The 57,671-nt window shown below is 68.9% G+C and carries 45 protein-coding genes, 4 pseudogenes and 1 riboswitch (1 of these 50 running past the window's edge); of the genes and pseudogenes, 21 read left to right on the forward strand and 28 right to left on the reverse strand.

Annotated elements, in window-relative coordinates:
- Positions 1 to 126: 126 nt before the first annotated feature.
- The 10 genes and pseudogenes from ACFVXE_RS25005 to ACFVXE_RS25050 all read right to left on the reverse strand — a co-directional run.
- A pseudogene (locus ACFVXE_RS25005) lies at positions 127 to 582 on the reverse strand (non-canonical purine NTP pyrophosphatase); the annotation flags it as partial.
- 245 nt (positions 583 to 827) lie between these two features.
- Positions 828 to 1,148 carry a phosphatase PAP2 family protein gene (locus ACFVXE_RS25010; RefSeq protein WP_389674283.1) on the reverse strand — a complete coding sequence of 107 codons (321 nt, stop codon included), beginning with the start codon at positions 1,146 to 1,148 and terminating at the stop codon, positions 828 to 830.
- 77 nt (positions 1,149 to 1,225) lie between these two features.
- Positions 1,226 to 1,912 (reverse strand): hypothetical protein, encoded by a 687-nt coding sequence (locus ACFVXE_RS25015; protein WP_389674285.1) that lies wholly within the window; start codon positions 1,910 to 1,912, stop codon positions 1,226 to 1,228.
- Positions 1,913 to 1,944: 32 nt separating this feature from the next.
- The gene (locus ACFVXE_RS25020) at positions 1,945 to 3,450 is read right to left on the reverse strand and encodes an ATP-binding protein (RefSeq protein WP_389674287.1); all 1,506 of its coding nucleotides are present in this window, start codon (positions 3,448 to 3,450) and stop codon (positions 1,945 to 1,947) included.
- 25 nt (positions 3,451 to 3,475) lie between these two features.
- On the reverse strand, positions 3,476 to 3,928 hold the full coding sequence (locus tag ACFVXE_RS25025; protein ID WP_389674288.1) for a DUF6238 family protein: 453 nt from the start codon (positions 3,926 to 3,928) through the stop codon (positions 3,476 to 3,478).
- A gap of 25 nt (positions 3,929 to 3,953) precedes the next feature.
- Positions 3,954 to 5,420, reverse strand: a complete 1,467-nt coding sequence (locus ACFVXE_RS25030) for an SCO6880 family protein (RefSeq protein WP_389674290.1) — start codon at positions 5,418 to 5,420, stop codon at positions 3,954 to 3,956.
- A gap of 131 nt (positions 5,421 to 5,551) precedes the next feature.
- Complete coding sequence (locus ACFVXE_RS25035) at positions 5,552 to 6,961, reverse strand: ATP-binding protein (protein ID WP_389674292.1); 1,410 nt, start codon at positions 6,959 to 6,961, stop codon at positions 5,552 to 5,554.
- A 28-nt stretch (positions 6,962 to 6,989) separates the two neighbouring features.
- A complete protein-coding gene (locus ACFVXE_RS25040; RefSeq protein ID WP_389674294.1) occupies positions 6,990 to 7,670 on the reverse strand; it encodes a hypothetical protein in 681 nt (226 codons plus the stop codon).
- Positions 7,670 to 7,978, reverse strand: coding sequence for a DUF6112 family protein (locus tag ACFVXE_RS25045; RefSeq protein WP_164179986.1), 309 nt, complete (start codon positions 7,976 to 7,978; stop codon positions 7,670 to 7,672). The genes ACFVXE_RS25040 and ACFVXE_RS25045 overlap by 1 nt, the downstream gene beginning before the upstream one ends.
- Positions 7,979 to 8,067: 89 nt before the next feature.
- Positions 8,068 to 9,213, reverse strand: a complete 1,146-nt coding sequence (locus tag ACFVXE_RS25050) for a C40 family peptidase (protein ID WP_389674296.1) — start codon at positions 9,211 to 9,213, stop codon at positions 8,068 to 8,070.
- 578 nt (positions 9,214 to 9,791) lie between these two features.
- On the opposite strand from ACFVXE_RS25050, the gene ACFVXE_RS25055 reads away from it, so the two are divergent.
- Both ACFVXE_RS25055 and ACFVXE_RS25060 read left to right on the forward strand, forming a co-directional pair.
- The gene (locus tag ACFVXE_RS25055) at positions 9,792 to 10,538 is read left to right on the forward strand and encodes a DNA-methyltransferase (protein WP_389674298.1); all 747 of its coding nucleotides are present in this window, start codon (positions 9,792 to 9,794) and stop codon (positions 10,536 to 10,538) included.
- A 257-nt stretch (positions 10,539 to 10,795) separates the two neighbouring features.
- Entirely contained in the window at positions 10,796 to 11,647 is an 852-nt protein-coding gene (locus tag ACFVXE_RS25060; RefSeq protein WP_389674300.1) for an IS5 family transposase, read from the forward strand.
- Positions 11,648 to 11,653: 6 nt separating this feature from the next.
- On the opposite strand, the pseudogene ACFVXE_RS25065 reads toward ACFVXE_RS25060, so the two are convergent.
- Positions 11,654 to 12,544 (reverse strand): annotated as a pseudogene (locus ACFVXE_RS25065) (hypothetical protein); the annotation flags it as partial.
- A gap of 421 nt (positions 12,545 to 12,965) precedes the next feature.
- On the opposite strand from ACFVXE_RS25065, the gene dcm reads away from it, so the two are divergent.
- On the forward strand, positions 12,966 to 14,951 hold the full coding sequence (gene dcm, locus ACFVXE_RS25070) for a DNA (cytosine-5-)-methyltransferase (protein WP_389674302.1): 1,986 nt from the start codon (positions 12,966 to 12,968) through the stop codon (positions 14,949 to 14,951).
- On the opposite strand, the gene ACFVXE_RS25075 is transcribed toward dcm, so the two are convergent.
- Positions 14,866 to 15,360: a very short patch repair endonuclease gene (locus ACFVXE_RS25075; protein ID WP_389674303.1), complete on the reverse strand. Its 495-nt coding sequence runs from the start codon at positions 15,358 to 15,360 to the stop codon at positions 14,866 to 14,868. The two genes, dcm and ACFVXE_RS25075, sit on opposite strands and share 86 nt — an antisense overlap.
- 56 nt (positions 15,361 to 15,416) lie before the next feature.
- Between ACFVXE_RS25075 and ACFVXE_RS25080 the strand changes: the two genes are divergently transcribed.
- Positions 15,417 to 15,605, forward strand: coding sequence for an AbrB/MazE/SpoVT family DNA-binding domain-containing protein (locus ACFVXE_RS25080; protein WP_365373191.1), 189 nt, complete (start codon positions 15,417 to 15,419; stop codon positions 15,603 to 15,605).
- A gap of 19 nt (positions 15,606 to 15,624) precedes the next feature.
- Here the strand turns inward: ACFVXE_RS25080 and ACFVXE_RS25085 are convergent, their stop codons facing one another.
- From ACFVXE_RS25085 to ACFVXE_RS25115, 7 genes are all read right to left on the reverse strand, one after another.
- Positions 15,625 to 17,634, reverse strand: coding sequence for an AIPR family protein (locus tag ACFVXE_RS25085; protein ID WP_389674304.1), 2,010 nt, complete (start codon positions 17,632 to 17,634; stop codon positions 15,625 to 15,627).
- Positions 17,627 to 18,637: a PD-(D/E)XK motif protein gene (locus tag ACFVXE_RS25090; protein ID WP_389674306.1), complete on the reverse strand. Its 1,011-nt coding sequence runs from the start codon at positions 18,635 to 18,637 to the stop codon at positions 17,627 to 17,629. Before ACFVXE_RS25090 ends, ACFVXE_RS25085 begins: the two co-directional genes overlap by 8 nt.
- Positions 18,634 to 21,414: a Z1 domain-containing protein gene (locus ACFVXE_RS25095; protein ID WP_389674308.1), complete on the reverse strand. Its 2,781-nt coding sequence runs from the start codon at positions 21,412 to 21,414 to the stop codon at positions 18,634 to 18,636. The genes ACFVXE_RS25090 and ACFVXE_RS25095 overlap by 4 nt, the downstream gene beginning before the upstream one ends.
- Positions 21,415 to 21,477: 63 nt before the next feature.
- Positions 21,478 to 22,953: an ATP-binding protein gene (locus ACFVXE_RS25100; RefSeq protein ID WP_389674310.1), complete on the reverse strand. Its 1,476-nt coding sequence runs from the start codon at positions 22,951 to 22,953 to the stop codon at positions 21,478 to 21,480.
- A 182-nt stretch (positions 22,954 to 23,135) separates the two neighbouring features.
- A complete protein-coding gene (locus ACFVXE_RS25105; RefSeq protein ID WP_389674311.1) occupies positions 23,136 to 24,680 on the reverse strand; it encodes a hypothetical protein in 1,545 nt (514 codons plus the stop codon).
- A gap of 76 nt (positions 24,681 to 24,756) precedes the next feature.
- Positions 24,757 to 26,628 (reverse strand): hypothetical protein, encoded by a 1,872-nt coding sequence (locus ACFVXE_RS25110; protein WP_389674313.1) that lies wholly within the window; start codon positions 26,626 to 26,628, stop codon positions 24,757 to 24,759.
- Between the two features lie 26 nt (positions 26,629 to 26,654).
- Complete coding sequence (locus ACFVXE_RS25115) at positions 26,655 to 30,107, reverse strand: helicase-related protein (RefSeq protein WP_389674314.1); 3,453 nt, start codon at positions 30,105 to 30,107, stop codon at positions 26,655 to 26,657.
- 736 nt (positions 30,108 to 30,843) lie between these two features.
- On the opposite strand from ACFVXE_RS25115, the gene ACFVXE_RS25120 reads away from it, so the two are divergent.
- Positions 30,844 to 31,797: a hypothetical protein gene (locus ACFVXE_RS25120; protein WP_389674316.1), complete on the forward strand. Its 954-nt coding sequence runs from the start codon at positions 30,844 to 30,846 to the stop codon at positions 31,795 to 31,797.
- A 199-nt stretch (positions 31,798 to 31,996) separates the two neighbouring features.
- Here the strand turns inward: ACFVXE_RS25120 and ACFVXE_RS25125 are convergent, their stop codons facing one another.
- Positions 31,997 to 32,215, reverse strand: coding sequence for a hypothetical protein (locus tag ACFVXE_RS25125; RefSeq protein WP_389674362.1), 219 nt, complete (start codon positions 32,213 to 32,215; stop codon positions 31,997 to 31,999).
- Positions 32,216 to 32,744: 529 nt separating this feature from the next.
- On the reverse strand, positions 32,745 to 33,560 hold the full coding sequence (locus tag ACFVXE_RS25130) for a nucleotidyltransferase domain-containing protein (RefSeq protein ID WP_389674317.1): 816 nt from the start codon (positions 33,558 to 33,560) through the stop codon (positions 32,745 to 32,747).
- A gap of 175 nt (positions 33,561 to 33,735) precedes the next feature.
- On the opposite strand from ACFVXE_RS25130, the pseudogene ACFVXE_RS25135 reads away from it, so the two are divergent.
- Positions 33,736 to 34,966, forward strand: a pseudogene (locus tag ACFVXE_RS25135) (IS1380 family transposase); the annotation flags it as partial.
- A gap of 1,251 nt (positions 34,967 to 36,217) precedes the next feature.
- Here ACFVXE_RS25135 and ACFVXE_RS25140 read toward each other — a convergent pair.
- Both ACFVXE_RS25140 and ACFVXE_RS25145 read right to left on the reverse strand, forming a co-directional pair.
- Positions 36,218 to 37,603: a uracil-xanthine permease family protein gene (locus ACFVXE_RS25140; RefSeq protein ID WP_389674318.1), complete on the reverse strand. Its 1,386-nt coding sequence runs from the start codon at positions 37,601 to 37,603 to the stop codon at positions 36,218 to 36,220.
- Between the two features lie 182 nt (positions 37,604 to 37,785).
- Positions 37,786 to 37,947, reverse strand: coding sequence for a hypothetical protein (locus tag ACFVXE_RS25145; RefSeq protein ID WP_389674320.1), 162 nt, complete (start codon positions 37,945 to 37,947; stop codon positions 37,786 to 37,788).
- Positions 37,948 to 38,211: 264 nt separating this feature from the next.
- Here ACFVXE_RS25145 and ACFVXE_RS25150 point away from each other — a divergent pair, with 264 nt between their 5' ends.
- Positions 38,212 to 39,510, forward strand: a complete 1,299-nt coding sequence (locus ACFVXE_RS25150) for an alginate lyase family protein (protein WP_389674321.1) — start codon at positions 38,212 to 38,214, stop codon at positions 39,508 to 39,510.
- 50 nt (positions 39,511 to 39,560) lie between these two features.
- Here ACFVXE_RS25150 and ACFVXE_RS25155 read toward each other — a convergent pair whose 3' ends face one another.
- The gene (locus tag ACFVXE_RS25155) at positions 39,561 to 40,787 is read right to left on the reverse strand and encodes an MFS transporter (RefSeq protein WP_389674322.1); all 1,227 of its coding nucleotides are present in this window, start codon (positions 40,785 to 40,787) and stop codon (positions 39,561 to 39,563) included.
- A gap of 147 nt (positions 40,788 to 40,934) precedes the next feature.
- Between ACFVXE_RS25155 and ACFVXE_RS25160 the strand changes: the two genes are divergently transcribed.
- A complete protein-coding gene (locus ACFVXE_RS25160) occupies positions 40,935 to 42,125 on the forward strand; it encodes an ROK family protein (protein WP_389674324.1) in 1,191 nt (396 codons plus the stop codon).
- A gap of 49 nt (positions 42,126 to 42,174) precedes the next feature.
- Here ACFVXE_RS25160 and ACFVXE_RS25165 read toward each other — a convergent pair whose 3' ends face one another.
- Positions 42,175 to 42,921, reverse strand: a complete 747-nt coding sequence (locus ACFVXE_RS25165; RefSeq protein WP_389674325.1) for an SDR family oxidoreductase — start codon at positions 42,919 to 42,921, stop codon at positions 42,175 to 42,177.
- A 240-nt stretch (positions 42,922 to 43,161) separates the two neighbouring features.
- A riboswitch (FMN riboswitch) is annotated at positions 43,162 to 43,292 on the forward strand.
- Between the two features lie 162 nt (positions 43,293 to 43,454).
- Between ACFVXE_RS25165 and ribD the strand changes: the two genes are divergently transcribed.
- From ribD to ACFVXE_RS25215, 10 genes are all read left to right on the forward strand, one after another.
- A complete protein-coding gene (ribD, locus tag ACFVXE_RS25170) occupies positions 43,455 to 44,555 on the forward strand; it encodes a bifunctional diaminohydroxyphosphoribosylaminopyrimidine deaminase/5-amino-6-(5-phosphoribosylamino)uracil reductase RibD (protein WP_389674327.1) in 1,101 nt (366 codons plus the stop codon).
- Positions 44,556 to 45,164 carry a riboflavin synthase gene (locus tag ACFVXE_RS25175; RefSeq protein WP_389674329.1) on the forward strand — a complete coding sequence of 203 codons (609 nt, stop codon included), beginning with the start codon at positions 44,556 to 44,558 and terminating at the stop codon, positions 45,162 to 45,164.
- Complete coding sequence (locus tag ACFVXE_RS25180) at positions 45,161 to 45,805, forward strand: nicotinamide riboside transporter PnuC (protein ID WP_389674330.1); 645 nt, start codon at positions 45,161 to 45,163, stop codon at positions 45,803 to 45,805. Before ACFVXE_RS25175 ends, ACFVXE_RS25180 begins: the two co-directional genes overlap by 4 nt.
- Positions 45,802 to 47,097 (forward strand): bifunctional 3,4-dihydroxy-2-butanone-4-phosphate synthase/GTP cyclohydrolase II, encoded by a 1,296-nt coding sequence (locus tag ACFVXE_RS25185; protein ID WP_389674332.1) that lies wholly within the window; start codon positions 45,802 to 45,804, stop codon positions 47,095 to 47,097. Before ACFVXE_RS25180 ends, ACFVXE_RS25185 begins: the two co-directional genes overlap by 4 nt.
- 29 nt (positions 47,098 to 47,126) lie before the next feature.
- The gene (gene ribH / locus ACFVXE_RS25190; RefSeq protein WP_030919009.1) at positions 47,127 to 47,612 is read left to right on the forward strand and encodes a 6,7-dimethyl-8-ribityllumazine synthase; all 486 of its coding nucleotides are present in this window, start codon (positions 47,127 to 47,129) and stop codon (positions 47,610 to 47,612) included.
- Positions 47,613 to 47,647: 35 nt separating this feature from the next.
- Positions 47,648 to 47,920 carry a phosphoribosyl-ATP diphosphatase gene (locus tag ACFVXE_RS25195; protein WP_073739434.1) on the forward strand — a complete coding sequence of 91 codons (273 nt, stop codon included), beginning with the start codon at positions 47,648 to 47,650 and terminating at the stop codon, positions 47,918 to 47,920.
- Between the two features lie 64 nt (positions 47,921 to 47,984).
- Positions 47,985 to 48,833 carry an ATP phosphoribosyltransferase gene (gene hisG / locus ACFVXE_RS25200; protein ID WP_389674334.1) on the forward strand — a complete coding sequence of 283 codons (849 nt, stop codon included), beginning with the start codon at positions 47,985 to 47,987 and terminating at the stop codon, positions 48,831 to 48,833.
- Between the two features lie 43 nt (positions 48,834 to 48,876).
- Positions 48,877 to 49,341, forward strand: a complete 465-nt coding sequence (locus ACFVXE_RS25205; protein WP_389674335.1) for a PH domain-containing protein — start codon at positions 48,877 to 48,879, stop codon at positions 49,339 to 49,341.
- A gap of 183 nt (positions 49,342 to 49,524) precedes the next feature.
- Entirely contained in the window at positions 49,525 to 50,895 is a 1,371-nt protein-coding gene (locus ACFVXE_RS25210) for a hemolysin family protein (protein ID WP_389674337.1), read from the forward strand.
- Positions 50,892 to 52,019 carry a hemolysin family protein gene (locus ACFVXE_RS25215; RefSeq protein ID WP_389674338.1) on the forward strand — a complete coding sequence of 376 codons (1,128 nt, stop codon included), beginning with the start codon at positions 50,892 to 50,894 and terminating at the stop codon, positions 52,017 to 52,019. Before ACFVXE_RS25210 ends, ACFVXE_RS25215 begins: the two co-directional genes overlap by 4 nt.
- Positions 52,020 to 52,155: 136 nt before the next feature.
- Here ACFVXE_RS25215 and ACFVXE_RS25220 read toward each other — a convergent pair whose 3' ends face one another.
- Positions 52,156 to 54,072, reverse strand: a complete 1,917-nt coding sequence (locus ACFVXE_RS25220) for an AAA family ATPase (RefSeq protein ID WP_389674359.1) — start codon at positions 54,070 to 54,072, stop codon at positions 52,156 to 52,158.
- Between the two features lie 358 nt (positions 54,073 to 54,430).
- Positions 54,431 to 55,060, reverse strand: coding sequence for a uridine kinase (locus tag ACFVXE_RS25225; RefSeq protein ID WP_389674340.1), 630 nt, complete (start codon positions 55,058 to 55,060; stop codon positions 54,431 to 54,433).
- Between the two features lie 175 nt (positions 55,061 to 55,235).
- Between ACFVXE_RS25225 and ACFVXE_RS25230 the strand changes: the two genes are divergently transcribed.
- Positions 55,236 to 56,603, forward strand: coding sequence for a peptidase C39 family protein (locus tag ACFVXE_RS25230; protein WP_389674341.1), 1,368 nt, complete (start codon positions 55,236 to 55,238; stop codon positions 56,601 to 56,603).
- Here ACFVXE_RS25230 and ACFVXE_RS25235 read toward each other — a convergent pair.
- Positions 56,509 to 56,859: a tyrosine-type recombinase/integrase gene (locus ACFVXE_RS25235; protein WP_389674343.1), complete on the reverse strand. Its 351-nt coding sequence runs from the start codon at positions 56,857 to 56,859 to the stop codon at positions 56,509 to 56,511. The two genes, ACFVXE_RS25230 and ACFVXE_RS25235, sit on opposite strands and share 95 nt — an antisense overlap.
- Before the next feature lie 38 nt (positions 56,860 to 56,897).
- Between ACFVXE_RS25235 and ACFVXE_RS25240 the strand changes: the two are divergent.
- Both ACFVXE_RS25240 and ACFVXE_RS25245 read left to right on the forward strand, forming a co-directional pair.
- Positions 56,898 to 57,144, forward strand: a pseudogene (locus ACFVXE_RS25240) (phosphoketolase); the annotation flags it as partial.
- A 273-nt stretch (positions 57,145 to 57,417) separates the two neighbouring features.
- Positions 57,418 to 57,671 carry the 5' end (the start) of an Ig-like domain-containing protein gene (locus ACFVXE_RS25245; protein WP_389674361.1) on the forward strand. Its footprint extends 3,751 nt past the window's final position, so the window shows 254 of its 4,005 coding nt (coding positions 1–254); its start codon is at positions 57,418 to 57,420; its stop codon lies off the right edge, out of view.

The raw sequence follows: 57,671 nt of genomic DNA on the forward strand, positions 1-57,671 counted from the left end.
CAGCAGCCTCGGCTACCTCAGTCCCGCTGAGTACGAGAACGCACTCGCAGCCTGACCACCACACCAATGGTGTCCGTCAAAGCGGAGCAAGCTCACTATCCCTCTGGTGATATCACCGTCGCGATGTCAATGAGACTGCGCCAGCCACTCACCCAGGGCCGCGACGACCGAGCTCTTTCCCCACTCGGTGAACACACGGTTCTGCTCATCCTCCGGCAACGCGACCAGCGTCGTGGCTGCGCCGTTCGGCACGAAGATCGGCCACAGATCGGACCAGGACCGTGGACTGTTTCCACGGACGGGAGCGGCCGCAATCGCTCCTGGATTACGCGCGTCCTCCGCGAAGGTGTTCAACCGAACGTCAGCGTCCGCGTAGACAGCGTCACTCGCGAAACGACAGGTCCGTCTCTCCGTGAGATCCGCGAGATGCGTAAGTCCGGTGGGGCCGAAGGCCTCAAGAGCCTGCTTCACCATCGGCCCCGGCCAACCGTCGAACTCCTCGATGTAGAAACCTGAGTCTTCGACGAACAACGGCCGCCCGAGAGCCGCATACGCCTGTCGAGCCTTGTGTTGTGCGATTCCCTTTACCGACCCGCAAGAGCTCGCGAACCGGACGCGTCCTGTGCTCCTGCGACCCCGTGGGACTCGAACGGGAGGTCTGGGCCCTGCTCACCCTCTACCAGTGTTCACCGCCTTGCGAAAGATCGAGCACCACCGCAACGAAGATCAAACTGACGCGATCGGCCCCAATGAAACGCGGAGGTTGGAGCGTTCTTACGTATGTCACCAACCGCGGACACACCACGAACCGCGATGCGGCAGAAGGTCTATCTGAGAATCCCGAAGGTTACTGCTGCGGCGAGTCCGCCAAGCAGAGCGCCAGCAATGGTCTGCGCGACGGTGTGGTCACGAAGTCGGACACGGGACCACCCGATCGCGGCGATGGCCAGGGCAAGCGGTGCGAGGGCGACACCGAAGGCGAGTATCAAGATCGTTACCACACCGCCGGCCACCGCAGTGTGTACGGAGACCTTCCACCAGACAGTGACCACCATCGTGGCAGCCAATCCGACGAGCATGGCGATGACCAAGGCAAAGAGCTCGCGCGGAGCGTCGAAGATGACGAGGACCAGGATTCCGACGAGCACGGAAACCATGGTGGCTGTGAGGGGGACCGTTCGCTGGGATCGGATCTTGATGTGCTTGTCCGTCCAGGAGCCGCGTTTCACGCCAAACAGGATGATGGCGAAGGGGATTCCGCCGCAGAAGAGGGCGGCGAGGAGTCCCCAGGCGAGGCCGCTGATGCTTCCGGTGCTGTGCCAGCCGATGAGCAGCAGGATGGCCGTTCGGTATCCGCCCGGTGAGCGAGGTATTCGCCGATGCGCACCAACGCCGGTCCCTTGGAACCCAGTTCGTGTGAGTAGTGCCAGCCTTCGGTGTTGCGGTGCTCCTCGGCACGCTCCTGGTAGAGGTGGAGCACGCTCGGCTGCGAACCGTCCATAAGCGCCATGACACCGTCCCATTCGTGCCGCAGCTCCTGCGCCCGGAGCAGGATGGTGTCGATCCCGCGCAGCCGACGGAGGTCGTCACTGATCGGCCCCTCGACGTAATCGGGGCCGTCGGCGGCGGCGCGGACCCCGGCCAGCACCTCGGGTCCGTGGTCGAGGAACACCTCGGCGTGCTTCCACGCTTCGGCGTCCCGCTTGACCTTGCCGTCCCCGTAGACCTTGTCGTCCAGCGGCCAGCCGTCCGCGTCACAGAGCGAGTCCGAAACCGCGTCCCAGGCGTCGCACGCCTCGTTGATCCCGGCGGCGGCCGAGGCCAGTGCCGGAAGGTGTCGTCGCCACGCCAAAGGGTCGGTGGCCTGCGACGGCTGGTCGTCACCGGAGGAAGGAGTAGAAGAAGCAGACATGATCGATTCCTGTTGCTGTGCTGGTCGTTGGGCTACGCCGCCATGCGGGCGTCGGTGTCGAACAGCTCCCGCTCAGCCGGGTGGAGGATGTGCTGGGTGATGAAAGAGCGGCCGGCGACCTTCCACAGACCTCGGCCCTTGGTCAGGGCGGAGACCGCCTGGGTCTCGACGCCGGTCAGGCCGAGCAGAGATGCAGCGGCGGCGAGCTGGTCGGGCTCCTGGCGGTAGATGATCCGGGTGGAGCAGTCGGCCAGCAGACCCTCGGCCAGAACTCGTCCCCGCGAGCCGGCATCGCCCGCCGAGAGCAAATCGCTCAGGCGGTGGATCACCATCAGATTCGCGATGCCCAGACCTCGGGAGAGCTTCCACTGGCTCTGCATCCGCTCCAGCAGCCCGACGTGCCTCATGAGCCTCCAGGCTTCGTCGTAGATCACCCAGCGCCGACCGCCATCGGGATCGCTGAGGGCGGACTCCATCCATGCACTCGCGCAGGTCATCGCGAGCACCAGGGCCGTGTCGTCACCGGATCCGCCGAGACGGGAGAGGTTGATGGACAGCATCGGCGTCGTCGGATCGAACGACACCGTCGACGGAGCATCGAACATGCCGCTCAAGTCGCCGTGCACGAGACGTCGCAGGGCGTGGGCGAGGTCCTGGGCGGCTGACCCGAGGTGCCCCGCCTGGTGGCCGAGGGCCTGGTCGAGGCGTTCGGGGGAGCCGAGTACGTTTGCGATCTCGCCGAGCAGCGGCACCGTGCCTCGGGCGGCGGCGTCACCGACGACCAGATCCAGGGCCAGGTCGAGGACGGTGTGCTCCATCGGCAGCAGGTCGCGCTTCAGCACGGTGCGGGCGAGGCTGGCCAGCAGCAGCAGACGGCGCTTGCGAACCTCCGTAAACCAGTCCTCTTCGCTCACGGAGGCGGGCCGGGCCGGGGCGTCCAGAGGGTTCAACCGGCCGGGGAGCCCCGGGCCCAAGGCGATGCTGTAGCCGCCGAGGGCCTGCGAGACAGCGGTCCACTCCCCCTTGGGATCGCAGGGGATGTAGATCCGGTAGCCGTGGGCGATCGACCGGGTGGCGATCGACTTCGCCAGCGCCGACTTGCCCATGCCGATGATTCCGGCCAGGACCGCGTTGGGGTTGGTGAAGCCCTCCACCCTGCCGCTGTTGTAGAGCGAGAACGGGTCGAAGCAGAAGGCCGCCTCCGCGTGCACATCGCGGCCGATGAACACCCCTTCGGCGCCCAGGCCGCCCTCGGCCACGAACGGGTACGCGCCGCTTGCTGTCGCAGTGGTCATCCGGTGGGCGGGCAGGTCGAGCTTGCCGCCGCGGGCGGACGCCGGGCCGGGGCGACCGGCGAACGGATAGGTGGGCCGCAGATCCGGGTCAAGGGTCTGCTCGGCGCGGTGCTTGGGCGGGCTTCCGGCAAGGCGTGCCTGGCGGCGGGCCTCGGTGAAACCGGCTCGGGCGGCCCGCTGCTCGGCGCGTGTCGTCTTACGGGGCACGAAGAGAGGGGAGGCACTGGCGCGGGGACGGGGCATGACGTTTCTCCAGGTGAGGGGTGGGTCAGCGGCGGACGAGGCCGGTGAACGGGGCGTGCAGGTCGGCCGGGGTGGTGCGCCGCCGCACGAGATGAGCGGTGCGCTGGTGGCGCTGGCAGATGGTCAGTTCCGGTGCGCCCTCTGGAAGGCCGGCCTGGCACGCCTCCGGTTCGGGGACTTCGCCGGAATCCGGCCGGGGTGCCGCGTGGTAGGAGGCGTGGAGGTGCTCGGCTGCCTGCCAGATTCGGGTGCGGGCGGTACGGAGCTGGTCGCCCTCGTTCGCCACGAGCTGCCCGGTGCGACCGGCGTGGGCGTCGAGCAGCCCGTACAGCGAGACGAGGTGGGCGTGCAGAGCGTCCAGCTCGGCCCGGGTGGTGACCAGCGGGCCCCCCGGGATGTTGAGCGCCCGGTGGAAGTCGAGCGCGGCGGTGGCGAAGGGCACGAAGTCCTGCGCGGTCGGGCTGGCGGTGCGGGACATGAGGGTGCTCTTTCGAAAAGAAGGGTCAGGCAGCGAGCGCGAGCGGCAGGGCAGCGGCAGTGAATGCCTCGGCCTGCTGCCAGGTCAGGAGCCTCAGATCGAGCTGGGCGCCGACAGCGGCGGTCTCCACGACGGCACAAGCGGTGCGCAGCTCGTCCTCGGTATCGGCCGAGACGGTCAGCAGACCGGTCAGGGCGACATCGGCATGCCCGGCGATGAGCTGGCGTTCGCGGGATTTGATGTCCTGGTACTCGATCGAGTCCGCCTCGGAGTCGACCTGACCGCGCCGGGCCCGTTCGGCAACATCGGCGATCACGCTGGACTTCTTGCGCTGCACGTCGCGCAGGGCGGCGTCGAGGTTCTTCGGCTCATAGGAGAGCGACAGCGTGCGCCGGACGCCGCCGATGAACAGGAGCTGGTGCAGGAAACCGGCCGACGTCTCGGTGCGCGGCCAGTTCTCCACCCAGTAGGTGGCGTGCACGGCGGAGTCGGTGGCGATGTGGTCCGCCTTTTCGACGACCACGACGGGGCCGGCGGCGGCGGGCTCGGCCTCGGGGCGACCGGCCGTGGACCAGCGGTCGAGTGTCGCCAGCGCCTTCGGGTCGTAGGAGGTACGCACCACGGCGGCGATCTCGCGCGCGGTGAGCCAGCCCGTCGGGGTGAGACCGGCGGTCCGCGCCGCCTGGTCGAACGTGGAGGTGAGCTGGGCGAGGACACTGACGGCACCGGTGAGACCGCCACCTGCCTGGTTGATCAGCCGACGGGCCGCCTTGGTGTCCAAGGACACCGCGACGTACGCCTCGTGCGGGGCGGCTGCGGGGCCGGCGCTCTGGATCAGCTCGTTGTAGATCGCGCCGGCCATCGGGGTGTCAGGTCGGCCGTGCTCTTCCCAGTAGCGGCGCAGCGCGTCGCCGGAGTCGGGGATGGTGCGCTCGATCACCTGGATACGGGCGATCTGCCCGGTACGGGCAAGGGCCGCCAGCGCGCGTCCCCAGCCGCCGACGTTGGCCTGCTGGGTGCCCGGGTCGAGCAGGGCATAGGCGCGGGAGGAGACCTTGACCACCGCGGTCAGCGTCCCGGTGTGCGGGTTGTGGACCGCTCCGTACTTACCGTCGGGAGCAGTGGTCACGCGCAGGCTGGCGGCGGTGCCGGGAAGGTGGAGCAGTCCCTCGCGTGTCGGCCGCCGGGAGGGCCGGGTGAGCCAGAGGAGCTGGCCTCGCATCCGGCGCAGCGCGTAGCGGACGACGATCGGGGCCCAGTCCGCCAGCGCGCGTCCTCGGTGTCGGACGAAGACGAGCAGGGCGATCATGGCCCACAGCGGGATGAGCTGGAGGGCGCCGACCACGCCCCGGGTGAGGATCACGGCGAGAAGGAGAAGGCCGGTGAGTCCGGCGATGACCAACTGGGGGACGGTCAGGCCGAGCAGGACGCCGCGCCTGCTGCGGTGCGGGAACTTCACGGTGGGCGTGGAGGACTGGTGCGTGCCGGACATGGTGGTTCCAGACGGTGGGAGCGGGCGGAGGTCGGGGCGCTCGGCGCTCTTCTGGACGTCATGGCGAAACCTTCCTGCTGGTGGGAGGCGGGGGCGGGCCGTGGAGTGCGGCCCGCCCCCGGGGATGTGGGTCAGGAACCCGACGGCGGCTGGGTGGGATACACCCAGTTCGTCGGCGTCGCGGAGCCGGTGGCCGACGGTCCGGACGCGGGCGCCGGAGTGCCCGAGGCCGAAGGTCCGGGGTCGGCTGGCGGCATGGAGGTCATGTCGCTGCCCGGAGCCGATGCGGCTGCGAGGTGACCGGAGCCGCCCGCAACGCCTTGGGCGGTCGCTTCGGACCCTTCCGGTTCGTCCTCGCCGGGCCGGGTGATCAGCGGCGGGATCCCGGGGCGCTGGATCAGGGCACGGCCCTTGTCGCCGGAGGCGTTGGGGTCCTCGCCGTACCGGAAGCGGGTCTGCTGCTTGGGCGGGCCGGCGTCGATGCCCTCCTTGCTGAGGTTGGTGCCCGAGGGGTTGATACCGGAGGCGACGCCATCGGTCCCTGCACCGGGGACCTGGTTCGGCCCCTGCGGAGCGGGGGCGCCGGTACCGGCCCGCAGCGCGAGGCTGCCTGCGGTCTTTGCGGCTCCTGCGGCGACCGCCATGCCGGCGACACCGGTGCGGTGCATGTCGTCGTGGCCGCCGCCGTCGCTGGCCCAGTGGACGAACTTGTACGTCGCGTAGGGGCAGAGCAACACCAAAACCATCACGACGATGCCGGCCATCGCGTCGGACAGGGCCGCCATTCCGTCGCTGGCGTCGCTCTTGCCCATGGCGGAGACGCCGATCAGGAAAACCACGGTCATCAACAGCTTGGAGACGATCAGGGTGCCGGTGGCCTCGATCCAGCCGCGCCGCCACCGTTTGGCGACTTCCCAGCCGCCGCCCGCCCCGGCGAACACCGCGAGCGCGACCATGATCAGGACGCCGACCTTGCGGGCCACCATCACGCCCCAGTAGAGGAAGGCACCGATCGCGCACCCGAAGGCCACCAGCGCGGGCACACCCCAGCCGAGGCCGTACATGGCCCCCATCTGATCAACCTTGATCACACGACGGATCGCGTCGTCGATCGAGGTGTTGGCGGCTTTGAAGAGGCCGTCGGACAGCGCGTCCACCACGGTGATGGCGACGGTCGTGAAAGCGATGGCGGAGAAGCTGAACAGGACTCCGGTCATGGTGCCGAACGCCGCCTTGGCGAGGGCACGTTCGTCTCGGCGCCAGGCCGCGGTCATGAGCTGGATGCAGAAGATGCCGACGGTCAGGGCGAGGCCGATGGGCAGCAGCAGCTCGTAGTTGTCGCGGAACCACCCGGCGTTGAGGTCGATGGCCGTCGTCTTGTTGACGGCCTTGGCGGCCAGGTCGGCCGCGCTGGACGCCAGCTCGCCCGCCGACTTCGCGATCCACGCGCCGAGACCGTCGGTGACGGTGCCGGCGGGGTTGGTGGCGAAGTCGACAGCGCCGCACACCTTGTCCATCAGCGGGAAGTCGCAGACTCCCATGGGTCGTACCTCCGTTCTGGGGCGAGGGTCAGGGCGCGACGGACGGCATGACGCCGACCAGGGCGCAGGAGTGGTTGGGCCGGCACTGGACCGCGAGGGTGGTGGACCGGCTCTCCGCGCCGCCGGCAGCCGAGCCGTTCCAGCGAATCGACTGCTTGCCGGAGACCGTGACGGCGTAGACGTACGCCTGGGTGATCGCCCCGGGGTCGTCCTGGAGGGCCTGGGTAAAGGCATGTGGGAAGTGCCCCTCGTTGATCTTGGCGGTGGCGACCTGCTTGTTGGCCGCCATCTCCTTCCACAGCACGGCCGAGGGGACCGCCTGGTCGACGGAGGCCGGGTCGGCGTACTTCGACTCCGTGGTCAGCCAGCCGCGCAGCGCCTTGCGCAGCTCGGGCTGCGAGTACGCGCGGGTGTCGTACGACCACAGCGCTGCTGCGGCAGCCTTCCCGTACGTGATCGGGTCGTGGGTTTTCGGGGGAACGGGCAGAGCGCGGGGCTGGGTGTGCGGCCCGGACGGTGCCGCGGGCGTCGAGGACGCCGTGGGCGAACTCGGCGGTGGGGAAGCAGTGTCGGAGGGGCTTCGGCCCTCGCGGGTGAAGTAGGCGGCCAGACCGGCGAGGGCAACTAGGACCGCCAGGACGGCAGTGCCGAGCAGCGCCCGGCGGCGCACGCGAGATGCGCCGCCGGGGTGGGTGGAGTGCTGAGCCATCAGTGGACCTGCGTCCCGAGCGTCGAGAAGAAGGCGACCACGCCGTTGGCCGCGCCGAGCAGAAGGGCCGCGCCAGCGCTGACCAGCACGCCCTTCTTCCCGTTCGCCTCGGCCTGGTGACCGCCCGAGTGGTGACCCCAGGCCCATACGCCCGCGCTGACGGCGAGGGCGCCGACCACGGCGATGAGCCCGAAGAGGTTGATCGAGCCCATTACCTGCTTGAGGACGTTGAGGCCAGGGAGGCCGCCCTCGTTCGGCTTGATCCCGGGGTCGTAGGCGAGCTGTATGACCTGGTCAGCGAGATGCATGGGAACTCCAGTTCGAGTGAGCGCACGCCGAAGCCCGGCGGGGCGAACCAGCGGTGCGAGGGGGAGGTGAGGGGGGGTAGGAGCGCCGGTCAGACGACTCGGCGGGCCGCGAGAATCCGCGATTTCCAGGACGCGACGGTGGTAATCCGAACGACGTCACCGGTGTGCGGGGCGTGGACGATCAGGCCCTGCCCGATCGCCATCCCGACGTGTTCCGGTACGGCGGCCGTCCCCTCGGTGAAGAGGAGGTCGCCCGGCTTGAGGGCATCGACCGAGACGGCCTTGCCGTCCTTGACCTGCGTGTACGTGGTCCGCGTCAGGGTGACCCCGGCGGCCTTGTACGCGCCCTGCATCAGGGAGGAGCAGTCGCAGCGGCCCATCGGGTTCTTGCCGTGGGAGTCGGTGCACGTGCCGCCCCACTGATACGCGGTGCCGAGCTGGCCGAGCGCCCACCGGATCGCCGTCTGCACCTTCGGCGGCGCGGAAGCGGGAATCTTGTACTCGTCCGGCAGCGCGCCCGCCGGGATGGTGCCGAAGCCCGTCCCGTCGCCGTCCGCCGAACAACCCCCCGCGGTATCGGGAGATGGGCTGCCGGTCTCGGCAGGGCCGGACGACGACGGGCTCGGCGATGCGCCGCCGGCCTTCTGCAACAGGGGCTCGATGGCCTTCTGCAGGGCGGTGGCCAGCGGCTCCCATTTGGCGTACGCCTCGGGGAAGCCCGACTTCTGTACCGCCTGGGCGGCCTGGGCGACAGAGAGGGACTGCCAGCCGGAGACCTTCTTGAGCCCCTCGTAGAACTTCGTCGAGGCGTGTACCGGGTCGAGGATCTGGCTGGCCGTGCCCCAGCCCATCGACGGCCGTTGCTGGAAGAGACCCAGCGAATCGCGGTCGCCGTAGGTCAGGTTCCGTAGGCCGCTCTCCTGCAGAGCGGTAGCCAGGGCGACGACCTGCCCGCGGGCGGGGATGTTCATCGCGACGCCCGTGGCCTGGATCGTTTTGGCGTGGGGCACTTGGTCGGCAGGCGCGTCCAGACCCGGCACGGAGACCGAGCCCTTGTCGCCGCCGTCCAGGATGGCCTTCACCTGCTTGGCGACGGCGGAGGCGTCCACACCCTGTGCACCGCCGGTCGAGCACGAAGCCGAGGCGGTCCCGGCACCGACGCCGAGGATCGGCAGTGCCAGCAGGAGTGGTCCGGTGGCGCACAGACCGACGAGGGCTCCCGTCGTCTTCTTCACGGCCGCCGCCGTTCAGCGCGACGGTGGTGCGGACCGGTCGAGGGAGGTGGGTCGGGGCGCGGGGGTGTCAGGGCATGCTGCATCGCAGCGGCTCCTCGGTGTTCGAAGGAGACGCGGTGCCGACTTCTCGTGCAAAGCCGTCGGCACCGCGCCGATGTGCATCCGCCTCTCGGCGGGCCCGGGTCAGAGAAGTTGGTAGCTCCAGGACGCCGGTTTCAGGTCACGCGCGGCAGCCAGCCGCGCTCGTAATCTCAGGCAATGCACGTGGCTCCTCACGGCGCTCGCGGGCAGATGGGCAACATGCCTCCGACGCTGCTCGATTGGACGAGACGGCACGGATAAGCACAGCTCAACGGGGGTGGAGCAGCGCTCCTTCCCGGTGGCACGGCGAGACAGTAGACCGGGATTCCGGCCGCACCAAACGACTGCCGTCCAGGGGCTCGAAGCAGGGAGCTGCCTCGTTAGGCGCGGCCGGAATTCGCCGTTAACCTCCGCTGCAACCTCGCACCGGATGCGCGCCGTTGAGCGCTGCCCGGAGCAGGTCTTTACATCGCCGCGCCCGAAGAGAGGCCCTCCCCATGAGCTACACGCTGCACCGAGGCGACGCCCTGACCGTCCTGAAGTCCCTCCCGGACGAGAGCGTCCAGGCGGTGATCACCGACCCGCCGTACAACTCCGGAGGCCGCACCAGCTCCGATCGAACCGGCCGCACCGCCCGCGCCAAGTACGTCACGAGCAACTCGGCGCACGACCTCGCCAACTTCCCCGGCGAAAACCGCGACCAGCGCTCCTACCGATCCTGGCTCACCGAACTGCTCACCGAGGCGTACCGGGCCTCGACCGAGCACGCGGTCGCGATGGTCTTCACCGACTGGCGACAGGAGCCGACCACCTCCGACGCTCTGCAGATGGCGGGGTGGACCTGGAGCGGCACGATTCCGTGGATCAAGCCGTCCAGCCGGCCCCGCAAGGGCGGGCCGAAGCAGGACTCGGAGTTCATCATCTGGGGGGTCAAGGGCTCCCTCGACAACACCCGTGACCTCTATCTGCCGGGGCACTACATCGCCTCCCAGCCGCGCAAGGGCCGGGTTCACATCACCCAGAAGCCGGTCGAGGTCATGCAGCAGCTCGTCCAGGTCTGCCCCGAGGGCGGCACCGTCCTCGACCCGTTCACCGGCAGCGGCTCCACCGGGGTCGCGGCCCTGCGCGAGGGACGCCGCTTCGTGGGCGTCGAGCTGTCCGCGCACTACGCCGACATCGCCGAGGAGCGGCTGCGGGCCGAACTGACGAAGGACGACTTCGAGCTGGTCGGACCGGAGGCATGAGCGTGAGAGCGAAGAGAGGCCAGGGCGGCCCACAGACGCCAGAGGGGCGGCTGGAGCATCGACTAACCGATGCACCAGCCGCCCCTCCTGTTACGTCAGGCCGCCTCGAACGCCCGCCGAATCAGCGGCGCCGCCTTCTCTAAGGCCTACCGGCAAATGGCTGGCCGCTCGTCGACTGATGGGCACGGATCTGAGACAGGCACGGGCCTCTGCGTGATCATGGAGTTCTCTACGCTCAGTGATCACACGGAGGACCCGTGCCTGCGGTGCCATCTTGCCTGCTCGAACCCCTGTGGGACCAGTTCGCCGCGCTCCTGCCCGCGCGGGGGGCGTTCGTTGCGGACCACCCGCTGGGCTGTCACCGCCGCCGGGTCGCCGACCGGACCGTCTTCGAGCACATCGTGCTTGCGCTGGTCCACGGCTCCGGCTACGAGCGCATCTCCAGTCCTGGATGCTCCGACCGCACTATCCGACGGCGTGTCAAAGAGTGGGCTGAGCTGGGGATATCCGAGAAGGTTCATGCCCTCGCCCTGGAAGCCTACGACCGCACGATCGGGCTGGGGCTGGCCGAGATCTCGGTTGACGGCTGCATCACCAAGGCCCCGTCCGGTGGCGAGAAGGCGGGGCGGTCACCGGTCGACCGGGGCAAGCAGGGACTGAAACGCTCGGTCGCCTCCGACGCCTGCGGCGTCCCGCTCGGCATCGCCTCCGACGGGGCCAACCGGCATGACTCGCCCCTGCTCGGCCCGACCTTGGAGGCGGCCCGCACCCAGGTCGGCGCGATGCCCGAAGGCGTCAACGTCAACCTGGACCGCGGCTACGACAGCGCCAAGTCCCGTGCCCTGATAGCCAAGTTGGGCTTCACGGCCGAGATCGCCCGCAAGGGCGTCCCGGCGCCGATCCAGGCCGGCAAACGCTGGGTGATCGAGCGCACGCACTCCTGGATGAACGACTACGGCAAGCTGCGACGCTGCACCGAGAAACGCGGTGAGGTCGTGGACTTCTACCTCTACCTCGCCGCCGCCCTCGTCACGCTCCGCATGCTCATCCGACGCGCGACCAAGCGTTACCGCTGGGACGGCCGCCCCACCACCCGACGCCTCAAGTGATCCATTTGCCGGTCGGTCTAAGTCGGCTGCCGAGACGATACGGACCTCCAGGTCGCCGGACCCGAGGTGTCCGATACCGCGCATGTCCCGGGTGAAGCCCTCCTCCAGCTCGACCGTGCCGGGGTCGAGTCTGAGGTACACCAGGATCGCCTCGTGCTTCGGACGGAAGATCACCGACGCCACGTTCACCAACCGCCGGTAGGCGATGTAGTGCCGCAGCGACGCCACCTCCACCTCGCCCCACGCCGTGAGCGCCTCGTCCAACTCCGCGTACAGGTGCCGCAGGCACTCCGGCACCGCTCCGCCACCCGCAGGCGGAGAGACCACCGAAGCCGTCGGCACCCTGTCCACCACGGGGGCCCGCTCCCGACCCCGGCGAGACGAGGCAGCGCTCGGGAAGCCGGTCACGGAGTCCATGAGCAGCAACCCCAGCAGGCCACCGTCGAATATCCGGTAGCGCACCAGGTCGATCCGCTCGGGCAACCTCTGCACCGCCACCCGATCGTGGTGCGAGAAGCCCGCTGCGATGCAGATCATCCGCGGACGACGCCAGTCGACGGACTCAGCGGCCTCCGCCCCCAGCACCTTCCGCACGAGCGCCTCGAACTCGTGGTGCGCCGACTCCAGCCAGGACAGGTAGGAGACAGCCTGGGACATCACCCCGCTGTCCGAGCCCTTCTTGAACTCGATCACCACCGGGCTGCCGTTCTCATCGAGCCCCAGGGTGTCGATCCGCCCCCGGTGCCAAGGCCCGGTCGGATACTCCGAGGCCAGGAAACGGACGCCCAGCATCTGCTCCAGGCCGGCCTCGACCCGCCGCTGCAGCTCCACCCCCAGCGCCACCGTCGAGCCGGCCAGCTCGACGTCCCGTCCGTCCGCGTCCTGCCGGAACATCATCAGCTCGGCCCCCCCCAGCGCCCCCTCCCGTGATCGCTATAGAGGTGCAATCAAGAGGACGCTGCGGGTATTCCGCGTCGGGTAGCGGGAAGGGCAGGCAGCTCGACCATGGGATTGGCCGAGTGCAGGACGCCGACATCGCCTCGGGGCGAGAGCCGAGCCCGCGGGAGAGGCGATGACATGAATCTCGACTGGCGAGAGCTCTGATGGTCTTGTCAGTGTTTGTCCGTATGGTTGACCCTCTCCGGTGTTACTGGGGGGTTGCTTTCCCATACAGGGATGGGCGCCGCGTAATATCCTCGGGGCGCCTGTGGCGTCCTAATCGATCCAGTCATCCGAGGTGGACGTCGGATTCTTGATCTTGCCAGAGGTTGTGTGATCTCCTGGTGCTCGTTCTTCTCGTCCGATGGAGGTTGGCGCAGTGCGCAGGCAGCACTATGGGGTGCCTCTGGAGCGGAGCGACTGTCTGGAGCTCAGGCGCCACAGGAACAGTTGCAAGCCCGAGAACTTCGGCAAGTGGCTCGGTGGCTTCGGTGCTGACAAGCGTCTGGCCGTCGACCTCTTCTCTGGAGCGGGTGGACTGAGCCTCGGGCTGGAGCGAGCCGGGTGGACGGTCGCAGCTGCGGTCGACTTCGACGAGCGGGCGCTCCAGACGCACGCTGCGAACTTCCCGGGTATGAGTCTCCACATGGATCTGGGTAATCCTGACGAGCGTGACAGGCTCGTCGAGATACTGGCGCCCGCCAAGATCGACCTGGTGGCCGGAGGCCCGCCATGCCAGCCGTTCAGCAGGGCTGGCCGGAGCAAGATCCGCAGTCTCGTGGAGCATCACGGCCGCGATCCCCATGATCGCCGCAAGGAGCTGTGGAGCGCCTACCTCGACGTCGTGAAACGCCTCCGGCCACGTGCGGTCCTCATGGAGAACGTGCCGGACATGGGTCTCGGCGACGACTTCTTCGTGGTACGCACCATCGAGGAGCAGCTGGAGGACCTCGGATACGCGACGCAGATCCGTCTCGTCGATGCGTGGAAGTACGGCGTTCCGCAGCACAGGAAGCGACTGATCCTGCTCGCGAGGAACGACGTGGAGTGCTTCTCGTGGCGGCAGGAACTGGAGCACGATCAGCGGACCACGCTGCGTGACGCCATCGGTGACCTGCCGGTGCTGCCTGTCGTGCCCACCGAGCGTGTCGGGCAGCGCGAACTCCCGTACGAGGAACCGTCCGAGCTTTCCAAGTTCGCTCAGGACATGCGTAAGTGGGCGCGCAAGGACCGGGTGTGGGACCACATGACCCGACGGGTCCGGGCGGACGACGCCGAGATCTTCTCCAGCATGGACTCCACCACCCTGTACTCGCAGATCTCGCCGGAACTGCAGCGTTACAAGGCCGACCACTTCACGGACAAGTACAAGAAGCTCGACTGGTCGGATCTCAGCAGGTCGATCACCGCCCACATCGCCAAGGACGGCTACTGGTACATCCACCCCGACCAGGAGCAGCCACGCACCCTCACCGTGCGGGAGTCGGCACGGGTGCAGACCTTCCCGGACAAGTTCCGCTTCGCGGGCACGCGCAGTGACGCCTTCCGTCAGATCGGTAACGCGGTGCCGCCTCTCCTGGGTGAGGCCGCGGCCGAGGCGCTGCTGCCGGTAGGTGACGGGCAGCCGGCTGAGGGCGGACTCCGACCCCACTGGCGGACGGTGCGAGAGGACCTGACCGCTTGGGCCCGGGGACAACGTGACGCGGAGAACTGGTACCAGCTGCCGGGCAGGCACATGTCAGGCTTGCAAGCTGCCGTGGTGGCCATACTGTCCGGGACCAGGATGCGGCCCGCCCAGTTGTCGGCGATGGTCGAGGTCGTACGGGGGCTGACGTCACTGAACACGGCCTCACTGGAGGCGCTCGCCACGGCTGCGCCGACCGAGGCTGCCAAGGTCCGGGTCGCCCGGCTCTCGGTGATGGTCGGCGAGTCCAGCGCCTGGGAGGACGAGAAGAAGGTCCGCGAGTCCCTGATGCTGAAGCCGGCGGAGGCGACGGTCTACCGGCTGCTGATCGCGGAGGACCTTCTGTGGGTCGGGCAGGGTGCACTCCGCGTCGCCGCTCGTTTGCACGGCAGCGCTTCGGACCGTACGAACAGGCTCAGCGACGGTCGAGTGGACCTGGTGAAGCTCGTCGGGGCAGGCGAGGACGCGCCCCTGCGCATGGCAGCTCTCCGCCTCATCGGGACCAGTATCTGCAGGGCCAAGGAGCCTGTCTGTGATGCCTGTCCTCTCAGCCAGTACTGCGCTGACAGGGAAAGTCTCTCGGGCGATCACCTGTTCACGGAGGTGCCGAACGAGACGAACGATCGGGAGACGGTGCCCGCCCAGTCGCGTCAGGCTGGTCGCACCGTCGGGCGACGCTGAGCGCAGCGCCCTCGACGTCCGTCCGGATCTCGCACTCCCAGACACGGACGACGGTCCACCCGGCAGCTTCGGCCGCAGCGGTGTTCCGACGGTCCCGTTCCTCGTTGGTCTTGATCTTCGCGGTCCACAGGGAGGCGTTCGGACCGCGGAACGTCTTCGGGCCGTGGACGGGGCACCCGTGCCAGTAGCACCCGTCGACGAACACCGCGACGCCGTGCCTGGGCAGGACGAAGTCCGCCGTGCAGCGGGCGGCCACCTTGCGCTGTAGCCGGAACCTGAGGCCGAGCCGGTGCACGGCCCGCCGCAGAGCGACTTCGGGTTTGGTGTCCCGGGAGCGCCGACCGCGCAGGTGGCCGCTCTGCTCGGTGCGGACCCATCCCTTGACGGCAGCTTCCTCATCTGGTGCCATGGTTCGTCCCCAGGCCGACGTCGCTCCTATAAGGGCGAGAGTGCCACACTCGTCCCATGCTTCGTGAACCAGCAGAACTCCGTGTCGACGACCGCGGCCGGGTCGAGCTCCCCCTCGGCCTGCTCGCAGAGGCCGGCATCGCCCCTGGGTCGGGTCTTCTGGCCTTCAGCGACGGAGACGGACGGATCGTGCTCCGTCGCGCCGAAGACGCCATGAGGGATCTCCTCGAACGCGGGAAGCTCTGAGGCCGACGAGCTGCCAGGTTCAGGCTTCCGAGACGAACCCGAGGGACAGAGCCCTGTTGCGTGCGTGTAGCGCCTGAACCGCTTGCGGCTCCGGGATCTCCTGACCGAGTTCGAGTCGTCTGCCAACGTACTGTGCCAGCTGCCGCTGGGCGGGCACGAGATTGCGTGTCTCCTTCGCCCACCGCTCGACGGCGTACCACTCGTCCGCCGGGATCGACGCCACCTCGTCGCAGGCGCCCTGGCTACCTCCTGAGCCCCCTGCGAGAGTCTTCTCGTCCAACGGATGCTCGAGGAGCTCCGCCTTCAGGTCGGCGGGCACGGACCATGGCACGCGGGAGACCGCGTCCCAGCACACGACCTTCTTCGCCCACTCGCCCACGTGGTTTCCCTCACGCGGCCTGGTCACCACGCGCATCACCCTGGGACAGAGGTCGTCGATCGCCGCCTTGACCGCGGGGGAGACCTGCTGCTCCCGCCAGATCCTGTCCAGGTCGATGCGCTGGTTCGTCGCGAGCGACAGACGGGCCACGGTGTACGCCGTGATCATGCTCTTGTAGCTCCCGGCCTCGTGGCTCGCCGCGATGCGGTCGACCGCTTTGAAGAGGACGGCCATGGCGATCACACGTTGGCAGTACTGGACGTCGACCTGCGGGGTCGCCTCGTCGATGCGGTCCATGAACGCGACGAAGTTCTTCTGTGCGCCACGGCTGACCTGGAACGGGAGGTGGTTCCAGGAGTTGCAGTACTTCGCCAGGTCCGCCTTCGTGAACTTCCGGTTGGTCGGATTGAGGTTCTTGAAGGCGCGCTGCCTCGCCGGAGTCCGGGCCTTGGCCAACTCGTCGGTGTACTGGCCGCGCGCCCGCTCGTAGAACCAGTGAACCTCTTGGCCGCTGCCGTCCGTGGCCGGCGCCCACAGGGAGCGGGTGATCCGCTGCACGGCCACGTGGTACTCGTGGTTCGAGCTGAAGTCGACCATCGTCACCCGGTTCTGGGTGTTGGAGTACTCGGAGATCATCGGGACGATCTCCGACAGACGCTCGGGGGAAACTTCCGTCAGCTTCATCTGAACGGACACGTGCGACAGGTCCGCCTTGTCACGGCTTCTCGCGTAGTGCAGGGAGGCTGTCGTCTGACCGCCGTTCACGACCTGCAGTCCGTGCACGCGGCGGACACCGGTCGGTCTGCCTTCGGCGTCGTGAACGAAGTCGACCTGCGAAGCGGTGGCCGTGATGCCGTTGTTGTACGCCAGGAACCTTCCGGGGGAGTTCAGAAGTGTCTCCCGGATGCCGCGGTTGACGGTCCCACGGGCCTGTAGGAAGGAGCGGACGTTCAGTTCGAGGAGCCTGGTCCCGTGTTCCCCGTACAACTCGGCGAGCCTCTGGCCGGGAATCACGGTCATGGTCACCGAGTGGTCGGGTTCGCTGCTGGGTGCTGCGACGCATGGCAGCGGCGGGACGAACTCGACGACGATGGGTTCGCTGATGCTGCCGGAGGTCTCGTGACGGTGCAGGCGCGCGAGGTCCCACACCTCGTGGGTCACCGGGAGGCCGTCGAAGTCGGTGGGTGGCACCGCGGTGCCGGTGCTGACGCGGTTGCTCAGCAGGAAGAGCCGAACTCGCTGTACCTCGGTGAGGGACTTCTCCACCGCCGCGCACATGTCGTAGACGTCGAAGGACTCGTCGATGTGCTGGCGCAGCCCGTCCCGGCAGCGACGGACGAACGTGAGGAGCCGTCTGAAGTAGGACTCGACCAAGCCCTTTGTGAGCTTGGAAGCCAACGGCTCCATGTCGAAGTCCGTGACGAACAGGTCGAGACACTCACCCGTGTCCCCGATGCCGTAGCCGTGGACCAGGTGACCGTGCGAGCCGTGGAAGGCGCTGAACGTGTTGGAGGCGATTCCGCCCTTCTCCAGGTCCTCGAACACGCGTCGCGTGAAGGCCTCGGGAGTGGTCGTCCCCTCGGCCTCGGCCGTGGCCTGGACGTCGACGACGACGTCGTGGGCGTACTGGTACAGGTCGAGTTCAGGCATGGGTCCCCCCGATGAGTGCGGTCACCTCGTCGGCCGTGGCACGGTACCGATCCAAGGCCGAGATGCTCAGGCTGTACGTGCAGTCGCCCACTCCCTCCGGCAGGTCGGCTTCGACGAGCCTCGGAAAGGCGTCCCGTACGTGCCAGGAACGCAGGTCTCGGAGGGTGTACCGAGGCTCTTCGTACAGGTCCCGGTGGCTCGGGAGATAGCCGGCCCTCACGAGCCGGCCGTCGAAGTCGGCGCGTACGGCCGTGCTCGTCAGCTGCTCACGTACGCGGTCCACCAGGCGGTTCAGACTCTCGCCGGAACCACCTCGACGTTCGTCGAGCATGACCAAGGACAACAGGAGTGCGGGCGTTCCCGTGTTATCCAGCTGGCGTTCGCTCGCGATACGGATGTTGCGGGGGCGCTTGGCCGTGCTGGCCTTCGTCTCGATGGCCACGGCGGACAGGTGGAAGTCCTGGTTGGCCCCGCTCGGTCCGGCCCAGGAGCCGACGGCTTCGGACGCCCCGACGACTGGCAGGACGCGGTCGCGCAGCAACAGGAGCTCGCCGACGAGCCCGCGACGGGCCTCGGGACCGAGACCGTCCTTGCCCACGGAGCGAAGAAGGTCCTGCCAACGCTCGAACCGCTCCACAGCCGCGGTCAGGGCTGCCGCGGCTCCGGGAGCTCCCCTGACGGTGTCGGCGACGTCGGTGACGAGAGGGTTGAACACCTCGCGGTGCTCGTCCGCGGTGAGGACCACCTGCAGCTCGTACTCGAGCCGCGACACGGCACTCAGGTTCATCTCCAGGCCCGCCGCGCTGGGCAGGCGGGTCACGGAGCGCACGATGTGGTCCGCGGAGCGTGCGTCGGTCCTGAGTACGAGCATCCGTCGGTGCGCCGGGTGGGAGACGGACAGAAAGACGTCCAACGGGGCGTCGGGGTACAGGCGGATGCTGGATCGCCCCTGGGCGGTCTGAGGCGCCTCGAGGTCGCGCCACTCGGCCTCCGTGATGGTCACTCCCCGTCCCCCTCGTCGTCCAGGGCGTCGAGGCCCTCCTGCTGCCAGATGCTGTTGACGACGTACTCGGTGTCGGACTGGTGCTTCGAGAGCGGAAAGCTCACCTTGAAGCCAACGAGCGGCGACTGAGGGGAGGCGTTCTCGGACGCCGGCCGTTCGACGAGGTAGACGAGCAGCAACGCCTGGTCGGGTCGTCGCTGCCATCGGAGATGATCACCTGAAGGGGTCTGGGGCACCTTGTCACGCTTCTTGATGGCCGCCGCCTTCTGCGTCGCCTGGAGGGCGGCCAGAACCTGGTCCTTCTCGAGGTCGAGGTGCTCGTCGGGAGGGCTGAGCAGACGACGGATCGTGTGCCGGCCGTCCCTCTCGGTGTCGTTCAGCGCCGTGCGCTCCACGGGTCCCACCTCGTGACCGGAGACGTTCTGGTAGTCCGTGGACGCCCTCTTCCCGACGAGCACCACCGTCCACTCCAGAAGCTCTCCGACGGCCGTGCACTGTTCGATGTACTTCGCGATGAAGCGGGGGCGGACTCTCTGCGCCATACGGTCCGTCTCGTAACGGCTGAGAAAGTCGACGACGGCGTCGGAGGTCACCTGTGACCACGTCACGTTGGCACCCGTCGTCTCCTGCCGCCCTGTGGAGTGGGCTTCGAGTCTCCGGACGAACTCCTCGAGGACCTTGAGGTTGTGCTCTGGGACCCCGTCGGAGAGCTTGAAGATCACCGTCTCCGGCCCCTCCCCGGAGTAGCTGAGCATGACCTTCGTGCCCTGGCGCATCTTGTTGGCGGCCGTGACGGCGAGCCCGAGTGACGAGGCACGGACCTTCAGTCCGAAGTTCCTCGGGCTGAGGTCCAGCGCCGCCATCTCCTCGACCTCGCGACGCAGTTCGTCGGTCGCAGCGGTCACCTCGATGTACTTCGCCTGCAGGTCGGGCGTGGTGTACAGACGGCAGAGATCCTCGTGCCCCGGTCGGTAACCGAACCAGCGTCCCATCTGGAGCAGGGTGTCGTACGTGGTGGAGGTACGCAGGTAGTAGCTGACGGTCAGCCCCTCCAGAGTGAGGCCCCGGGAGAGCTTCTGGCCCCCGATCGCGATGACCGAGAGACCGGTCCGGCGGTGCTCGTAGTAGTCCAGGGCGTCGCGAGAGGCGCCGTTCACTGTCTTTACCACGATCTTCCGCAGCGCGGGCATCAGCTGGTTCGACACGTCGTCCCAGGTGACGCGCCGGGCCTCGTCCGCAGGGAAGTGGTCTGTCGTGGGTGCGAAGTCGCCCTCCCACAGGGCCCGGAGCCCGGCCGTGCGTTGTGCTGCCTGCCCGTATCGGTCACGGAGAGAGTCCACGAGGAGGCGCAGGTAGTCGTCCACCTGGTCGCGGACGATCCCCTGGACCGCCGTGAAGCGGGTGACGTGCACGAGCATGGAGTTGTGCACCTTCGTCTGTCCCCGTACCCTCCGGGCGGCGCTGGCGATGACGAACGAGTCGATCGCGTCGCGGAGGGACTGCGGAAGGTCGTCGGAGGGGACGAACGAGGACTTGTGCTTGCTCGGGATCCAGCTCTCCGAGTCGGCTACGGGTCGCACGAGGGGCAGAGGAGGAACGTCCTCCTCGTCGTCGTTGTCGGTCCGGAGCCCGAACACGCGTTCCGGACCAAGATAGTTGGTCGGCGAGGGCAACGTGCGGATGAAGCTGTCGGGGAAGAGGTCTGCTCCGAGTTCGACGTGGTTGACGTCGGGGTCGATGTAGATGTTGGCGAAGGGAGTGGCGGTGTACCCGACGTACGCCGACTTCTCGAAGCTCTTCATGAGCTCGCGGATCGCGCCGTTCGTCTTGGTCGGGTCCGCGTCGGGGTCGCGCTCGGTGTTGATGGAGGCGTTGTCCGCCTCGTCGTCGATGACGAACAGGGGAATATCGCGTACGACCTTGTTCCCCGTCTCGTCCTCGGTGCCTTGGACCTCGGTCACCCACGTTCGCAGGTACTCCAGAATCCTCCAGTGCTTCTTGACGACGAGGACCACCGGGAAGCGGCCGAGCGGGAAGTTGACGGCGTTGGCGGCCTGGCGGCCGAAGTCACCCTTCTCCGAGCTGTTGGTGGGGGACGCGATGTCGAGCTTCTTGACCCCCGGCATCCGTCCGGCACCCATGAGGCGGGACTTCCCGTTCTGGTTGGACCGCTGCTGGTGCTGTGTATCGAACCCGAGCAGCCCCTCGTCGACACGGAGCTGGGTCTGGCTCCGGAGGTCGTTGTGGATGCCGGCGAGGATCACTACGAACTGGTATCCCGCGTCCACCGCCTTCGCGGCCAGACCGATGTACTGGCCGGTCTTTCCTGACTGCACCTGACCGATGACCAGACCCGTCCGACGCCAGGAGCCGACTCGGCGAGGGTCCTCGAGCTGACTTAGGACCTCGTCTGTGCTCTGGTCCAGCCGACGAACGACTAGCGGGGGGAGGCTGCGTACGTCCTCCAGGTAGCGCCGGTAGCGCTCCCAGAAGTCCCATGCCCGGTCGTTCTTCGCCTCCGGCAGCCACGGTTCGTGTCCGCTGTCGCTGTCCAGGCCGGAAGAGCCTTCCTGGAACACGGCTGTCAGGACCTCGATCTCCTTGGCCAGTTGGTCACGGTCGAGAACCTCGCCTTGGCCGGCGAGCATCCCGAAGATGACGGTCACCGCGTTCTGCACTTCCTCCGGCGACGGCTGACGGTCCTGCGACAGCAGTGCCAGCACCAGACGACGGGCCTTGGCAAGGGACTCCGACGAGTTGTCGGGGGTGGAACTCACGGCAGACCTCCGGCTGAGCGGGAACGGCATGGGGCAGATTACGCGCGGACACTGACAACGGCCTCACCCGTTCCAGAAGCCCTGCATCTGGTCGAAGGGGGGCATGGTCCGCAGGCGTTCGCGGGCGGCCGCAGGGGAACGGCCGTCCGAGACCAACGCCTCGTAGATCCGCTGTGCGACCTCCGTGGCCCCTGCGTCGGCGGGACCGGGGCCGCCGAAGGGCTCGGGGTCGTCGCTGGTGTCCGTCTCGTGCATCACACGGAGGGCGGTGACCGGCACGGTCTCCTCGAGCAGGCGGATCAGGGCACGAACGTCGTCCGGGCTCGCACCGCCGGCACGCAGCGCCGCCTTCACGAGGGGATGACCACGGTTGACCCGGCAGGTGACCCGGTCCTCGGACCGACGCACGTTCCACGCGTACAGCAGCGGGTCCCCGTGCGTGCGCGCCGCGATCTGCCCGCGGTACCGCAGCACGTCGGAGGCTCGTCTCCTGGCCTGCAGGGCGATGCGTCGCAGGTGGGAACGAAGGGCGACGGGCGGCACGACGCTGGACTTCCGCACGTCGACCATCCACTCGACGTCGGTCTCGGCGGGGATGTCCACGGCGATCCGGGCCAGGTTGTACTTCTCCTCGCGGCGTAGCCCGCGTTGTCCGAGCCAGTCGCCCGCCAGGATCAGACGGTCCCGGCGGTAGACGTAGAACCCCTGCTGGTCCAGCCATCCACGTGGGCCTCCGGCCTTCTCGTACTCGTCCGGGGTGAGCCTCTGAGCGCTCGGGAGGACGAACGCCTCCACCCGTACGGAACCCGATCCCAGCGGCAGGCGCTCGACGGGAAGTGGCTGTACGGACGGGTGGCGGGCGAGGAAGGGATCCCAGGGCGTGACGGGGGTACCGGACACCCGGAGGTTGAGCCGGCGGCCTCCGGTGAGGAACCGCGCGAAGACCATCCCCAGGTGGGACTCGGTGCGCGCGGACTCCGCGTAGAACTGCTTCTGGGTCCGTTCGTCCTCCACCGTCACCGCGCCGCCGTGGTAGCCGTTCAGGCGCCGCCACAACACGACCGTCCCGTGGTCCGCCGTCCCCCGGATCCGCTCCAGCAGTTCGGTCGTCGCCTCGTCCGCGCCGCGGAGCAGCCGCCACTGACCGGAGGTCTCGACGACGTCGAGGTCCCAGGTGCGCACGTGCCATTCGCCGGACCTCGCGGTGGCGACGCTGAGCTGCCGGGCCTGGGAGAAGGACGCGGACTTGAGACCCACGCCGAAACGCCCGAGATCGGTGGCACTGCGTGTTGCCGCGGGGCCGCGCGCGGCGACGGTCATGGCGGTCACGAGGTCCTCGGCCGTCATCCCGGCACCGTCGTCTGCGACGGCGATCCACGAGTCCTTTCCGGCCCAGGTGAACTCGACGTCGACCGTTGACGCCCCGGCGGAGATGCTGTTGTCCACGAGGTCCGCGATGGCGGCAGGAAGCGAGTACCCGAGAGAACTGAGGGAGGCGACCAGGCCCGCCGGCTCCGGAGCCGCGATGTCGTACGTCACGCCGATTTTCCAGCCTACTTCCGAGTTCTGGTGATGGATATGATTATCCACCGGCATCGCTACCTGCAGGGGATGTATCGCCGTCCCGAGAGGACGCACAAGCACCGTGCTCTTAGTGGTTCGGCTGGTTGACCGGACGAGTTCACATGACGCGTCAGACAGCCGATGTCCAGGCTGACTCGCTACCCGAAGCGGGGGCGCCAGGAGCTCGTGCGTATCCCGAGCGCGTCGACGTGTACTCGGTGTCGGCCCACGGAGATCGACCGTTTCCGCACGTCGAAGTGCACCCCTCTGGCCGGGAGATCCGGGCTCCTCAGGGCGGTCACCAAGGAACCGAGGTCGGGCGGCGTCCCCAGCGCCTGCACGTAACGGAGAGAGGTGGCGTGCATGTCCGGAACGGGAAGAGGGCGCGTGGTGAGCTGCTGCGGCGTGCCGACGCACCAGGTCCAGCCGATCGAGTCGAACGAGGGCCAGCTTCTCGGCAGACGAGCACTCGCGGCACCCGATCGGAGCTCGCCTCTGAGACGGTCCAACTGCCGTGCTGCAGAACTGATCCAGCTCTCTACCTTCATGCCCTCGTGCAGGGACAGGGCTTCGATCGGCCACTTGATCTCGAGACAGAGGCCGAGCCGACGGGCCGGGTCCACGACGACCACGTCCAGATCGCCGGCAGACCCGCCGTCGGTCCTGGCGGCCGGGACGCGCTCGGCTACCAGGGCGCCCGGGGTGGCGCGCAGCCAGTCCGTCCAGGCCGTCGCACGTGCACCCTGCTCCCTTCCGATGCGGCCGAATCCACCAGGCGCATGAGTGGCCGAGCGAAGCATGATCGCGTCCACGGTTCTCGGCGTCAGAAGGGGTGGGCAGATGATCACGACGTCGTCGTGGCTGATCAGGGGGGAGGTCCTACAGGACCTGCCGGGTCGGTAGGTGAGTCTCTCCACCACCAGAGCCTGGTGCGCCTCGGACACGTTCGGGCACATCTCCGCGATGACGGCGAGCAGCTGGGAGGTCGGCATGTGCGCGAGCGTCGCCTCCAGACGGGAGAGCCTGTGCGCGGTGTGCTCGCTCAGAGAGGCGATTCCCATGATCACGGCCAGGACGCTGGTCATGTCACCGGCGGTCATCCCCTCTCCGAGTTGGAAGGAGTCGGGAACCTGGCCCTCGGGTACCGACTGCCGGTACACCTCGATCGTCGCGGCGGCCCGCTGGACAGCTGCCTTGAGGACCTCCGGCGGTGGACCGCCACGAAAGTCGACGACTCGGGACGAGATCCACTTCCGCTCCACGTCGGAGAGCAGGGGTACGCCCGTGGGACGCGCGTCCTGCTCGAGGATCATGTCGGCCACTTCGGCGGAGGCGTCCCAGCGGTGACGCACGCGGAAGTCGCCTCTCGTCATGCGTACGTCGTAGGCACCGCTCCGGATGCTGGCCTCCAAGGGGTCGAACCGCTGGGCTGCCACCGCAGCGAGGACGATCTCGTCGGCGTCCCCTTCCGAGCACGCACCAGTGCCGACGGGTTGGTCGTGATGCCACGCGACGAGTTGCGCGAGAACGCTTTCCCACGGAACGTCCGTCGTGACTCCCGAGTTGATCTCCATCGCGCGGACTCTGGCCGCGGTCCGGAGCAGGTCGTAGATCCGCTCCGGACCGGAGTTCCATCCGCGCAGCGTTAGGGCCCGGTCCCGGGCGTCGGCAAGGACGCCCAGCAGGTCCTGTTCTGGTCTCACGCAGAGCTCCACTCGTGCACTTCGGTGGTCGGGAGCCCTGCGTGTCGACAGGGCGGGTCGGGGACGGCCGTCGGGCTCAGAGACTCGGGTCCCAGTACCCGACTCTCGAACCGTCCGGGGAACCGAAGAGATGCCAGCGGGAGAGGTTACGGTTCCAGGACTGACAGGCCGTCTCGGGCAGCTGCAGGCAGCCGTGGTCGGCACCCTCGTTCGTGATCATGCAGTTGGGGTCATACAGGCAGGAGTCGTTGTCGACGGAACGGCTCACGACCGCGTCGAGGTTCTGCTCCAGGACGGTCCTCATAGCGCCCAGGCTGAAGTCGCTGCCCCCGTTGGGGTAGACGGCGAAGGCCAGGTCGTACGGGAACAGGTACTCGGACAGGCTCGTCTCGCTGTACCCGCTGTCGACCGCCAGCGCCCGCAGGATCTGGTGCGACAGGGAGTGCAGCAGTCCGAACAGCTCGTGCACCGGGAGGTCGGGGTGTCCCGGAGCGGGGCGTACCTCGTGGGAGAGAGCCTGGCCGTTACTCGGACCGAGCTGGTGTACAAGCCACTGGGCGACTCCGCCGGCGTCGTCAAGCGTGCGTCGGCTGACGAGATCGTTTCGAACCATCCAGCGGCTCACCCGGTCCCGGTCCACCGGGAAGAGCAGGGCTTCCGCCTGGGTGGGGTGTGCGTAGAGGAGGGTCTTCTCGGGAGCACCCCGTGACACGCGACCACGGTAGGGCACCAAGTCCGCCTCCTCGGGGCTGAAGCCGGTTCGGCTGTAGCCGATCGCGAGGTAGGTGATCGGTAGATCACTCACCAGACAGGTGTCACGGCTGAGGCCGGCGGCTGCCAGGACCCCGGGGTAGCGTTCGTAGAGCGCGCGCCGCTCCGGGTTGCGCGCTTCCCGCTGCAGTCGGGGAACCCCGAGGCGTTCCAGATTGAGAACGCGACGGTAGGTGTGCAGCTCGGCCGCGAGCCCACGGGCGTCGTCACTGCCTGCGTCGAGCCCGAGGGCCTTGCCCACCCGGTCCCGCAGATGGTCCACCTCGACAGGCATGAAGCGTGCCCGCAGGGCACGCGCCTGGTCGTGCAGACCGGCCTCCTCCATCACCCGGATGCTCTCCACGACCTCGTCGGGGACGTCCACCGTGTGCCCGTCCGTGAGCCGACGGAACTCGTCCTCGGTGATCTCCCCGAGCCACCAGCCGAGCACGGCCGCGGTGTACAGCGGATTGCTCTGCCGGGTCGCCTCCTCAGTCGTCGTCACGTTCACGAGGGTGAGCCCGTGGCCGACGTGCGCGGTTCCCGCCGAGTGAAGCAGGGGGTTCATGAACTTGTCCGGGTAGCTGCACGAGGAGTTGCCGCAGCTCCACTGCACCCCCAGAGGAAAGCCACAGGTCATGCACTCCCAGCGGAAGTCGCGGAACCGACTGGCGCGGTCGTCGAGCCTGAACCGCGTGTGCCCCCTGGGGCACTTGCTCGGGGGGTACATCGGCGACGTCTCACCGCACTTGTGCGCGAAGACGAACTGGAGCTGCCGGTTACCGACCACGCCGCCGCAGGCCGGACAGGCCGGCGGCCAGTCGTCGGTTCCGGGCCGAGGGTCGCCGGCCGTCCAGACGTGCCCGCACCCGGCCCTGGAGCAGCGCACCACCCGGGGCCAGACGCGACAGAAGACCTTGCCCGGGACCACGACCTCGTAGTGGCGATCGGCGAGTCGGTCCTGGTCACCGGGAAACTCGGGTGCGCGGTCGGAACCGGGGACGAACGCACGTCCGGCGGTCCGCCATCTGCGAACGAACCTCATCGCCTCCTGCACGAGGTGGTCACGATCCAGGGAGGGACCGTCGAACTCCTCGTCACGCCCGAGCTGGATCACCTGCGTGGTGTACCCGCCACGGTGGTCGAAGGTCTGGCCGGGCCGGAACCTGAAGAGGACCTGGCCACGGTCGCGTGACATCTCGTCGTTCCTGGGGTTGAACGCCATCACGACCTCCGGTTGTCGGACACGACGTGGAAAGGGATGCCTTCGGAGACGTCGCGGAGACTCGTCATCGGTCGACACTCGAGCCCTAGGTAGTCGCCTGTCGCGCGGTACCCCCGGTTGTTTCCGCCGGCGAGGGTGGCGGAGGCGCCTGCGGAGCGGAGGCTGGCGATCGCGTGCTCCACCATGTCCTCCAAGTCGCTCCGGAGTTCCTGTCCCTCCGGTCGATGGGTCTGGAAGACCGCGTGGAGCGCCTCGAGCAGCTCGGTCAGCTGGACTCCGTCCAAGCCGCCACGGGCGGGGTCACGGAGAGCAGCCTGCATCTTGGAGAGGTCGTGCAGATGCCCTGGGGCATTGCCCGCCTGCCACCAGTCGCGGTTGGCGATCTGGAGCAGATGACCCATGAGGATTCCGGGAAGGGTCCTGCGTACCGCGAACCGGCTCCAACGGTTGATCGCCACTGGTTCGACCATGCGGTCCAGGTACTCGTGGAACTTGCCGTGGTAACGGTAGTGCGAACGGTCCCGCTCCCGTACCGGGTTGAAGAGCATGAACACGAGTCCGTGGTGCGCGCGGCCGACTCGTGAGGACGCCTGGATGTACTCCGCCATCGACCTGGGCATGCCGTTGAACAGCATGAAGTTCAGTCGGTCCACGTCGACCCCGTGGCTCACCATGCTCGTGGCCACGACCATGCCCGTCTCGCCGTTGGGGCTGCTCAGGTCGTCCAGGACGCCACGCACCTCGTCCAGGCGCGTCTCGCTCTTCAGCTCGGCCACTCGGAGGTCCGGATAACCTTCCCTGCGCAGCGCTTCGTTGACCTGTGTGTCCAGCGAGCGGCGGATACGGCCGAAGTCGACGAGCGTGGTGGCGTACGTGAGGCTCGTGCGGTACAGGTCGACGACCGCACGAAGCTCCTCCTCCGGCCACGCTTCGAAAGCTGGCGGGAGTTTGCGGCGCTGCTCGAGCTTCCACAGGGCTCGGTGTGCGGAGGTCAGGATCCTGACCAGCGTCATCTCCGCGGTCCCCCGGGTCGGCATGACCCCGACGAATCGACGGAGGGGGAGCCCTCGGTCCAGGCGCCAGTAGAAGCTCTCGTCGAGGTTGGGCCCCGGGAGGGGCACCACGACGGACCGGAGGCCGAAGAGGTGCTCGCTCTGGCGGTCCTCGCCCCGGATGGTCGCAGTCGTCGCCACCACCTTCATGCGGACTCCTCGCCCGTCGGCCCGGTGCCTCGACGTCAGGGTGCGCTGCACCTCCGCCAGGAGCCCTTCGTAGTGCCCCGAGAAGGCCCCGAGCTCCTCGTTGACCATGTGCAGTTCGTCGATGATCTCCAGGGAGGGGGAGGGGTCGTAGAGAGGTGCCTTCAGGGGCCCGGGAGCCGTCTTCGGATGACCGGGCGCGTGGCGCTCGTGGCACTTCCCGCCCCGACCGAACCCGTGCTGCGGGCACCAGCAGTCGACGTCCCCCAGGAGCGCGCCGAACTTGTCCGACAGTCCGACGTTGGCCAGCTTGTCCAAGGTGCCGACCACGACCGTGGGCAGGTAGCGGTAGATCTCGGTGTCCACCACGACGATTGGCAGGATCTTCCCGCACTGCTCGTTGCCGCAGACGTGCTTGAGCCTGAGCTCCTGAGGATCGGGGGGCGGGATGTGTACCGACCGTTCACCGCAGTAGGGGCAGTCGTGTACGAGTCGGTACGCATGCCGCTCTGCCTCGCTCGACCGAAGGCGGTCGAGCGTGCGATCGGACGTGAGCGAGTTGGGGGTGTTGCCTCCGCCGGCGTAGAAGCCGATGAAGAAGGGCCACCCGGGATTGCCGCCGACCTTCTTGATGCGGTCAGCGTTGCGGCCTCGGACGATGTCAGCGGCAGCAATGACGTCGAGTTGCCGCTGCGTCTGCTGCAGGGTGAGGAGCCGGAGGGGGAAGCGGCACCAGGCCGAGACCCCGACCTCCTTTCCTCTGGTCCGGTCGTAGAACATGCACACGAGGACCAAGCCGAGATAGGCCTCCGTCTTGCCGCCTCCGGTCGGGTACCAGACGACGGTCGCCGCTTCGGTGGGATCCACGTCCTGGTCGTCACCCCAGAGTCCCGGCGTGAAAAGCTCCTGGGGGTGCTCCCGCCAGGCCAGGGCGCCGATCTGGCTCACGATGGCCACGAGCTGGAAGAGGCGCCACCCTCGGTTCGGTCGCTTTTTCCGCGTGTTGAGCTCCGTCATGGACTCGTTCGCGAGCTGGAACGCGGTCAGCAGACGGGCATCCCGCCGCAGCCACGCGATGCCGTCGCGGAAGCGGGCGACCTCCAACGCCGCGGCCTGGCGGTCGGACTCCTTCCGGCGGGCCAGATCCGGCCTGTCCTGGAGGTCCTCCGTGCTCCACGCGGGGGCGTCGAGATACGCCTCCATCTCGTCGGCGAGGTCCTCCAGAACCGGCAGCGGGTCCGCAGCGAGCGCCGAATAGCCCCAGCGTTCGTCCGCGCGGGCCACCGCGCGATGGGTGTCGTGCTGCGGTACGGGCACGCTGCGGACGGAGACGAGCCGGCCGTCGTGCCACCGCGGCTCGACACCGCAGTTGTTCGCGTACGCCCCCAGGTCCCCCGAGTAGCGGTAGGCGTCGGCTCCGAGATCCATCACGATGGGCAGGAGACGGTCACCGTCGATCTCCAGTCCCGCGCGGAACAGGGCGTTGTCCCTCGCCTCGTCGCGGCGGCTGCGGCCCGCGTTCCTGCCCTTTCCCTGGACGGTCACGACCGGGTCCGCGGCGAGGTTCTGCAGGGTCGCGGTCACCCGGAGCCGTCCCGGGGCCACCGGCCTCGACGTGATGACGACGTGTGCGGCGGGGGCCGGTACCACCGGATCCCCGGCCACCTCTAGGGCCAGCCACTGCTCGAAGGACCTGTCGTCCTCCATCGCCGCAGGAGGCACCAGACGCTCTCGGCGGTCGTTGCCCACACGACGATCGATCCGCGGATCACGGAGCGCCAGCTCGACGGCCTCCGCGAAGCCGTGCCGGAACTCACCCTCCAGAGTCTGACGGAGGCCGGCCTGACCGAGGACGATCTCCACGGGGCCGACCGTCACGTCAAGTCGCCTGAACAACGGAGCCAGCCGGTAAGGCTCCTCGCGATCGCCCGCCCACTCCAGCTGCTCCGCTCGGGTCGGCAGAGCCGAGTAGTAGAACGACGCCTTCGCCTTGACCATGACGGAGCTGGCGTTCTCGGCCTCGAACTCGAACCCGAGGCTGTCCGGAGTCATCCGACCGTACCTAGGTGCGGCGCCGCCCGGCTCGACGGCGTGGGGGCCGAGGCTCTCCATGAAGTAGCGCGCGCTGGGAGGTTCGCCGAGGCAGACGTCGCCCTGTGCCTCGCCTGTCGCGTCGGTGACCACCGCGCTCACGAGGTGCTCGACGAGGGCCGTTTGCTGGGCGACGCCCGGCTTGAACGGGGGTGTGGTCACTGCGTCTCCCCTCCAGCTTCGGCGTAGGTCGCCGACGGGGAGGAGGCGCTGCAGGAGGGCCTGAGCAGGTGGCAGGTGCCGTCGTTCACGAACGAGCGACGGGGGAGCCGAGGCGGCTCCGAGGTACGTGCCGGCGGCGACGAGCATGCACAACCGGCCCGCAGGACAGGGGTGTCCACGGGAATCTCCAGGGTCCGCGAGTCAGAAGCCGCCATGGCACGACGCCGTGGCCGGACATCCTCTGCTTCTCCGAACCTGATCAGGATGAGCTCGGAGCGAAGCAAGTTACAAGCCGATAAACCAAGTTGATCGAATCTGTCCGGAACAAGCCGATCCCTTGACTGATGTCGATCGGCTACCGAAAGGGTGCGGGGTGGCGCCCCGTCTCCTCAGGGCCAACGGCTGAACATCATCACCGGGTGATCCCAAGGCGGTCGGTAGGCCCCTGGCTGGCCGACAGTCCGCGCGCTGCCAGGCGGCGGTTGCGAACATCCTGGCTGAGAGATCGCAGCCGAGAGGCGGACGGAGACGGCGACAGAATCCTTCGGTCCACGTCGGAGGCACGCGACGGCTGCCGTTGTGCGTGTCAACGGATGCAAGGGCAGACGCCGTCCCTGCATCTGCGGGCGGAAGGCTTAGAACGATCGGGTCGACCTACATGACTTCGGCGTAGCCGAACGCCGAGACGCGGCTCGGCGACTCAATTAGGCTCCTGCAAAAAGCACATGGGGGCAATGTGACCATCGACGTAGTCGACGCCGTAGGGCTCGTCCGCAAGAACCGGAAGACGCGCAAGCGTTTGCAACAGGCCGCTCAGGAGCTCGATCGGCAGGCTACGGAGGACTCCGCCGCCCTGAGTAAGGCACGGCAGATGCTCTACGACGTGGCCGTTCTTCCCTCCCGTGATGTCTACGGGCGTATGAAGAACGTAGATCACTTCGAACTGGCGATGATCGAGAGGCCCACCGCGAGCAATGAGGGGGGTGTCGAGCCACGGCGAACGGGTGGTGTCGCCATGTTGCCGGCCGCCCGCATGGTGGGCGGCGTGGTTCTGGTCGTCGCCCTGCCACTCGTCGTCGGTCCCGCTGTCAAATCGGGGTCCTATCGCGCGGTGCAGAGCCTCGGATCCGCCTCCACGGGCAGGGCGATCAAGACGCTGCGTGGGGCCGCAGCCCGCAACGCCGCAGAAGCATGGTTTGGTCGTGGGGCTGTTGCGGTCGGCGGCGGCGGGCGAGTGGCCGGAAGGAAGATGCTGGACCAGATCGAGGCCACTTCGTGCAAGGTCACGTACGAACTGGCAGCGAGATGGCGGATCCAAGCGCTCGAAGCCGGCAAGCAGGAGGAGGCGCAAGTACTGGAGCGGCGCGCGGCCGGCGTAAAGCAGAGGCAGGACGAGGCGCTCGCGCTGCACGAGTGCGTCGAGGGCATGCAGCGCGTCGCTCAGGATCTCCGGTCCGAGCTGATGACGAGGTTGCCGTCACTTATCACTCTGGTTGACAAGTGTGACGATTTCGCCCGATACGACTACCGTCAGCGGGCGGAGGTCGCGACGATGGTCGATCTCGACGGTCTCGCGGTGAAGGTCATGAAGTGCCCGCTGGTTGACCCAGCGGGACGCCCGACCGAGGAATCGAAGCTCGTCGTTGCCGAAGTCGAGGCGCGACTCCAGGCGATGCAACCGCACGCGTGAGCTCCACAACTGGAGTGCTGATCTGCATGGACTCGGCGCGCGCTGGCGTTCAACCGGGTCTCGGAGCCGGGACGTCCCAGGGACTTTTCAGGGACTTTCACGTCTGTCCCGGGGAGGTTCCAGGGACTTTCGGCCGTGCAAGCAGGGAAGGCCCTGACAGCGCTGAAAGACACGTACGCGCTGGTCAGGGCCATTCCGGCTAGCACTCGATGATGTTCACCGCGAGCCCGCCCCGCGCGGTCTCCTTGTACTTGACGGACATGTCCGCGCCGCTGCCCTTCGTGGTCTTGGTGACCTTGCCGGCCTCGATGTACGCGCCCGCCCTCCCATCCCGCTGGTACGCCCCGTGCGTCGACTCGACCGCGCCACGCGCCGTGCCCGCACCGCACTCAACGAGCCGGGGACCGGGGCGTATCACCCCCGGGCTCTGAGGCGGCTGGGCGAATGTTCGCCCGGAACGTGTAGAGGTCCGGGCCGAAACTGGTCGTAGTCGTGTGGAGCGCGCGCGGCGCGAACTGAACTCCGAATTGAAGGAACGCCAGTGGCAGCGTCGGTGCGGGCATTGCGAGGCCCCTCTGGTGAGCACTCTCCGTAAAGGCTGACAGCCAATCAGATGTTCCTGACGCCTCGTTACCTATTCAAGATCATCTTGCACACGCGTTGCACAAGGTGATGAAAAACAGCGGTGATCAATGGAGGGTCGAGAAAGGGTATAACCGCAGGTCATCAGGCATTTAGGGGTGTCGCGCCCCCTGCTTCGGAGGGGCACGACACCCCGCCGGTCAGATGTCGCGGATCTCCTCGAGTCGGCTGCGCTGGGCTGGGTCTGGCCGAAGGAGCGAGCAACGAACACAAGCATGTTCATGAATACAAGGGCTTGAAAAGGCACGAGCGCAGGTGCCGATGGAGACCTTGCCGCACCGATGATCAACGGTGGCCGCACTCGTTCAGACAGCTCGCCCACCAGCAGATCGCGATACTGCTGGAGTGCCGGCCGGTGCCTGCTCAGGGCTTCTGCCCATGGCAAGAGCGTGCTTGATGCCGCGCTGCACGAAGGCGCGGGCCTGCATTGCTCGGCGGATACGCCGCAAACGGCTGATCGGCTCGGGATTTGAGTAACGGCGGTCGTGGATGTCACGAACCACGTCTGCCGGTGCACCCATTTCCAACAGTTCCGCAAGGGCTTCGCCCTTCGTGATCAGCCGCCCGTCGCGCAGCGTGACGGTGGCGCGGGCCAGAACCAGAAGGCCCAGGTCCACCCAGATGTCGTAGATCCAGCGCAGGTGTTTGCTTGTGACCGGAAGCCAGTACTCCTCCAGGTCACGCCGGATGAAGTCTTCCAACTGCCCGGGGACGAGAGGCGGGAGTAGTTCCGCCGGCGACGGACCGTGGAGGGTGAGCCCACCCTCCAGCAGCTCTCGGCGCGTCACCGGAGTTACCGGGCGTTCCAGGATCATGTTGTGGGCCCAGGTGACATGGTCGGTCGCGGCCTCGGAGAGCACCGTTCTGACCATGTACGAGCAGTGCAATTTGGCGGCTGCCGGCTCTTCGTCCAGCAGCCGCTGGTGAATGCTCGCCAGCCGCTCCCTGTCCTCGCCGTCCAAGGGGACTTCGACTATCGCGATGAGATCAAGGTCGCTACGTCCAGGTTGGAAGTCGCCCAGCGCCAGTGAGCCGTGTGCCCACACGGCCACCAGCGGCACCGCCTGCTGTATCTCGGAGACGAACCGCTTGAGCACGAGATCCGTTGCAGTTGCAGCCATGGCCTGAAGCCTTGCACACCGTGATGCACCGCGCTGCAGGTTCCGCGTGATCACGATCTACTGCTGGAGGTGTGCCACGAACACTGAGAGTGAGGTTGACGTAGGTAGAGACCCTGCTTGATGTGATGCTGTGCGGAAGATGAAGGTTTTTGGCCCTTCGGCGTCGCCCTGCGGTGGGAGACGGGCGGTGCACGATCCGGGCAAGATCCTGCTGGACGTGGCCCTGGCGGTCGCGCTGGGCGGGGACTGCCTCGCGGATGCCGCCATGCTGCGGGCCGAGCCGGCCGTGTTCGGGCCGGTGGCCTCCGACCCGACGGTCTCCCGCCTCCTCGACACACTCTCGCCGCGGCCGGGCCGAAGGCCCTGACCGCGATCCGGGCCTCACGGGCTGAAGCCCGCCGACATGTCTGGCGGTTGGCCGACCGTGAGGCGCCTGATGCGGGCGGGACGGTGACCGTGGACCTCGACGGGGTGCTGGTGATCGCGCACTCGGACAAGGAGGACGCCGCACCCACGTGGAAGCGAACCTACGGCCATCACCCGCTGATGGGGTTCGTCGACCACGGACCGGGCGGTACGGGTGAACCGGTCGCGGCCCTGCTCAGACCAGGCAACGCGGGATCGAACACGGCGGCCGACCACATCACCACCACCCAACTGGCCTTGGCCCAGCTGCCGCAGAAGTACCGGCGCGGGCGCCGGACCCTGATCCGCACCGACTCCGCGGGCGGCACCCACGACTTCGTCGCCTGGCTCGCTCAGCGGGGACGGTGGCTGTCTTACTCGGTCGGCATGGTGATCACCGAGGCGATCCACCAGCATGTGCTGAAGGTTCCGGCATCGACCTGGACGGCGGCCGTCGAGGCGGACGGCGAGATCCGCGACGGCGCCTGGGTCACTGAACTCACCGGCGACGTCCTGGACGGCTGGCGCCCAAGGGCATACGGCTGATCGTCCGGAAAGAACGACTGCACCCCGGGGCCCAGTTGCGGATCACGGACGCGGACGGCATGCGGCTGACCTGTTTCGCCACCAACACCTTGGGCCGACCGATCGCCGAGCTCGAGCTCCGTCACCGGCTGCGGGCCCGGGCCGAGGACCGCATCCGCGCCGCCCGTGCCACCGGCCTGCGCAACCTGCCCCTGCACCGCACGGCCCAGAACCGGATCTGGCTGGAGATCGTGCAGATCGCTGTCGACCTGCTGGCCTGGATGCCGATGCTCGCCCTGACCGGCAAGACCCGTCTCTGGGAGCCCCGCCGGCTACGGCTCCGCCTGTTCACCGCGGCCGGACAGCTCGTGACCACCGGCCGTCGGCGACTCCTCCGCCTGGCCCGGCACTGGCCCTGGACCGATCACATCACCGCAGCCCTGGACCGGCTCGCCCGACTGCCCGGCCCTGGCTGACCAGTGGATTCCCCGTCCCTTCGACAGCACCTCAACACCCGGAGCAGTGGAATCCGGCGCCATCCCGAGGCGACACTCGGGTCTTCGGCCTGCACAGCCTCAGCCCACGGCACGAAAACGGTCCACGACTCCGTCGGCGGACCGTCGCGAAACTTCGAGGCTAGAACCAGGATTCGACCGCGCCGACCTCGATCCCGGAAGCGCGCAAGTCGCCTTGGATGTCCGAGTAGATCTGGTCAAGCAGATCAGATTCTGATCCGTTGAATCCGACCGGGATCTGGTTGTAGTTGTTGACCTTGTAACTGAGTCGATAGCCGGGCGCCTGACTGTCTTCGCCGTCATATCAGTCAAATTGAACGTCGATCGTCGTGTTTCCGATCACGTACTCGTCCGAGTTCTCGTCGCCTATTCGATCGATGATGTACTCGATTGGGTAAGTGAAGTAATAGCAGTCGTCACGCTTCATCGAGCGAACCTCGTCATAGTCACTCGTGTCGAACGCCATCAAGTCCTCCGTGCGCTATTCGTGAGCACGGAACGGCCTCGGGTCATGCCGATCCGTGAAAGTCCTCATGGGAGTCGTAGATGTTGTCCCTCGAAATGCTGTTCTTGTGTTCGCATTCTTCGCACTTCCACGTGTACCGATGGTCATCGAAGCCAGCTTGATCGTTGAGGTGCTCTCCGCACCTGTCGCAGTACCAGTCGACGTCTGGGAAGCGTTCGCTCATTCAGTCCTCAGTTCCCCGGTGGTGTCGTCGGCCTCCGGTTCAGGAGACTCGATCCTTCTTGACGATCGTGCCGCAACTGGGGCCGGCGAACAGGTACTTCGCCGAACAAAACCGTAGCCACAGCACCGGGCAACATGATCGCTCTCGGTCTCGTAATGCGTAGGTCTCGCTACCTGGCGTGCACCAACTGCACTCACACCCTGAGACGGCCTCAAGGGCGCCGGGTTGGTCCTGAAGTCGGCCTGTACCCAACCGCAATCAGCGAAGTGCCTCGGGGACATCCCGGGGACTTTTCAGGGACTTTCACGGCTGTTCCAGGGACATTCCGGAGACTTTCGGCCGCGTAAGCAGGGAAGGCCCTGACAGCGCTGAAAGTTACGAACGCGCTGGTCAGGGCCTATTGCCTAGCACTCGATGATGTTCACCGCGAGCCCGCCGCGCGCTGTCTCCTTGTACTTCACGCTCATGTAGGCGGCAACTTTGCCGGAGTCTGCCCTCTGCGGCTCACTGGCGGTGCCTGCGATCACGATCCACCCGGAAGCCCTCGGTCGTACCCCGGATTGCCCGGTTCGAGGAGCGGGGGTTCGTCGGTCATGTGGGCGGGAGCCATGATGCGCAGGGCGTGGTAGCCGATGACGACGATCAGCGTTCCCAACGCGATGCCGCTGAGCTGGAAGTTGTCCGTGATCGACAGGCTCACATTGCCGATGCCGATGATGAGGCCCGCAGCCACCGGCACCAGGTGCAGGGGGTTGGAGAGGTCGACACGGGAACGAACCCAGATCTGGGCGCCCAGCAGGCCGATCATGCCGTAAAGGATGACCGTGATTCCGCCAAGGACGCCACCGGGAATGGCTGCCACAACGGCACCGAACTTGGGGCAGAGCCCGAACAGAATCGCGAAGCCAGCGGCGCACCAGTAGGCAGCGGTCGAGTAGACACGCGTGGCGGCCATGACGCCGATGTTCTCGGCGTACGTGGTGGTGGCAGGGCCGCCCACGGACGTCGACACCACAGTGGCCGCGCCGTCGGCCATGATCGCCGCACCGAGCCTGTCGTCTAGTGGTTCACCGGTCATCTCGCCAACAGCCTTGACGTGTCCAGCGTTCTCGGCGATGAGGGCGATGACGACGGGCAGGGCGACCAGAACTGCCGAGAGGGAGAAGCTCGGGGCATGGAAGGTCGGAAGGCCGATCCAGTCCGCCTTGGACACGCCCGAGAGGTCGAGACGCCAGTGGTCGATGGACTCGGCACCTCCCGCGGGGGAGTGGATCTTACCGAACGCACGGTCGAAGACCCACGAGACGACGTACCCGAAGGCCAGCCCGAGGAAGATCGCGATACGGGACCAGAAGCCGCGCAGTACGACAAGGGCGAAGCCCGTGAACAGCATGGTCAGAAGAGCGGTCCACTGATCCTGGGGCCAGTAGGTGCCCGCGGTGACCGGAGCCAGGTTGAACCCGATCAGCATGACCACCGCACCCGTGACCACCGGCGGCAGTACCGCATGGATGATGCGGGCCCCGAGAGCGCGGACGACCACCCCGCACAGGAACAAGACCGCGCCGACGACCAGCAGCGCGCCAGTGAGAGTCGCCGCGTCACCCCCCTGTGCCCTGATGACGGCGGCGACACCGATGAACGACAGACTGCTGCCCAGGTAGCTCGGGATGTGGCCCCGGGTGATCAACAGGAAGAGGATGGTGGCCACGCCGGAGGCCATCACGGCGAGGTTGGGATCGAGGCCCATCAAGATGGGGGCGACGAAGCAGGCTCCGATCATGGAGACCACGTGCTGCGCGCCGAGACCGACGGTGCGCCCCCAGGTGAGTCGTTCGTCAGGTCTCACGACCTCGCCCGGTGCGAGGCTCTTGCCGTCGCCGTGCAGCTTCCAGCCGAAGCCCGCCATGGTCTTGCTCCTTGATGTGTTGCTGGGGTGGTGCTGAGATCCGCCGGCTGGACCGGGGGCTCGACGACTAGCGGAACATGCGGTTCAGGCGCATGCCGACAGGACGGGCCGTGAGGGTGGGGATTCGACCTGCGTCGTCGTATTCTGCGGGGGAGCGCTGGTCTTCGCGCTCATCATGGGTCCTACGGGGCGACGAACGAAGCGCCGAACATCGCCACCACGTGCTGGGCGCCGAGCCCGAACGTACGGGGCCAGGAGAGTCGCTCATCGGGCCGGACCACGGCCCCCGGTGCGGGGGTCTTTCCGTCGCCGTGCAAGGTCCAGCGCACGCCGAGGCCGCCCATGGTCGCTCCTGTGTGTCCGTGTGAGGGTCCGTGCGGTGCCCGGTGCCGTGTCCGTACGGCCCGGCGCCACCGCGGAGAAGATCAGCGCCATGGTAATGCCGAGCGGTGACGGGCCGCGCATCCAGGTTCTGCCGCGCGAGCTTCGTGGTGCGGGCCTCATCCATGAATCGTGTGCGAAGCATTGTCGTTCCGAACAGGCGGCTCTACGCTCGCACGGTCTTGCTCGTGAACATCATTCACATACTTGATTCAGGGGAGTGCTCGATGAGTGGAACACCCCGTCGGCGCCTCGGCGCCCTGCTCACCGCCACGGTGGCACTGGCCGCCGTACTGGTTCCCGGCACCGCGGCGGCCGCCACCGCCACCGCCCACGGCCACCACCCGCCGCCCCGAGCGCCGAAGACCGTTGTCATCGACGGGCATCGCGTGCAGCAGGCGAAGCTCCGGCTCGACCGCGGAGACCCCGCCCTGCGCACCGCGGTCAAGGGGCTGACCGCGTCGGCGGACAGCTGGCTCGGCCAGGGCCCCTGGACGGTCGTCGACAAGCCGAAGCCCGCGCCGGGCGGGGACTCGCACGACTACCTGAGCCAGGCTCCCTACTGGTGGCCGTCCCAGCCGAAGACCGCTGACAATCCCTGGGGCTGCCCCTACGTCCAGCGGGACGGCGAGCGCAACCCCGAGGTCGACACCGGCACCGACCGCCCCGACATCGGCAAGGTCTTCAACTCGGTCACCACGCTGAGCCTCGCCTGGTACTACACGGGCCGGAAGCAGTACGCCGAGCACGCCTCGGACATCCTGCGCACCTGGTTCCTCGACCCCGCGACCCGGATGAACCCCAACCTGAACCACGGGCAGTTCATCCCCTGCAAGTACGACGGCCGGGCCATCGGCATCATCGACTTCTCCCAGCAGTACACCTCGGTCCTGGATGCCGTCGCCCTGCTCGACACCGGCGCGCCCGGCTGGTCCAAGGACGACCGGGCCGGCATGCGGGCCTGGAACACGTCGTTCCTGGACTGGCTGGTCGACTCCGACTTCGGCAAGCAGGAGTCGGCGGCCGAGAACAACCACGGGACCTTCCAGGACATGCAGATCGCCGGACTCGCCCTCGCCACCGGCGACAAGGAGCTCGCCCGCAAGGTCGTCCTGGACGCCCGCGCGCTGAGGATCGACCAGCAGATCGCCGCCGACGGCAGCCAGCCGCAGGAACTGGCACGCACGCGCAGCTGGCACTACTCGACCTTCGACCTGGTCGCCTACACCCGGCTCGCCGCCATCGGAAAGCAGGTCGGTGTGGATCTGTGGGCCCACCGAGGACCGCAGGGGCAGAGTCTGTTCAAGGCGGTCGACTACCTGCTGCCTGCCGCGACCGGATCCGTCCCCTGGCCGCACCCGGAGCTGGAGTTCTACCGGTACGCGGCCAGTGACATCGTGCACGCGGCGGCCGACGCCGGTGACCGGCAGGCTCAGGCCGCCGTACCGCGACTGGAGGCGCCGCCGGGCGGCGACCTCTGGGCGCTGCGGCCCGCAGCGGAACAGCTCGACTCGATAGCCGGCTGAACGTCGGCGGGCGGGGCTCCACCAGGAGCCCCGCCCGCGGGACGAGCCCTTCAGGCCCGGGGTCCGGTCACCGACTCCGGTGCGCCGACCGCCTTCGCGGCCACCCGGCGGTCGCCCGCCCGCAGCACCCCGGCCCCCAGCACCAGTCCGAACGCCAGCACCGTCACCAGGCCGAACGACGCGACCAGCGACGTCGCCTCGGCCAGCGAGCCGATCGCCGACGGGGCGATCAGCCCCGAGGTGTACGTGATGGTGGCGACGCCGGCGATCGCCTGGCTCGGGTTCGGCCCGCTGCGTCCCGCCGCCGCGAAGGCGAGCGGGACGACCACGGCGACGCCGAGGCCCAGCAGTCCGAAACCGCACATCGCCGGGAGCGGGCCCGGCGCGACGACCACCAGCACGCCGCCGGCGGTCGCCAGTGCCCCGCCCGCCCGCACGGTCCTGACCGCTCCGAACCGGTCGACGACCTTGTCCCCGGCGATCCGGGCAACCGCCATCGTCAGTGCGAACGCCGTGGTGGACGCGGCCGCGAGCCCTGCGGAACTGTCCATGATGTCCCGGAGGTACACCGCCGACCAGTCCAGGCTGGCGCCCTCGGCGAACACCGCGCAGAACCCCACCGCGCCGATGATCAGCGCGGACCTGGGGGGCAGGGTGAACCGCGGCGGCGGCACGGCGTCCGGTTCGCTGCGCAGGTCCAGCACTCCCTGGCAGGCGACCAGTCCGAGCACGGTGAGCACGAGAGCGGCGAGGGCGTGGTGCAGCCGGGCGTCGGCGCCGATATGGGCGGCCAGGGTGCCCGCCGCCGAACCGATCAGGGCGCCGACGCTCCACATGCCGTGCAGCCCGGACATGATCGATTTGTCGAGGCGGTTCTCCACCTCGACGCCGAGGGCGTTCATGGCCACGTCCGACATGCCTGCCGACGCCCCGTACACGAAGAGTGCCGCGCACAGTGTCGGCAGGTTCGGTGCCAGCGAGGGCAGCACCAGCGCGAGCGTCCACAGGGCCAGCAGTCCGCGCAGTGCGGTCCTGGCGCCGAAGCGATGACTGATCGCACCGGCCAGCGGCATGGCGAGCGAGGCGCCGATCGCCGGGAAGGCGAGCGCGATGCCCAGCTGGCCCGCACTGGCTCCGGCGTGGTCCTGGATCCAGGGCATACGGGTGGCGAAGCTGCCGGTCACCGCGCCGTGCACGGTGAAGACCGCGGCGATGGCGAACCTGGCCCGCCTCACCTGCGCCGTACCGAAGACCGTCTCTGCGGATTGCGTCGTCATGCCGCCGTGCCCTCCCCTGGGAATTCTCTGCCGCGGTCGACCCCGCGCCTGTCGTCACGGTGCGGTCAGTAAACTATCAGGAACCCTGCCTGATAAATAGGCCGTCAGGTCTCTCTCCGTGCGGCAGTGATCTGGAAGGATCCCGGCATGCCCGCATCACCGAGTACCGCCCGGGCCATCAACGACCGGCTCGCCCTTCGACTGCTCCAGCGGGACGGCCCGCTGACGGCCACTCAGCTCAAGACCCTGACCGGACTCTCCCGCCCCACCGTCGCCGATCTCGTCGAACGGCTGCAGGGCGCCGGGCTGATCCGGATCGTCGGCGAGAGCGGCGCCGAACGCCGCGGCCCCAACGCCCGGCTCTACGGGATCGTCGCCGACCGGGCACATCTCGCCGCCCTCGACGTACGCACCGACAGCGTCGCCGTCGTCGTCGCCGACCTCCTCGGCGCCACGCTCGCCGAGGCCACTTTGCCGATCGGCAGCGACACCGGAACCGAGGCGGCCGCCGAACAGGCCGCCGCGCTGCTGGAACGCACCGCACGCGGGGCCGGGGCCGCTCCGCTGCACAGCGTCGGCATCGGCGCCCCCGGCCTGATCGACCCGGTCACCGGCGAGCTCCGCGACACCAGCGGCCTGCCCGCCTGGCACCGCCGCCTGGTCCGGGTGCTGCAGCAGCGCCTGCCCGCGACCGTGCTCGTCGAGAACGAGACCAACCTCGCCGCCGTCGCCGAACACCGGGCCGGCGCGGCCCGCGACCGCGACACCTTCGTCCTGCTCTGGCTGGGGCACGGCATCGGGGCGGCCGTCATGCTCGACGGCAAGCTGCGCCGCGGTGCGTCCGGGGGTGCGGGCGAGATCGGCTTCCTTCCGGTGCCGGGCACGGCGGTGATCCCCTCCGCGGTCAGCTGCGACGGCGGCTTCCACTCACTGGTGTGCTCCGCCGCGGTCTGTGAACTGGCCGCCGCGCACGGCATCGACGTGCGCGGACGCACGGAACCCGGCGAACAGGAGCCGGCGGCCGCCTCCGCCGTACGGGCCGCGCTGGCGGGGGAGGGGAGGAGCGAGGACTTCCTCGGAGCCCTCGCCGACCGTCTCGCGGTGGGCGCCGCCGCCGTCGCGGCGGTGGTCGACCCGGGCTGCGTGGTCCTCGCGGGGGAGGTCGGTCATGCGGGCGGCGACGCGCTGGCGGCGTATGTCGAGGAACGGCTGGCCATGATGTCCCCACTGCGTACGGAGGTCAGGGCGGGCATGCTGGGCGGCTCCGCGGTGCTGCGCGGCGCGCTGCTCACCGCGCAGCAGGCGGCGCAGGACGCGCTGTTCCCTGCGGGCGGCTGAGGCGTTCCGGGCGGCCACGGTGCCGCCGACCGGGGCCCGGGCCGGTGGTTCACGCCGGACGGCTGAAGCGCTCCGCGAGGAACTCCTCGAACGTGGTCCTCCCCACGGCCCGCCCCGGTGTCAGATGCTCACCCCGCCGGTAGCCGGCGTAGGCCCGGCCCGCCAGCCGTACGGGGACGATCCGCCGTTTCCTCCCGGTCGCCCGGAGGAAGGCCCGGGCCAGCTCCGGCAACTCCCGCACCTCGGGTCCGCCCATCTCCGGCACCCGCCCGGCCGGACCGGCCACCGCCAGTTCGGCCAGCCGCCCGGCGACCTCGCCGGTGTCGACGGACTGCATCCGCACCCCGGCGGGCAGCGGTATCACCGGCAGCCGGGCCGCTCCGTCGAGAATCCGCAGCACCAGGTCGTGGAACTGGGTGGTCCGCAGGATCGTCCAGCCGAGCCCGGAGTCCTCGACCATCCGCTCGACGCGCCGCTTGACGGTGTAGTAGCCGAGCGGCAGCCGGTCCACGCCGACGATCGAGATGTAGACCAGATGGGACACCCCGGCGCGTTTTGCGGCCTCGATGAGATGGCCGGCCGCCAGGTCGTCGCCGCCGCGTGGTGACGAGGCGCAGTGCACGATCACGTCCACCCCGTCGACGGCCGCGCCCAGCCCCGTGCCGTTGCGCAGATCGACGGCGTACGGCTGGGAGCGCCGGCTCAGCACCCGGACCTCCTGCCCGTCGACGCGCAGCCGGTCCGTCACCTGTCGTCCGAGTGTTCCGGTACCGCCGGTCACCAGAATCGTCGTCATGCGCCCAGCGTGTCAGAACCGCCGGACGCCCGGCGGGAGGGGCTCGTCCGGTCGCCGTGGCGCCGGGCAGAGCGCCGTTCGCCGTCCACCGTGCAGCCCTCCACCGGTGCGGCGCCGGGGCGCGCGCAAGCCGCTCGGTGGCCGGTCCGTGGGCCGTTCCACCGCCCCTGTGAGCCACTCCACAGCGGCTCACCCGCATAGCCGATGAGCAGCCGTGGCAGACTGATCGTGTACCAGCAGCAGCGCACTCCGGGGTCGGTGCAATTCCGAACCGGCGGTTACAGTCCGCGACCCGTCCGCATCCAGCGGCCGGTTGACCAGGTGAGATTCCTGGACCGACGGTTAAAGTCCGGATGGGAGGCAGTGCGCGGCGGGTCGTCACAGGTACGCCGCCGTAAGGCGGGCGCGGTTCCGGGTTCTCCCGGGATCTTTCGCGTCCGTGCCCTCGGTCCCGGCGTCTCCTGTCACGTTCCGCTTCATCTGTCGTCATCGACAGGCCCCGGAGTCCGTGCCCGAAGAGGCAGGAGGACCCGGTGGACACCGCAGCCGACAGCGCCGCCATGCGCCGAGCGATCGAGCTCGCCGCCCGCGGACTCGGCTCCACCAGCCCCAACCCGGTCGTCGGATGCGTGATCGTCGACGCCGCAGGACAGCCGGCCGGTGAAGGCTTCCACCGGCGCGCCGGCGGTCCGCACGCCGAGATCCACGCCCTGCGCGAAGCGGGCGACAAGGCGCGTGGTGGGACCGCCTACGTCACCCTCGAACCCTGTAACCACACCGGCCGCACCGGCCCCTGCGCCCAGGCGCTGATCGAGGCCGGCGTCAGTCGTGTGGTGTACGCGGTCGCCGACCCGAACCCCCAGGCCACCGGGGGCGCGGACACCCTTCGCGCGGCCGGTGTCAAGGCCGAGCAGGGACTCGTGGCCGAGGAGGCGGAGGCGGGCAACGCCGCCTGGCTGACCTCGGTCCGGCTCGGCCGCCCGTACGTCCTGTGGAAGTACGCGGCGACCCTCGACGGCAGGATCGCGGCCGCCGACGCCACCAGCCGCTGGATCACTTCCGCCGAGTCCCGTGCCGACGTCCACCGGCTGCGCGCCGAGGCCGACGCCGTCGTGGTCGGCTCCGGCACCGTCCGTACCGACGACCCCCACCTTGCGGTACGCGGCATCGAGAACGCCGTGCAGCCGCTGCGGGTCGTCGTCGACACCGACGCCACCGCGGTCCGCCCCGGTGCCCGGGTGCTCGACCCCTCGGCCCCCACCCTGATCGCGGTCGCCGAGGACGCCGACGCCGGCCGGCTGCCCGAGGGTTCCGTCCTGCGGGTGCCGCGCGCCGCAACCGGCCGTGGCCTGGACATCCCCGCTCTGCTCGACGCCCTGCACGGGCGCGGGGTCCGCTCCGTGCTCCTCGAAGGCGGCCCGACCCTGGCCGGGGCCTTCGTCGCGGCGGGAACGGTCGACAAGGTCGTCGGCTACCTCGCCCCCGTGCTTCTCGGCGCGGGCCCCGCGGCCCTCGCCGATGCCGGAATCTCCACCATCGCCCAGGCGTTGCGCCTCGATGTGACCGAGACCGTACGCATCGGACCCGATCTGCGCATCACCGCCGTCCCCGGCGCCGCCCGGAAGGAAAACTGAGTGTTCACCGGAATTGTCGAAGAACTGGGTGAGGTCACCGCCGTCGAGAAGCTCGGCGACGCCTCCCGATTCCGCCTGCGCGGTCCCGTCGTCACCGAGGGCGCCAAGCACGGCGACTCCATCGCGGTCAACGGCGTCTGCCTCACCGTCGTCGACTTCGGCGACCAGGAATTCACCGCCGACGTGATGGCCGAGACCCTGAACCGCTCCAGCCTCGGCGCGCTGGAGACCGGCTCCCGGGTCAACCTGGAGCGCCCCATGGCGCTCGGCGGCAGGCTGGGCGGGCACATCGTCCAGGGACATGTCGACGGCACGGGCCGCATCATCGAGCGCAAGCCCTCCGAGAACTGGGAGATCGTGAAGATCTCCCTCCCCGCGGAGCTGACGCGGTACGTGGTGGAGAAGGGCTCGATCACCGTCGACGGTGTGAGCCTGACCGTCGTCGACGCCGGACCCGACTACTTCACCATCAGCCTCATCCCCACCACCCTCGCCCTGACCACGCTCGGCATCAAGGAGCCCGGCGACCCGGTCAACCTCGAGGTGGACGTCATCGCGAAGTACGTCGAGCGGCTGCTCGGCGACCGGGACCGGGAGGACACCAAGTGAGCGCCGTCGACTGGCTCAACTCCGAGGCATTCGCCCTGTTCGGCCAGCACATCAAGTGGTCGGACATGATCGGCAACACGGTCGGTCTGGTCGCCCTCGCGCTGGGCTGGCGGCGCTCCATATGGACCTGGCCCGCCCAGCTGGTCTCCGGCGTGATCCTCCTGGTGGCCTTCGCCTCCGCACACCTGTCGGGCAGCGCGGGCAAGCAGCTCGTGGTCATCGTCGTGGCCGCGTGGGGCTGGTGGTCGTGGAACCGCGGGAAGCAGCAGGCCCAGGACGGTTCCATCGCCGTACGGTTCGCCACCTGGCGCGAGCGCGCCTACCTGGTCGGCGGCGCCGCCCTCGGCACCCTCGCCGTCGGCGGCCTGTTCACCGCGTTCCCCGCGCTGTCGTGGGACCCGTGGCCCGACGCGTACATCTTCGTCGGCACGGTCGTCGCGATGTATGCCCAAGCGCGCGGCATGGTCGAGTTCTGGTTCGCCTGGCTGCTGGTCGACCTGGTCGGTGTGCCGCTGAACTTCGCCAACGGCTTCGCCTTCTCCGGCTTCGTCTACGTCATTTACGGCGCCCTCGTCCTGTGGGGCATGCGCGACTGGTGGCTGCGTACGCGGACACCCGCTCTGGAAGGAGCCACGGCATGACTGCTCAGCCCACCTGGTTGCACCGCGAACACAGCAGCGCCGCCGAGGACCTGTCCCTCGACCCCGTCGAGCAGGCGATCCGCGACATCGCCGCCGGCCGCCCCGTCGTCGTCGTCGACGACGCGGACCGGGAGAACGAGGGCGACCTCGTGATCGCGGCCGAGAAGGCCACCCCCGAGATCGTCGCCTTCATGATGAGCGAGTGCCGTGGCCTGATCTGCGCGCCCATGGAGAACGACGAGCTGGAACGGCTCGAACTGCCGCAGATGGTCGCCCACAACACCGAGTCGATGCACACGGCCTTCACCGTCTCGGTCGACGCCTCCGCCGCGCACGGTGTGACCACCGGCATCTCCGCCGCCGACCGGGCCACCACGCTCCGCTTGCTGGCGGGCGGTCAGGCGGGCCCCGGCGACTTCGTGCGCCCCGGCCACATCTTCCCGCTCCGGGCGCGGTCCGGCGGCGTACTGGTCCGCAACGGCCACACCGAGGCCGCGGTGGACCTGGCCCGGCTCGCCGGCCTCCGCCCCGCCGGAGCGATCGTGGAGATCGCGGGCGAGGACGGCGTCATGCTGCGGCTGCCGGAGCTGGTCCCGTTCGCCCGCAAGCACGGCCTCACGATCATCTCCATCGAGGACCTGATCGAGTACCGCCGCTCGTCCGAGCCGACCGTCCGGCGCGAGGCCGAGGTCCGGCTGCCGACGTCGTTCGGCGAGTTCACCGCGTACGGCTACCGCTCCACCGTCGACGGCGTCGAACACGTCGCGCTCGTCCACGGCGACCTCGGTGACGGTGACGACGTCCTCGTCCGGGTCCACTCCGAGTGCCTGACCGGCGACATCTTCCAGTCGCAGCGCTGCGACTGCGGCCCCCAGCTGCACGCCTCCATGGCGCGCATCACGGACGAGGGCCGCGGCGTCGTCGTCTATCTGCGGGGTCATGAGGGCCGAGGCATCGGCCTGCTCTCCAAGCTGCGCGCGTACGAACTCCAGGAGCGCGGCAGCGACACCCTCGACGCCAACCTGGAGCTCGGCCTGCCCGCCGACGCCCGGGACTACGCGGCGGGCGCCCAGATCCTCAAGGACCTCGGCGTCCACGGCGTACGTCTGATGACCAACAACCCCGACAAGACCGCCGCGCTGCTGCGGCACGGCCTCGCGGTCACCGGACGCGAACCGATGCCCGTCCAGGCCGGCGAGCACAACCTGCGGTACCTGCGCACCAAGCGCGACCGCATGGGACACGACCTGCCCTGGCTCGACACCCCGGTGTCGACCTGCGGCAACCAGTAACGATCACTGAGACGAACGGTAGGAGAGACATGAGCGGCAAGGGCGCACCCGAACTGTCCGTACGCAACTGCGGTGACCTGAGGGTGGCGGTGATCGCGGCCCAGTGGCACGAGAAGGTCATGGACGGCCTCGTCGACGGTGCGCTGCGTGCCCTGCACGACCTCGGCATCGACGAGCCGACCCTGCTCCGGGTCCCCGGCAGCTTCGAGCTCCCGGTCGTCGCCAAGGTGCTGGCCGGCCGCGGCTACGACGCGATCGTCGCCCTCGGCGTGATCATCCGCGGCGGCACCCCCCACTTCGAGTACGTGTCCCACGGCGTCACCAACGGCCTCACGCAGGTCGCCGTCGACACCGGGGTCCCGGTCGGCTTCGGCGTACTGACGTGTGACACCGAGGAGCAGGCGCTCGACCGGGCCGGACTCGAAGGCTCCAACGAGGACAAGGGGCACGAAGCGGTCACCGCGGCCGTCGCCACCGCCGCCACGCTGCGCACGGTCAGCGAGCCCTGGCGCTGACCGGGAGTGCGGGACCCCGTACTCTAAGGACCATCATGGCGAACAAAACCTTCGAAGAGCTCTTCGCCGAGCTGCAGCTCAAGGCCGCCGACGGCGACCCCTCCACCTCCCGCACCGCCGAGCTGGTGGACAAGGGTGTCCATGCCATCGGCAAGAAGGTCGTCGAGGAGGCCGCCGAAGTCTGGATGGCCGCCGAGCACGAGAGCAAGGACGCCGCCGCCGAGGAGATCTCCCAGCTGCTGTACCACGTCCAGGTGATGATGGTCGCCCGCGGGATCTCCCTCGACGACGTCTACGCCCACCTCTGAGCACGACCTCCGCACATCCTCACACCCGTACAAGACTCCGTTCTCGCAAAGGAAACCTGACCTCATGCTGCGCATCGCCGTCCCCAACAAGGGTTCACTCTCCGGGCCTGCGATGGCGATGCTCCATGAGGCCGGTTACCAGCAGCGGAAGGAGTCCAAGGAGCTCGTCCTCGTCGACCCCGAGAACGAGGTCGAGTTCTTCTACCTGCGGCCGCGGGACATCGCGATCTACGTCAGCTCCGGCCGCCTCGACATCGGTATCACCGGCCGCGACCTGCTGCTGGACTCGGGCGCCGACGCCGAGGAGATCCTGCAGCTCGGCTTCGCCCGATCCACCTTCCGTTACGCCACCAAGCCCGGCACGGCCCACGGCCCGCAGGACTTCGACGGCATGACGATCGCCACGTCCTACGAGGGCATCGTCGCCAAGCACCTTGCCGATGTGGGCGTCACCGCCTCCGTCGTCCACCTCGACGGCGCGGTCGAGACCGCCATCGAGCTCGGCGTCGCCCAGGTCATCGCCGATGTCGTGGAGACCGGTACCAGCCTGCGCAACGCCGGACTCGAAGTGATCGGCGAGCCGATCATGAAGTCGGAGGCCGTCGTCATCCGCCGGACGGGTGCTCCGCAGGACGAACCCAAGGTGCAGCAGTTCCTCCGCCGCCTCCAGGGCGTCCTGGTCGCGCGCAGCTACGTGATGATGGACTACGACTGCCGCGTCGAGCACCTGGAGCGCGCGGTGGCACTCACCCCGGGCCTGGAGTCGCCGACCATCTCCCCGCTGCACCACGAGGGCTGGGTCGCCGTCCGCTCCATGGTCGCCGCCAAGGAGGCCCAGCGAATCATGGACGACCTGTACGAGCTCGGCGCCCGCGCCATTCTCACCACGGCCATCCACGCCTGCCGTCTCTGACGGCCGGACAGCCAGCGACCACCCGGAAGACGGAAGAAAAGCCATGTCCGCCCCCGCTCCCCGGCCCGAACTCCCCACCCTCCCGGTCACCTTCCGGCCCACCCGCACCCGGGTGGTCCTGCTGACCGTGGGGGCGGTCATGTTCGTCGTCATCACCGCCATCGCGATGAGCCTGGAGCAGCTCAGCCCGGGGGAGCGGTCCACCTTCGTCCTCACCGCGCTGATCTTCTTCGGCGTCCTGGCGCTGCTCAGCCGGCCCAAGGTCGTCGCAGACGACCAGGGGGTGACCGTGGTCAATCTCACCCGGACCCGGCGGCTCTCCTGGGAGGAGATCCTCCGGGTCAATCTGCGCGTCGGTGACCCGTGGGTCTTTCTCGATCTCAGCGACGGGACCAGCATGCCTGCCCTCGGCATCCAGCCCGGAATCGCCAAGGAGCAGGCCATTCGCGATGCCCGGATGCTCCGTGCCCTCGCCGAGAACCACAGCACCGGCACGACCGACGCCTGAGCCCCCTGCCCCGCACGGCCTGTTCTTGATTACTCTGGAGGGCGGCGGCGCCCAGTGCGCCCCGCCCCGCACCGGAGGCCCCAGGGCCGGCGGGGCTTTCCTGCGACCCAAGGAGTGACTCCCTCCAGCAATGGACGGATCGTCCGGTAGTACCTGCGCCGCCCCTTCCCAGGAGGCGGCGGCATGACCACCCCCCTGCTGCTTCTGAGCGCGGCATTCCTTCTCATCCTCGCCAACGGATTCTTCGTGGCAGCCGAGTTCGGGCTCGTCACGGTGGAGCGGCCGGACGCCGAGCGCGCCGCCGCCGAGGGCGACCGACGGGCCCGTACCGTCGTCGATGCCCTGCGCGAGCTCTCCTTCCAGCTCTCCGGCACCCAGCTGGGCATCACCATCACCTCACTGGTCGTCGGCATGCTCGCCGAGCCGGCCCTCGCCCAGCTGCTGGCCGGTCCGCTCGCCCTGACCGGACTGCCCGACGGGGCGGTACCCGGTGTCAGCGTCGTGATCGGCATGCTCGTCGCCTCCGCCGTCCAGATGGTGATCGGCGAACTCGTACCGAAGAACTGGGCGGTCTCCCGGCCGCTCCAGGTGGCCCGGTTCGTCGCCGGCCCCCAGCACCGGTTCGCCGGCGCCTTCCGGCCGGTGATCACGCTGCTCAACACGGCCGCCAACCGGCTGGTCCGGATGTTCGGCGTCGAACCCACCGACGAGCTGGCCTCCGCCCGCACCCCGGGTGAACTGGTCTCCCTGGCCCGGCACTCCGCCGAGGCGGGCACCCTCGAACAGGACACCGCCGATCTCTTCGTACGGACCCTGTCGCTCGCCGGACTCACCGCGCAGCACGTCATGACCCCGCGGGTCAGGGTCAGCGCCCTGCAGTCGTCCGCGACCGCGGCCGACGTCCTCAACCTCACCCGTGCCACCGGCCTCTCCCGCTTCCCGGTCTACCGGGACCGGATCGACGAGGTCGTCGGAATGGTCCACCTCAAGGACGCGCTCGCGGTGCCCGCCAGGGACCGGTTGCGCACCCCGGCCGGCCGGATCGCCGTCCCGCCGCTCCTGGTCCCCGAGACCCTCCCCGTGGAGCAGCTGCTCCAGCGACTGCGCAACGAGCAGCCGATCGCGGTCGTCGTCGACGAGTACGGCGGAACCGCCGGGGTCGTCACCCTGGAGGACATCATCGAGGAACTGGTCGGCGAGGTCAGGGACGAGCACGACGCGGAAGGCGCGGACCGGCCCGAGCTGGCTGCCGCCGCCCCCGAGGACGGCAGTCCCGCCTGGGACGCCGAAGGCAGCTGCCGGGTCCTGACCCTGCGGCGGATAGGCCTCGACGTGCCGGAAGGACCGTACGAGACCGTCGCCGGACTGGTCGCCGACCTGCTCGGCCGGATCCCCGCCCCCGGCGACCGGGCGGAACTGCCGGGATGGCGGATCTCGGTGCGCCAGGTCGGCCACTACCGGGCCGAACAGGTCCGCTTCGTGCGCATCGCCGGCGTGCCGGAACCGGCCGATGAGCCGTCGGCCCTCCGCGGTGTCCTGGAGGCCGCACGATGAGCGTCGTCCAACTGCTCTTCGCCGGTCTCCTCGTGCTGGCGAACGGCTTCTTCGTCGGTGCCGAGTTCGCCCTCGTCTCCGTACGCCGCAGTCAGATCGAACCGCTCGCGGCGGCCGGGTCCGGCAGGGCCCGACAGGTGCTGTACGGCCTGGAGAACCTGCCGCAGATGATGGCCGCCGCCCAGTTCGGCATCACCGTCTGCTCCCTGACGCTCGGCGCGGTCGCCGAACCGACCGTCGCCCATCTGCTGGAGCCGGTCTTCCACGCGGCGCACCTGCCCGAAGGACTCGTCCACCCGCTCGGCTACGCCCTGGCCCTCGTCTTCGTGGTCTTCCTCCATCTCGTCATCGGCGAAATGGTGCCGAAGAACCTGGCGATGGCGGCCCCGGAGAAGACCTCGCTGTGGCTCAGCCCCGGTCTGGTCGGCTTCGCCCGGCTCTGCCGCCCGGTCACCACGACACTCGGCGCCTGCGCCCGGTTGGTGCTCAGGCTCTTCGGCGTCGAGCCCAAGGACGAGGTCGAGGCCGTCTTCACCAGCGAGCAGCTCAACCGGCTCGTCGAGGACTCCGGACAGGCCGGACTGCTGGAACCGGAGGCGCAGGAACGGCTTGAGGACGCCCTGGAACTGGGCAGCAGACCGGTCACCGATGTGCTGCTCGCCCGGGCGGCGCTGGTCACGGTGGACCCGTCGGTCACCCCGCGCAGGATCGAGGAGCTGACCGTACGGACCGGCTACTCGCGTTTCCCCGTCTGCGCGGAGGGCGGCGGCCCGTTCATGGGCTATCTCCACGTCAAGGACGTTCTCGACCTGGAGGACGGCGAGCGGGCGGTCCCGCAGCACGTCTGGCGCCCGATGGCGACGCTCCGCGCGGAGCTGCCCCTGGATGACGCGCTGACGGTGATGCGCCGCGCCGCCACCCATCTGGCCCAGGTCGCCGACGCGTCGGGCCGGGTCCTCGGCCTCGTCGCGATGGAGGACGTCCTGGAGATGCTGGTGGGCGAGGTGCGCGACCCGGCGCACCGCGTCTCGGTACCCCGCCGCACGGTGGACGTGGCGACGGCGGCCCCGGTCCCGGACGTCATGCAGCCGCTGGCGGCCGCGTCGGGCCCGACCGGCGACTGAGGACCCGGCGTGTGACGGGGTGACCCGGACGGTCTCCTCGCCGGGCGGGCGCCTTTCCGGGCCCGTCCGGCGACGTACCGTTCCGCCGGGCGGCCCGTTCCTCCGTCGCCCGCCCGCCAGGGCCGGTTCGGCATGCTCACATCGCTCCGGGCTCCTGCGGTCCACGGTCCACCGGACCCCGGCCGGACAGCACCTCGCCGTACGCCTGCATCAGATCCGGCAGCCGCAGCGTCGCCAGATCGTCCCGCGTGGGCACCGACGCGTATCCGGAGAGCCGCAGATCCCGGTAGGCGCAGCTCTTCTCGTACAGGGTGCGCAGGAAACGCCCGTTGCCCAACTCGTCGATCCAGCCCTGGTCGACGACGTGGCCGCTGATCGAGCGCAGCTCCTCCAGCGACTCCGCGTCCCACACGTCGTCGTTGTCGGCGGCCAGCACCTCGCCGATCGCGGTGAGTTCGAGCGGCCGGTAGCTGGGGAAGTCCACCCGGGTGGTGAAGCGCGAGGAGAGCCCGGGGTTGGTGGCCAGCAGCCGGTCCATGCCCTCGGGGTAGCCGGCGAGGATGACGACGAGATGGTCCCGGTTGTCCTCGGCCCGCTTGAGGAGGACCTGCAGCGCCTCGTCCCCGTACGCGTCCCCCTTGCTGTAACCGGAGTTGGAGAGGCTGTACGCCTCGTCGACGAACAGCACCCCGCCGAGCGCCGAGTCGATCAGTTCATTGGCCTTGACCGCGGTCTGGCCGAGGAACTCGCCGACCAGGTCGGAGCGTTGGGCCTCGACGAGATGATCGCCGCCGAGCAGGCCCAGCGCGTAGAAGACCCGGCCCAGGATGCGGGCCACCGTGGTCTTCCCGGTGCCGGAGGGGCCGGAGAAGACGAAATGCCGTTTCGGCGGCTGGACCGGAAGCCCCTGTGCGGCTCGCAGCCGCGCCATGTTCAGCTGTGCGGACAACGCCTTGACCTGGCGCTTGACCGGTTCCAGACCGACCATCCGCTCCAGCTCCGCCAGCGCCTCGGCGAGCAGTACCGGATCGCTGGGACCCGCCGGGAACGCACGCTGCGACGACTGGCCGGGCACCGCGGTCTTCTCCCGTGCCCCGTCCGCCCGGGCCGGGCCCCCGGAAGCCGTCCGGTTCTGCGGATCGCTGCCGGGCCGCAGCTCCCGCCCGTCCACGAAGTCCGTCCCCAGCGGTAAGTCGCCGTCCGGCTGCGCTTCCGCGAGCGTGGTGTCCGCCCCGAACCCGGTCAGCGATACCGCAGCGAGACCGGCCGCCTCGTCGACGCCTTCGAGCCCGTCGTAGTCGGCGATCGCGGCAAGCCGCGCGGAGGTGTCCATGAACGCCGGGTCGATCCGGTGCACGGCACGGTAGAGCGGCAGGGCGGCAGCGCTGCGCCCGGTGCCCTCGTGCGCACGGGCCAGCCAGTAGCGCAGCTCCTTGCGCTGCGGCTGTTCGCTGCGGCACCGCATCAGCGCGGTGGAGAGCAGTGGTTCGGCCTGCCCGTACATCTCCAGTCGCACCCGCGCCATCCCGCCGAAGAGACCCGCCTCGATCCCCAGCAGCGGATCGTCCACCAGCTGTTCGGTGTGGCGCACCAGCTGTTCCCAGTCCTTGACCAGATACGAGCGGCAGGCGTGCAGGAACCGCACCTGCGTGTCCGCGTCCACCGGTGGCAGTCCGGCCAGCGCCCGGTCCAGTTCCGGGACGTGGCGCCCGTCCAGCCAGTGCGAGGCGTGCGCGAGCAACAGGTCACGCGGACTCTCCAGCACCGGCTGCACCCACCAGCCCAGCCAGTACCAGGAGTTGAGGGTGCGCCTGTGACGGGCGCGCTGTTCGCCGAAGCGCTCGCGGTGGCCGTGCATGCGCAGCAGCGCCGTCGTCGTGTCGATCCTCAGGGCATGGAGACCGAGCCAGCCGTCGGCCATGCCGGGATCCAGCCGCACCGCAGTCCTGAACTCCTCCTCGGCCTGCGGGTAGGCGCCCATCGTGTAGGCGTCCACGCCGCGCAGCCAGGCGAGGTCGGCCGGGGCCTGCGCGCCCTGCATGCCGATGTCCATCAGGTCCCCCACAAGCCGTGCCCCCAGGATGTCCCGCCGCACGACCGCCCGCCAGGCGCGCTGAACCACTGTGCCGTGGACGGGAATTGACCGCACCGAAAGGCATCGTACCTGCGCAGCGACCGCGCGACTAAGGGCGCCGCAAGCGGAACGGAGGCCGTGACCGTGGGTGAGCGGAATCCGGTGAACAGCCGTACGGATGAGGGTGCGAGGACAGAACGAAGCCCCCGATCACGGGGGAACAACCGGGGGCTTCGCGTCTGCGAGGGCTCCGAAAAGCCGCACATTGAGAACGTAAGACCTGTACCGCCCCCCGGTCAAGCAGAGTTGAGACACTTCCGGGCTGATTTCCGACCGCTCAGTACGTCGCCGCAGGGGGGTCACGGTGTGTGACGGGCTGGTCCCTTCTTGCTGTCGCAAGAGGTCCCTGTAGCCACTCGTACCCCACTGGCAACTGGCGTACCAGGGTGTCGGCGTACGGGCGTGAAGGATCGGCGGCGAAATGCCGCTCCTCGGCGGCCGTCCACCCGTCCCAGAAGGCCGAAAGTGCCGGCCCGTCGCGCCGTCGGCCGCGCCGCCAGGATGCCGCGGGACCGAGCTCCATCCACCACAGCCCGGCAAGATGCGGACGCAGCGCCCGGCGGCCCGCCCCCACCCCTTCGACCAGTACGACGGGAGCGGGCTCCAGCGCACGCGGCGGGCCGAAGCACCGGGCGGTCCAGTCGTACGGTGCGTAGCGCGCGGTCTCCCCGTTCGACAGCGGGCCGAGCACCTGGTCCCGCAACCGGTCCACCCAGCCGAACAGTTCCTCGTGCGTGGCGAGGTCGTCCAGGTGCAGCACGGGCGCGTCGCCGAGCGCCGCGGCGACCAGGGCCGCCAGGGTGCTCTTCCCCGAGCCCGCGTGGCCGTCGACGGCGATCAGTCGCACGGGTCCGCAGGACGGCGGCAGCGTGAGCAGCCGCGAGGCCCGGCGCGCGAGATCATCCATGCGGACCAGCCTACGAGGCGGTGCGGAGCACGTGCAGGTCACGCCAGTGGACCAGACCAATATTGGTTCTCCGGCACAAGGAGAATCGCTGGCCGAATCCGCCCGCGAACGGCAATAGTTGGCGCACAGTCGTGCACCCGCAGCCCCATTCCGCTTACGACCGGGGGTCCAGCCCATGAACAGACCGACCTCACGCAGAACAGTGCTGACCGCCGCGCTCGCGGCAGCCGCCGCTGCCGGCACGGTGTCGTCCGCCGGCCCCGCGGCGGCCGCTCCCTCTCCGGCGCCGCCCCACTCGCCCCCGGCGGCGCCGTCCCTGGTGGACAACCACTCCTGGACCACGTACACCGACTGGCGCAGCGGTTCCGGCGCCGGGACGCGCGCCGTCGCGGGCCGCCGGCCCGGTCTGGTGATCAGCCACCCGCAGGGGCGTATCGACTACACCGACCCGCACACCGGTGCGACGTCGGCCTGGGAGTACGCCACCTGGACCTCGCCGCTCCACCGCTCGTCGGTCCCCGCCACCGAGGTGATCGCCTCCTGGAACGCGCACGCCCCGGCGGGCACCTGGATCCAGATCGAACTGTCCGGGCGCTATTCGGACGGCACCGACACTCCCTGGTACGTGATGGGCCGCTGGGCGGCGGGCGACGAGGACATCCGCCGCACCTCCGTCGACGACCAGACCGACGGCAAGAGCTCGATCTGGACGGACACCTTCTCGGTGGACGACGCGGCGAGCGGGCTGCGCCTGGTCTCGTACCGGCTGCGGCTGACCCTGTACCGCACCCCGGGCAGCCGCCTCACCCCCACCGTGTGGCGGCTCGGCGCGATGGCCTCGGACATCCCGGACCGCTTCACCGTGGAGCCCAGCACCCCCGGACTCGTCCGGGAGCTGCCGGTGCCGCGCTTCTCGCAGAACGTGCACGCGGGCCAGTACCCGCAGTACGACAACGGCGGCGAGGCGTGGTGCAGCCCCACCTCCTCCCAGATGATCATCGAGTACTGGGGCCGCAAGCCCACCGCCGAGGACCTCGCCTGGGTGGAGCCCGGCCTCGCGGACCCGGAGGTCTGCCAGGCGGCCCGGTACACGTACGACTACCAGTACGAGGGCTGCGGCAACTGGCCCTTCAACGCCGCCTACGCGGCCACCTACGACGACATGAGCGCGGTGGTGACCCGGCTGAGCTCGCTGACGGACCTGGAGACCCTGATCCGGGCCGGAATCCCGGCCATAACGTCGCAGTCCTTCCTCAAGGAGGAGCTGACCGGTGCGGGTTACGGGACATCCGGTCACCTGATGACGGTGATCGGCTTCACCGCCGACGGCGACGTGATCGCCAACGACCCCGCGTCGCCGAACGACGAGGCCGTCCGCCACGTCTACAAGCGGCACGAGTGGGAGACGGTCTGGCTGCGGACCAAGCGTTACGACGCGAGCGGCAAGGTCAAGAGCGGTACGGGCGGTGTCTGCTACCTCTACTGGCCTGCTCGGCCGACACCGAGTCAGCGCCGCGCGCTGCGGTCGCTCGGCCTGGTGTGAGCATGTGCGGCGCCCCGGCCGCCTCGACCGCCTGACGACAGCGTTCCCGGCCGTCCCGTGCGAGGTGGCCGTACCGGTCCACCGTGACCTTGATCGAGCGATGCCCGATCCGACGAGATACCTCGTGGACGGGCGCACCGTTCCTCAGGGTCGCGGTGGACCACTTGTTTCGCCCGTCGTGCGGATCGTTTTCGGGCAGCCCGAGGCGCCTGATGGCGAGGTCCCAGGACTTGCGCAGGGCACCGGGATACGGCAAGCCGCCTTTTGTGTCGAGGATCGGCAGCCGATCGCCGGCAGACGGACGTCCTCGACGTGGACGAGCGCCCGGACCGGCACGGGCAGGTCGTGGAGATCCTGTCGGAGCCCACCTGTCAGGACCGGAGGGCTGTCGCATGACGGGCAGACATGGCCTGTTCACCTGCGAGGAGGCCTTCGTCCACATCGTCGACTCGATGGTCGACCGGTACATCCGGTGGTTCCGCACCACCCGCGAGCCGCCCCGGCGCCCCCACCCGCCTCGCTGAACCGCCTGCTCACCTCGATCACACCGTCGGCGACCTCGCGGGCCGGTGCGCCCGGCGGCAGGCGCGGACCGAAGCGAGGGCGCTCATGCCGTGTCCAGGAAGGCCCGGGCCGGCTCGGTGAATTCCTCGGGCCGGCACTTTCGTGCGTCCGGGGTCTTTACGCCGTCGCCATGGATGGTCTAGAACGACAGTCATCCGATGTTACGCGAGTCCGGCGTCTGATTTCTGCACGCCGCAGGGGAGTCATGCGCGGATTCAGGCACATTCATCGGACTACTAAGTCAACACCGTTGGCTGAGAGCCGTATCGCCCTGGAGGGCATCGTGCAGAAATTCCCCCGCCGTCGCCGGCGGGTTCCGTACAGACGGGCCGTCGCGCTCTGCTCGGCGGTGGTCACCGTCCTCGCAGGTGCCGCCGTGGTCGGTGGCGGCACCGCCGCCGCGGCCGCGGGGCCGACCACCGCCTGGCAGCACGGAGACTTCGCTCTCGACCCGGCAGGTGTCGTCAGCCGTTCCGACATCGTGCTCGGTTCGCCGAACTCCGA

It is taken from the genome of Streptomyces sp. NPDC058231, from assembly GCF_042882275.1.
In the GTDB taxonomy this organism is placed as follows: domain Bacteria; phylum Actinomycetota; class Actinomycetes; order Streptomycetales; family Streptomycetaceae; genus Streptomyces.

Coding starts and splice junctions, on each gene's coding strand:
- ACFVXE_RS25015 (WP_389674285.1), bottom strand. CDS start 1,912: ATGTCTGCTTCTTCTACTCCTTCCTCCGGTGACGACCAGCCGTCGCAG.
- ACFVXE_RS25020 (WP_389674287.1), bottom strand. CDS start 3,450: ATGCCCCGTCCCCGCGCCAGTGCCTCCCCTCTCTTCGTGCCCCGTAAG.
- ACFVXE_RS25025 (WP_389674288.1), bottom strand. CDS start 3,928: ATGTCCCGCACCGCCAGCCCGACCGCGCAGGACTTCGTGCCCTTCGCC.
- ACFVXE_RS25030 (WP_389674290.1), bottom strand. CDS start 5,420: ATGTCCGGCACGCACCAGTCCTCCACGCCCACCGTGAAGTTCCCGCAC.
- ACFVXE_RS25035 (WP_389674292.1), bottom strand. CDS start 6,961: ATGGGAGTCTGCGACTTCCCGCTGATGGACAAGGTGTGCGGCGCTGTC.
- ACFVXE_RS25040 (WP_389674294.1), bottom strand. CDS start 7,670: ATGGCTCAGCACTCCACCCACCCCGGCGGCGCATCTCGCGTGCGCCGC.
- ACFVXE_RS25045 (WP_164179986.1), bottom strand. CDS start 7,978: ATGCATCTCGCTGACCAGGTCATACAGCTCGCCTACGACCCCGGGATC.
- ACFVXE_RS25055 (WP_389674298.1), top strand. CDS start 9,792: ATGAGCTACACGCTGCACCGAGGCGACGCCCTGACCGTCCTGAAGTCC.
- ACFVXE_RS25075 (WP_389674303.1), bottom strand. CDS start 15,360: ATGGCACCAGATGAGGAAGCTGCCGTCAAGGGATGGGTCCGCACCGAG.
- ACFVXE_RS25080 (WP_365373191.1), top strand. CDS start 15,417: ATGCTTCGTGAACCAGCAGAACTCCGTGTCGACGACCGCGGCCGGGTC.
- ACFVXE_RS25085 (WP_389674304.1), bottom strand. CDS start 17,634: ATGCCTGAACTCGACCTGTACCAGTACGCCCACGACGTCGTCGTCGAC.
- ACFVXE_RS25110 (WP_389674313.1), bottom strand. CDS start 26,628: ATGTCACGCGACCGTGGCCAGGTCCTCTTCAGGTTCCGGCCCGGCCAG.
- ACFVXE_RS25130 (WP_389674317.1), bottom strand. CDS start 33,560: ATGGCTGCAACTGCAACGGATCTCGTGCTCAAGCGGTTCGTCTCCGAG.
- ACFVXE_RS25140 (WP_389674318.1), bottom strand. CDS start 37,603: ATGGCGGGCTTCGGCTGGAAGCTGCACGGCGACGGCAAGAGCCTCGCA.
- ACFVXE_RS25145 (WP_389674320.1), bottom strand. CDS start 37,947: ATGGGCGGCCTCGGCGTGCGCTGGACCTTGCACGGCGACGGAAAGACC.
- ACFVXE_RS25150 (WP_389674321.1), top strand. CDS start 38,212: ATGAGTGGAACACCCCGTCGGCGCCTCGGCGCCCTGCTCACCGCCACG.
- ACFVXE_RS25155 (WP_389674322.1), bottom strand. CDS start 40,787: ATGACGACGCAATCCGCAGAGACGGTCTTCGGTACGGCGCAGGTGAGG.
- ACFVXE_RS25160 (WP_389674324.1), top strand. CDS start 40,935: ATGCCCGCATCACCGAGTACCGCCCGGGCCATCAACGACCGGCTCGCC.
- ACFVXE_RS25165 (WP_389674325.1), bottom strand. CDS start 42,921: ATGACGACGATTCTGGTGACCGGCGGTACCGGAACACTCGGACGACAG.
- ACFVXE_RS25185 (WP_389674332.1), top strand. CDS start 45,802: ATGACTGCTCAGCCCACCTGGTTGCACCGCGAACACAGCAGCGCCGCC.
- ribH (WP_030919009.1), top strand. CDS start 47,127: ATGAGCGGCAAGGGCGCACCCGAACTGTCCGTACGCAACTGCGGTGAC.
- ACFVXE_RS25195 (WP_073739434.1), top strand. CDS start 47,648: ATGGCGAACAAAACCTTCGAAGAGCTCTTCGCCGAGCTGCAGCTCAAG.
- hisG (WP_389674334.1), top strand. CDS start 47,985: ATGCTGCGCATCGCCGTCCCCAACAAGGGTTCACTCTCCGGGCCTGCG.
- ACFVXE_RS25205 (WP_389674335.1), top strand. CDS start 48,877: ATGTCCGCCCCCGCTCCCCGGCCCGAACTCCCCACCCTCCCGGTCACC.
- ACFVXE_RS25210 (WP_389674337.1), top strand. CDS start 49,525: ATGACCACCCCCCTGCTGCTTCTGAGCGCGGCATTCCTTCTCATCCTC.
- ACFVXE_RS25215 (WP_389674338.1), top strand. CDS start 50,892: ATGAGCGTCGTCCAACTGCTCTTCGCCGGTCTCCTCGTGCTGGCGAAC.
- ACFVXE_RS25220 (WP_389674359.1), bottom strand. CDS start 54,072: ATGGACATCGGCATGCAGGGCGCGCAGGCCCCGGCCGACCTCGCCTGG.
- ACFVXE_RS25225 (WP_389674340.1), bottom strand. CDS start 55,060: ATGGATGATCTCGCGCGCCGGGCCTCGCGGCTGCTCACGCTGCCGCCG.
- ACFVXE_RS25230 (WP_389674341.1), top strand. CDS start 55,236: ATGAACAGACCGACCTCACGCAGAACAGTGCTGACCGCCGCGCTCGCG.